Genomic DNA, 47,091 nt, shown 5'->3' on the forward strand with positions numbered 1-47,091 from the left:
GTTGGCCAAACCCCATGTCGATGGGCCACACATGGCCACTGTGGTCGGCCCGCCTGGCGAAGAAATCTATTGCGACCAGTGGGGCCGGGTCAAAGTCAGCTTCCCCTGGGATCGCGAAAGCCAGAACAACGAGTTCAGTTCCTGCTGGGTGAGGGTTTCACAAGCCTGGGCGGGAGGTAGCTGGGGCGCGATGGCAATCCCGCGGATCGGCCAGGACGTGATCATCCAGTACGTCAATGGTGATCCCGACCAGCCGATGATCACCGGGCGCACCTATTGCGGTGATCAGCTGCCGCCCTACGACCTGCCCGACCACAAGACCCGCATGACCATCAAGAGCCAGACCCACAAGGGGGATGGGTTCAACGAGTTGCGTTTCGAGGATGAGCTGGGCAAGGAAGAAGTGTTCGTCCACGCCCAGAAGGACCAGAACACCCAGGTCAACAACAACCAGTCTCTCACCGTCGGTGTTGATCGGACCCAGAGCATTGGCCAGGACGAGTCCATTGCCATCGGCCGCAATCGCCTGCGCGTGGTGAAAGCCAATGACACCTTGAAAGTCGGCGGCGGCAAAAACGACCTCATCGCCGGCGACTACGAGATCGAAGCAGGCAACACCCTGCGCCTCAAGTGCGGCAAGACACTGATCGAGATGCAGGCCAACGGCACGCTCAATATCACCTGCGAGACCTTCAACCTCACCGGGCAACAGACCGGACAGATCAACACGCCCGCAGCGAAGCTCGACCTCAACCCTGACGGGGGAGTGGCAGGTGCCGCAGCGGATGGACGCGATAGCAGTGCACTGAAAGCCGATGTGGATGGGCACTTCAAGTAGCTGCTTGCACTTGCCCGTACGTAAAGACCTCCTGAAAGGACTCCCACAATGACGGAATACCTGACTCACGACATGATCCTCAATCTAGGCGAGGAAGCACCTGAAGACCTGACGCTCAACATGCTGCGCTTTCGTGCCCGAGACACCACATTGGTGATGGCCCGCAGCCCTGTCGCCAATGACAAAACGTTGGACGAGGCCATCGACGACCAGCTACGAATACTGCGTGAAAAGTCCAAGGCAATAGCCATCACGCCTGCAAAGATCGCGCATTTGGGTACTGATGAACACCCGATTGAAGCTCGCGAGATGGCCATTGAATTCATGGTGGGTGACAAGACTCAGTTCCAGCTCCAAGTAGCCTGCCTGATCCCAGGTCAGCACCGCCTGTTAGTGCTGAATTACAGCAAGCCAGGCCCACTGAGCACCGATGACATTGAGCACTGGCGCGCAATAAAGCAAAAGCTTCGATTCAATTAAGGCCCTCGCCTGCGCAAACGACATCTAACCCATCGCTTGGAGCTAACAACCCATGGCGCAGATCGTTCACGCCGCCCGCATGGGCGACGAAATACTTCATCCCTCCCTGCTTGCCGAAGTGGTCAGTGCGGTCGCCGAGGCGGTCATCTATGCTGCCGCTACCGCAGCAGCCGCTGCCGCAATAAGCCTGGCTGTGTTGGGCACTGTCGCCACTGCCGGCACAGGAGGCATCGTCATCGGTATCGTCGCAGGGGCGGCGATCGGTGCGTTGAGCACTCTCTCCGTTGATGACAACCAATCTATCGGCGATGCCATCTCCAGTTTTTGCGACGATCTAGGTAACAGCGTGCAAGGACCCACGCCCTTCGGAAAGATCGAGAGCGGATCAGATAAGGTATTGATCAACAGTAAGCCCGCTGCGCGGGCTGCTGGAATCACTGGGCCACCTGGCGGAGGAGCGGCCGATGCCGAGCAGGTCGAACCCACAATTCTTGAGAACGTGGGTTCCATGGCCATGGCAGCGGTGCCGTACCTAGTCCCGTTTGTGGGTTTAGGCATGGCGATCCGCGATATCTTCTATCCACCCGTCACCACCTCAAAGGACGCTGGCGCGCAAGACAGAAGCAAGGATCAGATCTCCTGCAGTCGCCACCCGCCCATGCCCAAAACCTATATTGCACAAGGGTCGGACAAGGTCTTCATCGACAGTCAACCTGCAGCGCGCTCGGGTGACAAAACCACCTGTGATGCCAAGATCGATGTAAACGAAAATGTCTCACCGAATGTGCGCATTGGTGGCGGCACAGCAACGGTACGGGATATTCGCAATGGCAAGAGCAAGATTGCGATGTTTACGGGGATCATCGCAGGCATACTCATTTCACGACGATTTGGGCGTATTAAAGGCTGCAAGGCTGGCAACCCTGTTGCTGTAGCCACGGGCAGCAAATTCCAGGACGGTCCCGAAGACACTGACTTCAGCCTCCCTGGCCTGCTCGGTATCGAATGGGCTCGCCGCTACGATAGCAGGGACACACGCAATGGCGGCTTGTTTGGCAAGGGCTGGAGCGTTCCTTATGAGGTGGAACTTGTCCGAGTCCCCCATCCTGAGGGTGGCGAGCTGTTGGTCTACATCGATGATGAAGGTAAACGGCTGGAACTAGGCCGCATGAAGGCCGGCGATGCCTTTGTCAGTGTCCTGGATGGCTTGGCTTTCTTCCAGCTGGAGGATGGCCAAACAGTTGTCGAGGACATTTACGAGGGGCGCTACAAAGTCTTTGATATCGACCCTCACCAGCCCAGCCATTCAAGACTCATCAGGCTGGGCGACCGCAATCTCAACTACGTTGATGTGCTTTACGACAAACAAGGTCGCCTGCAAGCGCTCTATGACAAGTACGGCCAAACGGTTGTCCAACTTCACTATGAGGCTGCGCATACAAATCGTGTATCCAAGGTCTCGCGGATCTTCCTGTCGAACAACGGTGCCCCCGCTATCGAGCGGAACGAGCTACTGGTCAGCTACAGCTATACCGACAGAGGGCAGCTGCAGGAAGTCCAGGATGCGACAGGTCAGGTGGTGCGCCGCTTCAGCTATACCGAAGAGGGCTATCTGAAGCGCCACCAATTGGCTAGCGGCGCCGTTCGCGAGTACGAGTGGGAGTGCTACACCATTCCTGAAAAACGCCCTTTGCCTGTAAGAGCAGATGGCACACCCTATCGCCTGCCACCTTTGCTTGAGCCACAACCTGACCACGAATGGCGGGTCGTTCGCCACTGGGGTAGCGATGGTGAGGAATACAGGTTCAAGTACAACCTCGAAGAAGGCGAAACCCTCGTAACAGACGGACTGGGACGCACGGACCGTTATCTCTGGGGCCCACTGTACGACGTTTACAAGCATGTCGACGCACTGGGGAACTGCTGGCAAGCAGAGATCATCGCTGGGCAGTTGATCAAACGAACTGATCCACAGGGCGGCGAGTGGCAATACAGCTATGACGATATCGGCCGTCTGATCGAAACGCGCGATCCCCTTGGGCGAAGCGAACGCATCAGCTATCTGCGCCACTGGGCGCTACCCGTTCAGGTCACCGACGGAGCCGGGCGTACCCGACGCTACGGATACGATGTTCATGGCAATCTGCTATGGGAGCAGGATCCACTGGGCCGCAGCACCCACTATCAATACAACCCGGAAGGTCGCGTTACCCGCGTCACCGATGCCCTCGAAAAAGCCAAGCACCTAAGTTGGAACACCCGTGGCCAGTTGCTCAGCTATCGCGACTGCAGCAACAACCAGACGCTTTACCACTACGACTTGCAGGGTCGCTTGAGCGAAAGCATTAACGCGCGCGGTGAGCACACCCGCTTCCGATATGACGCTCGTGGCTACCTGATAGAAAGCGAAAGGCCCGATGGTCGTATTGACCGCTACGAAGTCGATACTGCTGGCCAGTTGACGCGCTACATCGACCCTGCGCAAAAAAACCTGCAATTTCGCTACGACCTCAGTGGGCGCATGGTCGAGCGCCTGGACGCCATGGGTCATAGCGTCAGATTTCGCTATGACGCCTATGGCCGACTGCTACAGCTCACCAACGAAAACAACGAATCATATCGCTTTGGCTGGGACAAGCTTGACCGCCTGATTGCGCAGGAAGACCTGGATGGCAGTGGTCGCATTTATGAATACGACGTGTTGGATGGGGTCACCAGCCTTACTCACGTACCCTCTCCCCATGAACAAGCACCATTGTCCGAGAACGCCCCAGCAACGCGGACAACGCCGATTCGCCACGATTTCGAACGCGATGCAGTCGGCCGCCTGCTGAGCAAGCGCACCGAGGATGGCATCACCGACTACAGCTACGACACCGCCGACAATCTGTTGTCCATCACCTTCACCAATAATCAGGGTGAAAAACAGCAGCTTGAATACACCTACGACCCCGCAGGGCAACTGTTGAGCGAAACTAACAGCGCCGGGCTGTTGCAGTACCGCTACGACGAGTTGGGCAACCTGCAGACGCTCACCCTCCCCGATCAACGCAATCTCAATTACCTCTACTACGGCAGTGGGCACCTGCACCAGATCAACCTGGACGGCCGGGTCATCAGCGACTTTGAGCGTGATGCCGTGCATGACGAAGTCATGCGCACCCAAGGCAACCTGATCACACGCACACGCTATGACAAAAGCGGGCGCTTGAGTGGCAAGGCAATCCACTATCGAGATGCCGCAGCTGAAGTCCTACCACTATTGGACAAGACCTATCGATATGACGCAGGCGACAACCTCATCGCCGAAGTGCTGACTCAGACCCAGCGCAAAGGCATGTCCAGCGCTGCAAACGATGAGCATGCCGACCTCGAAAAAATAATTGGCCGATTCCACAGCCTGCCCCACACAGGCAGAAGCTATTCGGGCAGCAATCGATATGGCTACGATCCCAACGAACAACTTCAAACCGTCCAGCACTACCGTCCCGATTGGCAGGCTTCACAGGTAGAGGATTTCAAGTACGACAAGGCCGGTAATCTGTTTGACGGGCCCAAGCTCAATGGATTCATCAAGCACAACCGTGTACTGGTTTACCAGGACAAGCGCTACCGCTACGACCGCTTTGGCCGCTTGTGCGAGAAGCGAATCGGTAGCCATCGGGTTCAGCGCTTCGAGTATGACGCCGAACGGAGGCTGGTGTGCGTAGAGCAGGAGCGGTATGGTGAGATCGAGCGCATTGTGTTCGGCTACGACCCGCTGGGACGACGGATCAGCAAGGCGATCTACAAGCCAGGCGAAGCCGAGCCGATATACCGGACGCTGTTTCACTGGCAGGGATTGCGCTTGCTGCAGGAAGTTCAGAGCGGGCTGCCCAGCCTGTATGTCTATACGAGCCCGAACAGCTATGATCCGCTGGCACGGATAGACGGGAAACCGGGTCAGGAAGACATACAGTATTTCCACACCAATCTGGCCGGACTGCCCGAACAGTTGACGGATCAACAGGGTCATACACTCTGGTGCAGCAATTATCACGGCTGGGGCACCACACGGGATGAGTGGCGTACTCAACGGCAAGAGCGTGAGCAGAACTTACGGCACCAAGGACAGTATCTCGACCAAGAGACGGAGCTGCACTACAACACATTTAGATATTACGATCCTGACATAGGTTGTTTCATTCAAATTGATCCGATAGGGCTAAACGGCGGATTAAACCTTTACCAGTACGCACCGAATCCGCTGAACTGGATCGACCCGCTGGGTCTTACTAAATGTTCGCCTGGGAAAGATGATAGTGCTCACAACGATGATAGTGCTCACAACGCAGCGGACCACCAGAAGCTTAAAGATTATTATACTCAGCATGAAAAATATGGTTCTGGCGGCGTAAGAGAATTACAGAATGGTCGTTACCGTTTTTATGACGAAATTAAACCGTCTCGAAATCCAGGCGAAATGAAAGGTGCCAGATTAGTTAGAGAATGGGATCCTTCTACCGGCAATAAACGTACATGGTATGAAACAATAGACCATACTGGAAATATAAGAAGCGTGGCTCCAAAGCCCGTTACCCATGAAAAGAACCATCATATATTTGATATTGATGGTAGTTATAAAGGAAGGAGATAGCGCTTTGAGCACTCAACTTCAACGTATTGATATAATTCATAAAATATCAGACATATTAGCAGGTAATGCAAAGAGAGACGATATTTCCGAATGGGCATTTAATATATTTGATGATGACTCATTAAGGCTGGAAGATCCCGTAGTTTTAAAATATCTAAAATTGCTAGGAGCTGTTGATTTACCTTCTTCAGATCGAGATTTTTTATATACGGATGATGATCTTCGCCACTGGATAACTGAAATCGAGAGTCAATAATAAAAGCCGGAAGCGATCTCTACGATTCTTCCGGCTTTTTACCTTCAGCCGCTGACCTGAGCCAGCAACGTCGGTCGCGGTAGGAATGGCAGTCACCTGCCACCCCCCGCACAGATCCGTACGTGCAGAACTACCGCATACGGCTCCTGCCTTGGGTTTTGACGCCGAAGCGGGTTATGGGATGCGGATGCATTGGTAGCTCTCTTGGATAGGGTATGAATAGCCGGGCCAAGGTAGCCATGCGTTCCCAGTTCAGACGGTGCCGCTGACTTCGCCGTTTAAGAGCATGTCTCCACGCGCCTATCACTTCACGGCGAAAGGCATCCAGTCGCCGTGTATTACCGGGTACGTGATAGTAGTTGCAGTAGCCTTTAAACAGACGGCTCAACCATTGTCCGATTACCGGGACGGGCTCATGTCTGCGCTTGTGTAATTGCGCCCGTATCTCCCTGATTGTCGTTCTCATACGCTTGGCGATGGTCACGCGTCTAACCACAAACATCCCGTTCTTGGTTTTGTCACAGATATGCGTGAACCCGAGAAAATCGAAAGTTTCCGGTTTTCCTTCCCCACGCTTCTTGCGATCTTCGATCGCGAACCAGCCAAACCGTAGCAAACGTGTTTTCTCTGGATGCAGTGTCAGGTTGAACTGGGCTAGTCGAGCCTCCAACGCCTGGCGAAAACTCCATGCATCTTCATGCTTTTCAAATCCAAGCACACTGTCGTCTGCGTATCGCACAGCAATCATCTGACCTCGTGCAGTACGCTCGCGCCATTGCCTGATCCACAAGTCCGTCACGTAGTGCAGGTAGATGTTGGCAAGCAACGGTGAAATGGGCGCACCTTGCGGCGTGCCCTGCTTCGCAGGAGTGCGCTTTCCATTTTCGAGAACACCTGTGCGCAACCATCGAGCTATTAGCGCTAACATTCGCCTATCCGCAATTCGGTGTTGCAGGAAGCACATCATCCATTCGTGATCGATGGTGTCAAAGAACGCTCGAATATCCACGTCCAATATCCAACGAACACGCGAGTTCTGTATTCCTACCGATAACGCATCCAATGCATCGTGTTGCCCTCGACCTGGGCGAAAACCATACGAGAGTCCCAGAAAGTTCTGCTCATAAATTGCGTTGAGCACTTGCACGACTGCGGTCTGGACAATCTTGTCTTCCAATGCGGTTACACCCAGCGGGCGCTCGCTACCATCTGCCTTTGGGATAAACACCCGCCGGACAGGCTGGGCGCGATAGCGGCCCCTGTGCACTTTGTCGTGTAAGACTGTCAGCTTTGTGAGCAGACCTTGCTCGTACTCTCGCCACGATAGACCATCCACACCACTGGCCGCGTCTCGCTTGAGATTGTAGAAACTCTCGTGCAATAGCTCGACCGTTACGTGGTGCAGCAAGCTCGTGAACTTTACCCGGCGATCTCGCCGAGCTGCTTGACGTACAGCGAGCAACCCTGACAACGCACTTGTCCGGCTCTGCGTCCGGGGCGCGGAAGGCTGTTCGCTGTTCCCCTTGGCTAACTCCCTTTCCTCCATCGTCTCCGCTGAGCAAAACCCATTGTTCGACGACTTCTCAGGTACTACGGAGTTATCCGACTTCTCATCCGCGTAGGCGGCAGGCTTTTGGCTTGTGACCTTTCCTGCCCCGTCTGGCTTGTCACGACCAGACACGGATGAGATCTCCCAGCTTCCGTACAGTTGACTTCCCAGCATGCTCAGGGTCTACGACCGCGCAGGGCGTGAAACATGGCTTGCGATTATCGTCATGCACACTGTGGCCTTCCGCTTCGCATAACAGCGTCGGCGCCCTGGACTCATGATTTCGCGGCTCAATGGCTGGCCTGCTGGTTTCCCCTGTCAACGCTTCGCCGTACACCTCACGGTGCACAACGCATGACTCGGGGTCGAGGTGTTTCGCCATAACTTCTCTCGTAGGGACTTTCACCCTTTATCAACTGCCAGCTTGGCTGGCGCACTAAGCGCTCCATGAACCCCACATTCAAAGCGCTTAGCTGATCCCCGATGCTGTGCTCCCGATTTCTTTCTGGAGCCCGCACGCCATGATGCGTCCCGACGCCAAAGTCGAAAAAGTCTTCCTCTATCCCAAGCCAGTCGACTTTCGAAAGTCCATTGACGGTCTGGCCGCGCTGGTCGAATTGGACATCAAAGTGGCGGTGTTCGACCCCGTACTCTTCGTGTTTCTCAACAAAACGCGAAACCGCGTGAAGATCCTGTACTGGGAGCGAAACGGCTTCTGTCTTTGGCTCAAGCGTCTCGACTCGGAACGCTTCAAAACATCGCCTGACCCCACCGACGAGGCCATTATCCTGACCGTCCAGGAACTCAATTGGCTGCTCGACGGTTTCGACCTCTGGCGCAATCGTCCGCACCAAGTTTTGACACCTCGCTACGTTGCCTGATTCGGTATAATCCGTGGCATGATTTCCATGCCCGACACCCTCCCTGACGATCCGGTTTTGCTCAAGCAACTGCTTGAGCAAATGATCAATGAGCGCGCGTCTGATAAGGGCAAAATCGTTCATCTGGAAGAAGAGGTGGCGCTGCTCCGCCAGCGGTTATTCGGCCGTAAGACAGAGCAGACCAACGATTCGGCTACGCCCCAACTCCCTCTCTTTGACGAAGCAGAAAGCCTGGCAGAGCCGGCCGACGAGGCTTCGGATGAAGAAGTTGTTGCACCGAGCAAGCGCCGCGGCAAACGCAAGCCACTGCCCAGCGATCTGCCGCGTGTCGAGGTCATTCATGAACTCCCTGAACACGAGTTGACGTGTGCGTGCGGCTGCCGCAAGCACGCCATTGGCGAAGAAGTCAGCGAGCAACTCGAAATCGTCCCAATGCAGATCCGGGTCATCAAGCATATCCGCAAGGTGTACGGCTGCCGCGGCTGTGAGTCAGCACCGGTGACCGCAGATAAGCCCGCCCAGATGATCGAAAAAAGCATGGCCAGCCCAAGCGTGCTGGCGATGTTATTGACCACCAAATACGTGGACGGCCTGCCACTTCATCGTTTTGAAAAAGTGCTCGGACGCCACGGCATCGATATCTCGCGTCAAACCCTGGCACGTTGGGTCATCCAGTGCGGCGAGCACTTTCAGCCGCTGCTGAACCTGATGCGCGACAGCCTGTTGAATAGCCGCATCATTCATTGCGATGAAACCCGGGTACAGGTCTTGAAAGAGCCTGACCGCGGGCCAAGTAGCCAGTCCTGGATGTGGGTGCAAACTGGCGGCCCACACGATAAGCCAGTCATCATTTTCGACTACTCCACCAGCCGAGCGCAGGAGGTACCGACTCGCCTGTTGGATGGGTATCGCGGCTATGTGATGACCGATGATTATGCTGGCTACAACGCCCTCGGAGCGCAGGATGGCGTTGAGCGCCTAGGCTGCTGGGCACATGCGCGGCGCAAGTTCGTCGAGGCACAAAAAGTACAGCCCAAGGGCAAGACCGGACGCGCTGACATCGCGCTGAACCTGATCAACAAGCTCTATGGCGTCGAGCGCGACTTGAAGGAGAGCAGCGATGAAGTTCGTAAGGCTGCCCGCGTGGAGCGCAGTCTGCCATTGCTGACTCAGCTGAAAAGATGGATCGAGAAAACGCAACCGCAGGTCACAACGCAGAATGCCTTGGGCAAAGCTATCGGCTACTTGGCCAGCAATTGGAGCAAGTTGGAACGCTACGTCGAACATGGCTACTTGCCGATCGACAACAACGCTGCAGAGCGCGCCATTCGCCCGTTTGTCATCGGTAGAAAGAACTGGCTCTTCAGTGACACGCCCAAAGGTACCACCGCCAGCGCCCAGCTTTACAGCCTGGTCGAAACTGCCAAAGCCAACGGCCAAGAGCCCTATGCGTGGCTGCGCCACGCACTGGAACGCCTGCCGCAGGCGTCCTCAGTGGAGGATTACGAAGGCCTGCTGCCGTGGAACTGTATACCGGCATCGCTTGGCTGAGGAAGTCAGCTATCTTGGGAATGATGGCGATTATCGGAGCGTTTGAAGAACAAAGCGGAGTAACGACCATGGAATACGACGAAAGACTGATCGAAGACGCAGTACTCGCCCTGTTGGCAGCCTACAGCTCGGACAAGGGTAATGCGTGGAAAGGGTTCGACTTCGAAATCATGAATCGACTGCATGACCAGGGTTTGATCAGTGATCCAGTTAACAAAAATAAATCCATCTGGTTGACGGAGGAAGGTCTGGAGCGAGGTCGACAGATAGCCGACCGATTGTTCGGGTTAAGGACGCAAGCGGGGCAGGTGCCCGACTCGAATACCTGACTTATTCCCACTTCATAACACAGGTGGGGTTTGTGGATCGCTTACACATGGCTGACACCGTAATGGCCCACTAACAAGGCCAGTGGCCCCCCGAGTCTGTATAGCGCCCATAGGCAGCGGCATCGCCACCCGCACCCTACCCCGTCACCACTGGGCTGGACACCCGCACAGGCGTGGCCACCATCCTGCGCGCCAACGAAATTCAATAAGTCCCGTTACGGAGGTGCCAAGCCACCCGGCAAGGGCATGCCATGACCCGTCCCAACCGTTATATGGAACCTCTGCGGCCCAGTGCGATAGTGCGGCGGCGCTACTGCGTCGAATAACAACAAGAGGTAAGTCCAATGTCCGTATCGAAACGCTCCGTCGAAGATGCGCCACTCAATGCGTTCCACCGCAAGCTGACGGTCTATTCCGCTGGCGGGCCGTTCCTCGACGGCTATGTGCTGAGCATCATCGGCGTGGCCATGCTGCAGATCACCAATGCCCTGCAACTGTCCGCCTTCTGGGAGGGGCTGATTGCTGCCTCGGCGCTGATCGGGGTGTTCCTTGGCGGGTTCCTGGGGGGGTGGTTTACCGACAAGTACGGGCGCAAGGTGCTGTACCTGGTCGACCTGATCGCCATTGTCGGGTTTTCGGTGGCGCAGTTCTGGGTGGAGTCGGCCTGGGCGCTGTTTGCCTGGCGGCTGTTGATCGGTATCGCGGTGGGCGCCGACTACCCCATCGCCACCTCGCTGCTGGCCGAGTTCCTGCCACGCAAGCAACGCGGGCCGCTGCTGGCCGCGATGGTGCTGATGTGGTTCGCCGGGGCCGCCACTGCCTACATGGTCGGCGAGCTGTTGCTGCGTGTCGGCGGCGACGACGGCTGGCGCTGGGTACTGGCCAGTGCGTTGGTGCCGGGTGCCTTGTTCCTGATTGCCCGTAGCGGCACGCCGGAATCACCACGCTGGCTGCTGAGCAAAGGCCGCACTGCCGAGGCGGATGCAGTGATCAAGCGGGTTTATGGCCCGGACTACTCCATTGCCGACCTGCCGGAGCAAGTCAGCGACAAACCCGTGTCGGTGTGGTCGCTGTTCCACTCCGGCTACGGCAAGCGCATGGCCTTCGTCACGCTGTTCTGGACGTGCGCCATCGTGCCGCTGTTCGCCATCTACGCGTTCGCCCCGAAAGTGCTGCAGGCGCTGAAACTCACCGGTGACTGGGCGGCCTATGGCTCGATCGCCATCACCTTGCTGTTCACCCTGGGCTGCCTGGTGGCCACCAAGCTGATCAACCGCCTGGGGCGGCGCAAGATGCTGATCCACAGCTTCCTCTGGTCGGGCATGTCGCTGTTGCTGCTGGGCCTGTTCCCCGATGCATCACCCACCACCGTGCTGGTGCTGTTTGGTGCCTACGCGGTGCTGATTGGCGGTGCTCAGGTGCTGGAATACGTCTACCCCAACGAACTGTTCCCCACCGAAATCCGCGCCTCCGCCGTGGGCCTGGCCACTTCGCTGTCGCGTGTTGGCGCGGCCGTGGGTACCTACCTGGTGCCGATCTCGCTGGTGTCCTACGGCATTGCCAACACCATGTTCGCCGCCGCCTTGATCTCGCTGTTCGGAGCACTGATCTCGTGGTGGCTGGCACCAGAGACCAGCAAGCTCGACCTGCAACAAGCCGCCGCGCTGGGCAGCACCAGCGCTGCACCGTCACCGTCCCACAAAACTGTCGCTCGTAAAGCCTGAAGGAGCCCTTCCATGACTCAAGTACTTACCGTTGTACGCAATGCCGCTGCTTCGCCCTTGGGCGCACCCGCCCCTGCCCGCCTGCCGATCGGCGAACCGATTGCCCTGGCCGCCACGGCGCAGGAGCAGACCGATGAAGCGGTCGGCGCCAGCATCGGCGTCTGGGAAAGCAGCGCGGGGGTGTTCCGCCGCTACCTGAAAAACCGTGAGTTCAGCCACATCGTCAGCGGCAGTTGCACCTTCACCCCCGACGGCGGCGAGCCGGTCGAGCTGCGGGCGGGCGACGCGGTATTGTTCCCGGAGAACTGCGAAGGCGTGTGGGACATCCACGAGACCCTGCGCAAGACTTACGTGTTGTTCTAGGCGTGAGACAGTTCGGATCGAGACTCAGGGGTTTGGCTGGTTTTGACAGTGCATCTGACTGAGATTTTGGGGCCGTTAGCGGCCCCAAAAAAGCTTGAGCAACACCCTACAACTCCGGGTCCAGCCCTACCTTGTCCCCATGCCAATCGAACCGCTCCACCTCGTGGCGCCGCTTGCGGAAGCTGTACGGCGTCTCGCCATACTGCTTGCGGAACCACAAGATGAAGTGCGACGCATCGGAAAACCCGCACGCCAAGGCAATGGTGGTGATGTTCTGGCTGGTATTCACCAGCAACCGCCGCGCATGGTCCAGGCGCAGCTTGCGCCAATAGTTGGCCGGTGGTTCCTGGGTGTTGGCGACGAACTCGCGATGCAACTGGCGAGGATGGGTGCCCACCGCCTCGGCCACGGCCTTGAGCGTCATCGATGCATCCAGGTTGGCGCGCATGAAGGCAATGGCGCGCTGCACGCGGTCGTTCTGGTACACCGAATCACTGGCGGCCTGGCCTTCCTGCTGGTCGGCGCGCTCGTCCACCAGCAGGTACTCCAGCCCTTTTTGCGCGCGCACCGCACCGCAATGCCTGCGGATCAGGTTGGCCGCCAGGTCGATCGCCGTGCCGCCCGGGCAGGTGATGATGCCACGGTCATCCACATAGCTCTTGTCGATCACTGCGGTGGACAGCGGGAAGCGCTCCTTGAACTCGTCGCGCAAGGTGAAATGCAACGCGCAACGCCGGCCATCGAGCAGGCCTGCCTTGCCCAGCACGAACGACGCCGAACACAGGGCAATGATCGGGATGTTCGCGGCATGCACCTCACACAGCGCATCAAGCAGCCAGCCTGGCGGGTTGCGCGTTTCGCTCAACAGCCCGCCCGCCAGCACGATGTAGTCGTACTGGGCAAACAGGTTCAGCGGCTTGGTTGGCGAAATGGGCATGCCACAGCTGGCGGTGATCGGTTGGTCGTCGAGGGTCATCCAGTCCCATTGGCAGTACACCTGCTGGCTGCGGAACGACTTGTCGGCGGCGAAGCGCAGCGAATCGACCAGCCCGGCGACGGGCACCAAGGTGAACTGATTGAGAAGGAGGAAACCGACCCGCAGTTCAGGCTTGATCTGCGAGACGGTTTCGGCGGCCTGCGATTGTTGTAGGTATTGTTCGGCGACCATGGACGCTGCTCTCATCACATCCGAAGTGAATGCCATTCTAAGCGTACACCGGCGTCCGCCCTATCATATTCAGCACTATAAATAGAAGATCTCAGACAAGGCAGGACGCTACGGTTGTCTGTCTAGATACCCCGCCAAGGCCTCGCTCTTCCTTACTCTGACAAGGGTGCCAGTCCCTCGCTGAGCGAACGCCTACTTCCTATCAATTGTCATGACTGTAATATCGCCCCCTGGCCGCGCTGAGCATCATGTAGGCACAAGACAAACATGCTCAGAGGCACCCCTCATGTACCGTGGATTCTGGTATGCCCAGGCGCTGGACCTGGACAACGACCTCGCCCCTGCCCTGCAGGACTCGATTCAAGCCGACGTGTGTATCGTCGGCGGCGGCTTCCTTGGCTTGTGGTCGGCTATCCGCCTGAAGCAGGCCCACCCGGAACAAACCATTGTCATCGTCGAGCGTGACCGCTGTGGCTCGGGTGCCAGCGGACGCAACGGCGGCGTTGCCACCAACTGGTGGGGCAAGTACCTGTCGGTGCGCACCATCTGCGGCGACGCCGAAGCCAGGCGCATCTGCGAGGCCGCCGAGTCGGCCATCGACGAAATCGGCAGCTTCTGCCAGGAACACGGGATTGATGCCCAGTACCGCAAGGACGGCTGGCTGTGGACTGCCACCAACCCGCGCCAGATGAATTCGTGGCGAGTGCTGACCGACGGCCTGCAGAAGCTCGACGTCAACCCCTTCCAGGAACTGGACCGCCAGACCATTCGCGGGCGGGTCGGCTCGCCGCTGGTGCTGGGCGGCATCTACGACCCCAACGCCGCCACCGTGCAGCCCGCCATGCTCGCCCGTGGCCTGCGCCGGGTGGCGCTGAAACTGGGCGTGCAGATATTCGAGAAGTCACCGTTCACCCACCTGCAGCGCGGTGCCAACCCCGTGGTGCACACTGCCAAGGGCCAGGTAAAAGCCAAACAGGTGGTGCTGGCACTCAACGCCTGGGGCGCGCAGTTCCCGGAGCTGCGCCGGATGATCGCGATCATGTCCAGCGACATGGTGGCGACGGCACCGGTCAAGGCCAAGCTCGATGCCATCGGCTTCAGTGGCGGCGAATGCATGACCGACTCGCGCACCGTACTCAACTACTGGCGCAACACCCCCGATGGGCGCGTGGTGTTCGGCAAGCCACTGGGCCAGTTCGCCTACGCCGGGCGCATTGGCAACCTGTATGAAAAACCCTCGCCGGCGGCCGACAAGGTCGCAGCCGAACTGCGCCGCCTGTACCCACAACTGCAAGATGTGCCAGTGGTCAGCAGCTGGACCGGCCCCATCGACCGGGCCATGAAGGGCTTGCCGAACTTCGGCTACCTCGACCACCACCAGAACATCAGCTACGGCATTGGTTTTTCCGGCAACGGCGTGGCGACCACCGTGTTTGCCAGCCGCATCATCAAGTCGCTGGTCGAGCACGCCAATGACGAATGGGCCAACTGTGGCCTGGTCAACCAGAAGATGAAAATGTTGCCGCCAGAGCCGTTGCGCTTCTTCGGCGCGCACCTGGTGCGTGACGCCCTGGTTCGCAAGGAAACCCTCGAAGACCATGATCAGGATGCCGGTTTCGTCACCCGCCGCCTGGTGGCCATGGCCCCGGCCGGCTACGTGCCAGCCCAGAAAAAATAAGGAACGGACCGTGAGCGAACATATCGTACTGCTCGACGACGAGGGCCTGGCGCCCTCCACCCGCCTCAAGCGCCCCGACTGCGCGCACACCTGGCAGCAGTTTGCCTACACCTGCCCCGAGCAGATGCTCGACCACCTGCAGGACGCGACCATCGCCTTCACCTGCAGCGTGCCACTGCGTGAGGAACACCTGCGCCAGTTGCCGAAGCTGAAGATGATCTCGCTGGCCCTCACTGGCCGCGATATCGTCGACGTCGATTACTGCGACGCCCATGGCATCGAGGTCGCCAGCGTGCCGGGCTATGCCGCCAACACCGTGGCCGAGCACAGCCTGGCGATGATCCTCGAACTGTTCCGCCGCCCGGCCGCGTTCACCCGGCTGATGCGCCAGGTGCATGCCGGCGAGAAACCGTACCAGAACATCTACTTCAACCACCGCATCCGCGATGTGCGCGACAAGCAGTTGGCGATCATCGGCAGCGGCCCGATCGCCCTGCGCCTGGCGCACCTGGCGCGAGCCTTCGGCATGCAGGTGCTGTTCGAAGACCGCGGCGGCAAGCGCCAGGGCCCGGACTGCCGACCGTTGGCCGAATTGCTGCGCAGCTGCGACGTGCTGTCGATCAACTGCCCACTGACGCCGGCCACCTACAACCTGATCGATGCCGCGCAGTTGGCGCTGATGAAGCCCGATGCCGTGGTAGTCAATACCGGCCGTGGCGGCGTGGTCAATGAGGCTGCGCTGATCCAGGCGCTGCAGGCAGGCCGCCTGGGCGGCGTGGCACTGGATGTGGTCGAGCAGGAGCCGCTGCACCCGAGCAACCCGCTGTTCCAGCTGATCGACCGCGACGACTTCTTGCTCAACCCGCACATCGCCTGGAGCAGTGAAGATGCCATGCAGCAGTTGATGGACAGCGCCGTGGACAACATCAGCGCTTTCGTCGCCCGCCAAGCCAACGCAAAAAGGATCCGAAGCGCATGACCCTGGTCACCAAGAGCAACTATGTCGATGGCGCCTTCGTCGCGCTGGACAGCAGCAATGATGTGCTGGAAAACCGCAACCCGTCCAACCCCAGCGAGGTGGTCGAGCGTTTCGTGCGGGCCGACCAGGCGCTGACCGAGCGGGCCCTGCTGGCTGCCCGCCGCGCGGCGCCCGCCTGGGCCCGCAGCAACCCGCAGCAACGCGCCGACGCACTGGACTTCATTGGCACAGAAATACTTGCCCGCCGCGAAGAACTGGCCACGCTGCTGGCCCGCGAGGAAGGCAAGGTGCTGCGTGAGGCACTGGGCGAAGTCGACCGGGCCGGCCGTTCGTTCAAGTTCTACGCCCAGGAAGCCCTGCGCGCCGAAGGCGAAAAGTACCCATCGGTGCGCCAGGACGTGGGCATCGATGTGTTCACCCAGCCACTGGGCGTGGTCGCCATCATCGCCCCGTGGAACTTCCCGATCGCCATCCCGGCGTGGAAGATCGCCCCGGCGCTGTGTTTCGGTAACTGCGTGGTGTTCAAGCCGGCCGAACGGGTGCCCTCCTCGGCCTGGGCGCTGGCCGAGATCATCTCGCGGGCCGGCTTGCCCGCCGGGGTGTTCAACCTGCTGATCGGGCCAGGGCGCAGCGTGGGCGACACCCTGATCCGCTCGCCGCTGGTTGATGGCATCAGCTTCACAGGTTCCGAGCACACCGGCCGGCAGATCGCCAGGCTGGCCGCCGAAGGCATGAAGAAAGTGCAACTGGAGATGGGGGGCAAAAACCCGTTGATCGTGCTGGACGATGCGGACCTTGAACAGGCGGTGGAGGTGGCACTGAACGGCTCGTTCTTCAGCACCGGCCAGCGCTGCACGGCCAGTTCTCGGGTCATCGTCACCGAAGGTATTCATGACGCCTTCGTGGCGCGCCTGGCGGAGCGCACCCGCGCGCTGAAGGTGGGCGATGCGTTGCAAGCGGCTACCGACATCGGCCCCGTGGTCGATAGCCGGCAGTTGGAGCAGAACCTGTCGTACGTGGCCTCTGGCCTTGAGCAGGGCGCGAAGCTGGTGTGTGGTGGGGAGCGTATCGACAACCAGGCCGGGGCCTACCTGTTCACCCCCGCCCTGTTCACCGAGGTCACGCCGCAGATGCGCATCTACCGCGAGGAGATCTTCGGGCCGGTGCTGAGTGTGCTCAAGGTGAGTGATTACGACGCGGCGTTTGCGGCTGCCGAGGACACTGCATTTGGCCTTTCAGCCGGGATCGTGACCACTTCGCTGCGCCACGCCGAGCATTTCAAACGGCACAGTTCAGCGGGGATGGTGATGGTCAACCTGCCCACGGCGGGGGTGGATTATCACGTGCCGTTTGGCGGCAACGGCGCTTCGAGCCTGGGCTCGCGGGAGCAAGGGACCCATGCGCGGCAGTTTTTTACCCGGGTGAAGACCACTTACCAATTGGCGTAACCGGCGCTTGGTGGCGCCATGCGGCGGCAACCCAGGAATTGAACTACTCGCACGTTGAGGCGCTCTTAAACACTGAGTGGTTTATTTCCTTGGGCTTCACGCTACTGGAGAATACGCTATGCGCCACCTATTCCTCGCCCCCGCGCTGCTGCTCCTGCTGCCTGCCGGTGCTGCCTTGGCCCGCGTCGACGCGGGCGACGTGGCCACCTCGGCCGGTGTTTCCGCTTCGTTGTATTCGACCTTCAAGGACGACAAACGGATCATCCCGGCCCGTGACGAGCTGTCTGCGTTCGTCGCCAGCGGTGGTGCGATCCGCGGCGCCTATGTGGAGTCGGCGCTGGAACAGGCGCGCAAGGACCATCCCGGCCTGCAGGCCAATGATGAAGAACTGGCCCGCGCCATACTCTCGCAGGACGACCCTGTCGCCGACCATTGATAACACCGCCCTGAGCAAACCCGCCCCTACCCCTTTCGCAGCGTGTGTAGGTGCGGGTTTGTGCGGCAACAGTTCTCACATTGCTCGCAGTCGGCTGAAGGGATGATAGGCTTCCAGCAACAATAACAATTGCCGCCGAGTGAGCTGATGACCATCCTCTACGACGAGCGGGTCGATGGGGCGCTGCCTGCCGTGGACCTGCCCGCCCTGCTGCAGGCCCTGCATCAAGCGTTGCCGGGCCTGGCGATTCTGCACCGCGCGGAAGACCTCAAACCCTATGAATGCGACGGCCTCTCGGCCTACCGCACAATGCCGCTGCTGGTGGTGCTGCCCGAGCGTCTGGAGCAAGTGCAGACCTTGCTGCAACTGTGCCACCAGCGCGGTGTGCCGGTGGTGGCGCGCGGTGCCGGCACCGGTCTCTCTGGCGGCGCCTTGCCACTTGCCAAAGGCATTCTGCTGGTGATGGCGCGCTTCAATCGCATTCTCGAAATCAACGCCCAGGGCCGCTTCGCCCGTGTTCAGCCCGGGGTACGCAACCTGGCCATCTCCCAGGCTGCAGCGCCCCATGGCCTGTACTACGCCCCCGATCCCTCATCACAGATTGCCTGCACCATCGGCGGCAATGTGGCGGAAAATGCCGGCGGCGTGCATTGCCTGAAGTACGGTTTGACCGTGCACAACCTGCTCAAAGTGGAGATGCTCACGGTCGAGGGCGAACGCCTGACGCTCGGCAGCGACGCCCTCGACAGCCCCGGTTTCGACCTGCTGGCACTGTTCACCGGCTCCGAAGGCATGCTCGGCATCATCACCGAGGTGACCGTCAAGCTGCTGCCCAAGCCCCAGGTGGCGCGGGTGCTGCTGGCCAGTTTCGACTGCGTGGAGGATGCAGGCAGGGCCGTGGCCGAGATCATCGCCGCCGGGATCATCCCTGGCGGGCTGGAGATGATGGACAACCTGGCGATTCGCGCCGCCGAGGACTTCATCCACGCCGGCTACCCGGTGGACGCGGCGGCGATCCTGCTGTGCGAGCTTGATGGTGTCGAGGCAGACGTGCATGACGACTGCCAGCGGGTCGCAGCGGTGCTGACCCAGGCAGGCGCCCGCGAGGTGCGGCTGGCCTGCGACGAGGCTGAACGCGCGCGCTTCTGGGCCGGGCGCAAGAACGCGTTCCCGGCGGTGGGGCGCATCTCGCCGGACTACTACTGCATGGACGGCACCATCCCCCGCCGCGAGCTGCCCCGGGTGCTCAAGGGCATCAGCGAACTCTCCGAGCAGTACGGCCTGCGTGTGGCCAACGTGTTTCATGCCGGCGACGGCAACATGCACCCGTTGATCCTGTTCGATGCCAACCGCCCAGGCGAACTGGAACGCGCCGAGGCCATCGGCGGCAAGATCCTCGAACTGTGCGTGGCCGTGGGCGGCAGCATCACCGGCGAGCACGGCGTCGGGCGAGAGAAGATCAACCAGATGTGCGCGCAGTTCAACCGCGACGAAATCACCCTGTTCCACGCGGTCAAGGCCGCTTTCGATCCGCAGGGTTTGCTCAACCCGGGCAAGAACATCCCTACCCTGCACCGCTGCGCCGAGTTCGGCGCGCTGCACGTGCACCACGGGCAGCTGCCCTTCCCCGAGCTGGAGCGCTTCTGATGAGCAAGGACCGCGACATGAGCCAGGCCCTGCTGGACCAGGTCAACCAGGCACTGAGGCTGGGCACCGCGCTGCGTATCCAGGGCGGCAACAGCAAGGCCATGCTGGGCCGCCCGGTGACCGGGGAGCTCGTCGATACCCGCAACCATCGCGGCATCGTCAGCTATGACCCGACCGAGCTGGTGATTACCGCACGCGCTGGCACGCCGCTGCTGGAGATCGAGGCGGCGCTGCACGAAGCCGGCCAGATGCTGCCCTGCGAACCCCCACACCTGGGCGCCGAAGCCACCCTCGGCGGCGTAGTCGCTGCGGGCTTGTCCGGGCCACGGCGGCCATGGGCCGGGGCGGTGCGCGATTACGTGCTCGGCACTCGTGTCATCACCGGCCACGGCAAGCTGCTGCGCTTTGGGGGCGAGGTGATGAAGAATGTTGCGGGGTACGACGTTTCGCGGCTGATGGCCGGCAGTTTCGGGTGCCTTGGCCTGCTCACCGAGGTGTCGCTGAAGGTATTGCCGCGGCCGCGCCAATGCCTGAGCCTGTGCCTGCCGATGGGCCGCCAGCAGGCGCTCGCGGCACTGGCCGAATGGGGCCAGCAGCCGCTGCCGATCAGCGCCGCCTGCCATGACGGCGAGGCACTTTACCTGCGCCTGGAAGGCGGTGAAGGCTCGGTGCAGTCGGCACGCCAACGCCTGGGGGGCGACGAGCTCGACAGCGGGTTCTGGCACGACCTGCGCGAACAACGCCTGGCCTTTTTCGACGACCCGGCGCCGTTGTGGCGGTTGTCCGTGCCCATCGCCAGCGGGGCGCTGAACTTGCCTGGGCGCCAGCTCATCGACTGGGGCGGTGCGCAGCGCTGGCTGAAGTCGAGCGCATCGGCCCAGTCGCTTCGTGCCGCCGTCGCCCAGGTCGGCGGCCATGTCACCGGCTACGCGCCGGGTGAGGACAGCAGCGCACCACTGCCTGCGGCCCTATTGCGCTACCACCGGGCACTCAAGCAACAGCTCGACCCCCAGGGCATTTTCAACCCTGGCCGCCTGTACCCGGACTTATGAGGCCCTGCCATGCAAACCAATCTGAGCGAAGCCGCCAAACGCCTGGCCCGCGCCGAAGAGGCCGAAAGCATTCTGCGCAGCTGCGTGCACTGTGGGTTCTGTACGGCCACCTGCCCCACCTACCAGTTGCTCGGCGACGAACTGGACGGGCCACGCGGGCGCATCTACCTGATCAAGCAGGTGCTCGAAGGCGCGCCGGTCACCACCAGCACGCAACTGCACCTGGACCGCTGCCTGAGCTGCCGCAACTGCGAAACCACCTGCCCTTCCGGCGTGAAGTACCACGACTTGCTGGACATTGGCCGCGCCGTGGTCGAACAACAAGTACCGCGCCCGCTTGGCCAGCGCCTGCTGCGCCAGGCCCTACGGACCGTGGTGCCGCGCCCCGCACTGTTCAAGGCCCTGAGCTTCACCGGCCAGGCGCTGCGCCCGCTGTTGCCGGCGCTACTCAAAAGCAAGTTGCCGGCCCAGGTCGCCGCACCCGGACAAAGACCGGCGCCGCGCCATGCGCGCCGGGTGCTGTTGCTCGAAGGGTGCGTGCAGCCTGCACTGTCGCCCAATACCAACGCCGCCGCCGCACGCCTGCTGGACCGCCTCGGCATCAGCGTCGAACCGATCCGCGAGGCCGGTTGCTGTGGCGCGGTGGATTACCACCTCAACGCCCAGGCCCAGGGTTTGCAGCGCGCCCGGCGCAATATCGACGCTTGGTGGCCGGCCATCGAGGCAGGTGCCGAAGCCATCGTGCAGACGGCAAGCGGCTGCGGCGCATTTGTGCGCGATTATGCCCACCTGCTGGAGAAGGACACGCAGTACGCCGCCAAGGCTGCACGGGTCAGCGCCCTGTCCCGTGACCTGGTGGAAGTGCTGCGTGAAGAGCCGGTCGAGCAACTTGGCCTGTGCGCCGAACAACGCCTGGCCTTCCATTGCCCCTGCACCCTGCAACACGCCCTCAAGCTCAGCGGAGCAGTGGAAAGCCTGCTGACACGGCTGGGCTTCACCCTCACCCCGGTGCCGGACGGTCATTTGTGCTGCGGCTCGGCCGGAACCTACTCGTTGACCCAACCTGAGCTGTCACGGCAATTGCGCGACAACCGCCTCGACGCCTTGGAAAGCGGCATGCCGTCTATTATCGTCACCGCCAACATTGGCTGCCAAACCCAACTCGACGGGGCCGGGCGCACACCAGTAAGGCACTGGATCGAAGTCGTCGATGCGGCCTTGAACCCGGAGAACAACCAGGCATAGCAAGCCCGTGATCGCTGCTGATTGGACAGCAGGGGATAGCGGCAAGGAGAAGTGACCAAGCCTTCAGCGCGATCTGCAACTGATTCAGGCCTGGATCTAGGTGCACCAAAAGGCAGGCTACAGCGCACAGGCAGAGCCTGCCCATTGGCCAACTCAGACCTTTCTTACAAGCTATTCGGAATCGGCTTACTTGTGGCTTTCCGCCAGTAAAAACATGATCAGCATTCTCGATCCAGAGGAGGCTGCGCATGCACCCACAGAACCGCACCACCGCCGAACTACGCAGCGCCCTGCGTGAATTGATCGCCCACGAAATAAGCAACCCGGACGATGACCCGCACCTGTCGGGGGTGCTGTTTTTCTGCGCCACCGACGAGCGCACCCGTGAGTTGATCGAACGCATCGAGCTGCTGGCCAGCGAGGTCTTCTTCGACGCCAGTGGGCGTGCCATTACCCACAGAATGCAGGCTGTTGCGGTTGACGGGGTGCGTATCAAGCACAAGCACAAGGCGCCAACCGATGAGACGGTAATACGCATAGCACTGTCCGACAAGGGCTACATCACCGTGAGTGCGGCACGCTTGTAAAGCGCCACATTCGCACTGTGCGATGAATCGCGATCCGCTATCCTCAGCATTCCCCTGCTCCGGACCGTTTCATGGAACTGCACATCCGCCTTGAAGGCCGCAAAGGCCTGGCCGACCAGCTGTACCGGCAATTGCGCGCGGGCATCGACAGCGGCCACCTGGCCGCTGGCACCCAACTGCCACCCACCCGTCTGCTCGCCGAACAACTGGGCGTGTCACGCAAGACCGTGGCCGAGGCCTACTCGCGGCTGACCTACGACAACCTGCTCAGTGGCGTGGTCGGCCGTGGCTCCTTCATTACCCCGCAACTGCCTGTGCGCACCAACGAAGTGGCCGCCATCCCCCTGGCGGGTGCCGCATCCCTCGAGCGCTGGCAACAACGGGCTACCGTGCTGGGCAGGCGGCAACTGCAAGCACCGTCGCGCTATGACTTCGTCGGCGGCGCCTCGAGCAAGGCGCAGTTCCCCTTCGACCAGTGGCGCAGCTGCCTCAACTACGCCTTGCGCCGCAGCCAGCGCCATCCAGAGCGGCAGTTCACTGCCCAGGGCCTGCCCGAACTGCGCGAAGCCATCGCCCACCACATCGCCTACGCCCGCGGCGTGCACTGCAGCGCCGCGGACGTGCTGGTGTGCAATGGTGCGCAACAGGCGCTCGACCTGATCGCCCGGGTGCTGATCGAACCCGGTTGCCCGGTGGCCATGGAAGACCCCGGTTACCCGCCCGCACGGCAACTGTTTCTGGCCTTGGGCGCACGCCTGCAGTCAGTAGCGGTGGATGATGAAGGGATGTGCGTCGAACAGATCGCCGATGGCACACGGCTGATCTACGTGACTCCTTCGCACCAGTTCCCATTGGGTATGCCGATGAGCGAACCGCGCAGGCGGGCCTTGTTGGCACGCGCCGCCGAGCTTGGCGCATTGATCATCGAGGACGACTACGACTGCGAATTCCGCTACCAAGGGCCCGCCGCCGACGCCCTGCAGCGCCTTGACCGACATGGCCTGGTCGCCTACGTCGGGACCTTCTCCAAGACCCTGTTGCAGGAGTTGCGCCTGGGCTATGCGGTGCTGCCACCCGCCGTGCTGCAGGCCGCCTGCGTGGCCAAGCACCTCAGCGACTGGCACAGCCCGACCCTGCTGCAATGGGCCCTGGCCCGCTTCATCAGCGAAGGCCACCTGAACAGGCACATCCGCCGCTGCCACGACGTCTACAGCGCCCGCCGCGAACGCATCCTCGCGCGCCTGGAGGGCGACCTGGCGCCTTGGTTCAGCGCCATACCGGCCAGCGCCGGTTTCCACCTGAGTGCGCTGGCCAAGCCTGGGGTGGATGTCGAACTGCTGGCCAACCTCGCACGCAAGGTGGAGGTCGGCCTCTATTCGCTGGCACCGTTTTTCAGCGAGGTGCCGGTGCGTCCCGGGCTGGTGCTAGGCTTTGGCGCCATCGAGCTGCTCGACATCGACACCGCGCTCGACCGCGTTTGCGATACCCTGCAACGCCTCAATTGACCGGCGCCGCCTGGCCCTTGCCCGCCGGCCGTGCGATGGCGGCGGCATAGCCGCGTGGCGCGAAACACACTGTCACCAGCAGCATTGCCAGCACCGTCACCGTCAACAGCGTCCATGACGCCTGAAAGTCGCCACTGACATCGCGCAGCCAACCGGTGATGTACGGCACGATACCGGTGATGATAAAGCCGATACCCTGGACAAAGGCCGCTAGGCTGCCAGCCTCGGCGGGCGTTTTCAGGTGCTCCAGGGTCAGCGTCAGGCTCTGGCTGAAACAGGCCCCCAGGCCGAAACCGATCATCGCGACCCACAGGCCCATCGACAGCGTTGGCGCCAGCAACAGGCCAAGGAAACCTGCCAGCTGGATCGATAGCGCCAGCCACAACCCAGGCCGACGATCCACCCAGCGACGCAGCAGCAACGGCAGGCCCAGCGCGCCGGCAACCTGAAAGATCGTCATCAGCCCCACCAGGTCGCCGCCGCCCTGGGCAGTACCGCCATGCTCCAGGTGATAGGCCGGCAGCCAGGCGACCATGCTGGTGTAGCCGCCATTGATCAGGCCGAAATACAACGCCAGCAACCAGGCACGCCGCGTACCGAACCAGTGCCCGCCAGCGGCGCCCGCCAGCTTGGGCGCATCCTGGCGCGGCCGCAGCAGCGTCCAGGCCAGCATCGCCAGCAATGCCGGGATGGCCCACAGGCCCAGCCCGGCCTGCCAGTGCCCAAAGTACCCACTGATATGCGGCCCAAGCACCGCCGCCAGGCCACCACCACTCATCAGCGCTGCGGAATACATACCCATGGCGCCCGCCAGGCGACCCGGGAACCAGCGGTTGACCAGCCCCGGCATCATGCCCTGAACCACCGCGACGCCGAGGCCGGCGACCACTGCGCTGGCAATGAGCGCCCAGGCGCTGCCCAGTTGCAGCCGCCACAGGCAGGCCAGCGCGATCGCCGCAAGGCCCGCGAGCATGCCGCCATGCTCGCTGATCCAGCGCCGCAGCCAGGGTTGCAACAACGGCACCAGGCCCATGCACAGCACCGGCAGCGCGGTCAGTAGCGCCGCCTGCTGGTAACCCAGGCCCGTGCTGGCGCGCATGGGTTCGAGCAGCGGCCCGATGCTGGTAAGGATCGGCCGCAGGTTCAGTGCCAGCAGCATCACCAGCAACACGTTCAAAGCCGCTCTCATTGCGCGTTGGCCTGCTGCCACTCAAGGTACAGGTCGGCTTCGCCAATCGGTTTCAGCGCCCGCACTGGCAGGCTCTGTTGCTGCGGCGGGCGCGTCATCTGCGCGTAGACTGCGGCCGTGGACAACCCATAGGGCTCGCCCTCATCGTTGCCATAGGCGAACCAAGCCCGTTCGATGCCGCACAGGTGCATGGCCGCCAGGCACATCGGGCACGGGTGGCCGCTGGCATAGATTTCGGCGCCGTCCAGGCGCGCCTGGCCCAGGGCATGCGCGGCCTTGCGAATGGCCAGCAGTTCGGCATGGGCGGTCGGGTCCTGGCTGCTGTGGATCTCGTTGACCGCGCGTGCCACCACGCGCCCCTGATACACCAGCACGGCGCCAAAAGGCCGACCACCGGCCTTGATGTTGGCACGGGCCAGATCGAGCGCTTCGCGCATGTAGCGTGCTTCGGACATGAATCGGTGCTCCTGTTGCAAGACCTGGCCATTATCCCGGCTTGCTGGCGTTGACAGAAATGAAGAGATTGGATGCACGTCAGTGGCCACCTGAATGCACCGATTGGCCTCCCGGCAAACGCTGCGATTGGCTATCGGGCCGATCGACGGGCAGCGCTAAGGTAGCGCCATGTCCACCCCACACCTTCTGGAGAACACCATGAACACGCGTATCGAATGGGCCAAGCACGCACCGGAAGCCTACAAAGCCATGGTTGGCCTGGAACAGGCGCTGGCCAAGAGCGGCCTGGAAAATTCGTTGCTCGAACTGGTGCGCCTGCGCGCTTCGCAGATCAACGGCTGCGCCTACTGCATCAACATGCATGCCAATGACGCACGCCAGGCCGGCGAAACCGAAGCACGCCTGCAGACGCTGAGCGTGTGGCAAGAAACCGCCTATTTCACCCCGCGCGAACGCGCCGCGCTGGCCTGGGTAGAAAACCTGACCCGCTTGCCGGAGCGCGGTGCGCCACAGCCTGAGTACGAGGCGCTGCAAGCCCATTTCGAGCCGCAGGAAGTGGTCAACCTGACGCTGGCCATCGCCACCATCAATGCCTGGAACCGCTTCGGCGTCGGGTTTGCCATGGTTCCGGCGTAATCGATTGCTGATTGCCTGTACCGGCCCGTTTGCGGCCGGTACTGGCACACCTACCGCGCAACCAACCTGGCGCGATAGCTGCCCGGGCTCTGCCCCGTCCATTTCTTGAACGCCCGGTGAAACGCGCTGGGTTCCTGAAACCCCGCCAGCTCAGCCACTTCGGCGATGCTCAGTACCCCTTCGCGCAGGTGTTCAAACGCCATTGCCCGGCGCACTTCGTCCTTGATTTGCTGGTACGAACGCCCTTCCCGCTCCAACTGCCGGCGGAAGGTGCTGGCGCTGATACCCTGCTGCTGCGCCAACGCCGCCAAGGTCGGCCACTGCCCATAGCGCCGCGCACGCAGGTGGCGATAGACCTCGGCCACCAGGCCATTCTGGTTGCGAAAGCGAATCACCAGGCCTTGGGGCGCGCTACGCAAGAAGCCCTTCAAAGCTTGCAGGTTCTGCACCACGGGCAGGCGCAAGTAAGCGCTGTCGAACTCCACTTCGGTACGCCCACTGCCCAGGCGCAGGTCAGGCCCCCACAGCAGCAGGTCGTCGTCCTGGGCAGGGCGCGACACCGCCAGTTCGGTGCGGTCGATGCCAATGCGCCGCCCCGCCAGCCAGCACAGCAGGCCGATCATCAGCACCAGGTAGGTTTCCTCGGCGTATACCCGGGTCAGCGGGTCGGCGATGCTCGACTGCACGCTGATCACTGCCCTGCCCGCGCGCACCGTGAGGCTGCCGCGCAGGTCACGCAAGAACAAGCCAAAACCGCCCATGCACTGACGCAGGGCTTTTTCCAGGTTCGGCTCCAGAATCAGGCCGCGGCAGATCAAGGCAAAGCTGCCCAGCGGCATGCCGTGGCTGTCGAGGCAGAAGAACTCATCGTCCAACCGTTGAATCAGCGCCAGCCACAGCTGGGCGAATGCCTTGGCCGGCACGCGGGCCTGGGGCTGGTCGAGCAGCTGTGGATCGATGCCGACCGCACGCAGGTGTGCATCGCGCACGTCCGGGCGGTCGCGCAGGGCGTGCAGCATGGCCTTGAGGAAGTACACGGCGACCGTATCGCTATCGCGCATGGCGGGTTTCGCTGTCTATGCTGAGTGGCAAAAACTGCCAGGTTGAATGAACAGATCCGGCATAGGCTCTGGCAGAGCCTTTGCCTAGACTCGGGTGGACAAAGGGATCGCCGGCCATTCTCGCAGAGCCAGGCCCGGTCCCGCCATGCCTTCGCAATCGGAGCCCTTATGAGCAGCGCAGAAATCTACGTCGTCAGTGCCGTCCGTTCAGCCATTGGTGGCTTTGGCGGCTCTCTCAAGGACCTGCCGCTGGCAGACCTCGCCACCGCCGTGACCCGCGCCGCCATCGAGCGTGCCGGCGTGGATGCCGGGCAGATCGGCCACATGGTGATGGGCAGCGTGATCCCCACCGAGCCGCGTGATGCCTACCTGGCCCGGGTGGCGGCGATGAACGCCGGCATCCCCAAGGAAACCCCGGCCTTCAACGTCAACCGCCTGTGCGGCTCGGGCTTGCAAGCCATTGTTTCGGCAGCGCAGTGCCTGCTGCTGGGCGACACCGACGTGGCCCTGGCGGCGGGCGCCGAGTCCATGAGCCGCGGCCCGTACTTGCTGCCACAGGCACGTTGGGGCGCGCGCATGGGCGACTTGCAAGGCATCGACTACACCGTCGGCGTGCTGCAGGACCCCTTCGAACACTTCCACATGGGCATCACCGCCGAGAACGTTTCGGCCAAGCACGGCATCACCCGTGAAATGCAGGACGAGCTGGCCCTGACCAGCCAACGCCGCGCCGCACGCGCCATCGCCGAAGGCCGCTTCACCAGCCAGATCGTCCCGCTGGAACTGAAAACCCGCAAAGGCAGCGTGCAGTTCAGCGTCGATGAGCACGTGCGTGGCGATGTCACCGCAGAACAACTGGCCGCCATGAAGACCGTGTTCAAGAAAGACGGCACCGTCACCGCCGGCAATGCCAGTGGCATCAACGACGGCGCTGCCGGCCTGGTGCTGGCCAGCGGTGACGCCGTGCGCCGTCTGGGCCTGAAGCCGCTGGCACGCCTGGTGGCTTACGCCCATGCCGGCGTCGAGCCCGAGCTGATGGGCCTGGGCCCGATCCCGGCGACCCGCAAGGTGCTGGAAAAAACCGGCCTGCGTGTGCAGGACCTGGACGTGATCGAGTCCAACGAGGCCTTCGCCGCCCAGGCCTGCGCCGTAGCCCGTGCGCTGGACTTCGACCCGGAAAAGGTCAACCCGAACGGTTCGGGTATCTCCCTCGGCCACCCGGTCGGCGCCACCGGTGCGATCATCGCCACCAAGGCCATCCATGAGCTACACCGCATTCAGGGCCGCTACGCCCTGGCCACCATGTGCATAGGCGGTGGCCAAGGCATCGCCGTGGTCTTCGAGCGCGTCTGAGGGAAACTGACCCATGAACATTGAACAAATTGCCGTGATCGGCGCGGGCACCATGGGCAACGGTATCGCTCAAGTGTGCGCGGTGGCGGGCTACCAGGTGCTGCTGGTGGACGTGTCCGATGCCGCGCTGGAGCGTGGCGTGGCAACCTTGAGCAAAAACCTGGAGCGCCAGGTCAGCAAAGGCACGCTCGACGCCGACAAGGCCGAGGCAGCGAAAACCCGCATCCGCACCAGCACCGACTATGCCCAGCTCAGTGGCGCGCAGCTGGTGATCGAGGCGGCCACCGAAAACCTGCAGCTAAAGCAGCGCATTTTGCAGCAAGTGGCCGGCAACGTTGCCGCCGACTGCCTGATTGCCACCAACACCTCGTCGCTGTCGGTGACGCAACTGGCCGCGAGCATCGAGCACCCGGAGCGTTTCATCGGCGTGCACTTCTTCAACCCGGTGCCAATGATGGCCCTGGTCGAGATCATCCGTGGCCTGCAGACCAGTGACAGCACCTATGCCCAGGCCTTGCTGGTGACCGAAAAGGTCGGCAAGACCCCGATCACCGCCGGCAACCGCCCAGGCTTCGTGGTCAACCGCATCCTGGTGCCGATGATCAACGAAGCGATCTTCGTGCGCCAGGAGGGCCTGGCCAGTGCCGAGGACATCGACACCGGCATGCGCCTAGGCTGCAACCAGCCGATCGGCCCCTTGGCACTGGCCGACCTGATTGGCCTGGATACCCTGCTGGCGATCATGGAGGCCTTCCATGAGGGCTTCAATGACAGCAAGTACCGCCCTGCCCCGTTGCTCAAGGAAATGGTCGCGGCCGGTTGGCTGGGGCGCAAAAGCGGCCGCGGTTTCTTCACCTATTGAGGAGCGAGTGCCATGCCCCCGGTTAACGCTGCGATGCGCTGTGCCAGCTTTGAAGAGCGACGTGACCAGGCCATGGCGCTGTTTGCCGAGAAGGGTTTTGGCCAGGTCAGCATGCGTGAACTGGCAGCCCACGTGGGGTTGACCGCCGGTTCGCTGTATCACCATTTCCCGAGCAAGCAGGACCTGCTGTACGATTTGATCGAAGAGTTGTACGAGGAGCTGCAGGCCACCCTGGACCAAGGCCGCCGCGCCATGGCCCGGGGGGCATCGGCGTTGTCGTGCCTGATCGCGGCGCATTGGCAGTTGCATGCCGAGCGGCCCTTGCAGTTTCGCCTGGCAGAGCGGGATTTATGTTGTTTGAGCGAGGCGCAACAGGTGCACCTGGCGTCGTTGCGCAAGCGCTATGAGGCAGGGTTGCTGCGTTTGATTGCACCGCAGGCGAAACTGCCAGGGCAAGCGCTGGAGGCTACTGCGCATGTGCTGGCGACGTTGCTCAACCAACTGCCGGGGTTGCTCAAGGCATTGCCTCAAGAACAAGGCTTGGAGCTGATGGAGAACTTGCTGGTCGGTGGGATCGAGCGGACGCTGCGATAGCCTGCCAGGGCCTCTTCGCGGAGCACAGCGGATCGCCGCACCGCCGCGAAGGCCAGCTGCCTCAGCGCAACAGCGCCTGAATCTGTTCGTGCAGGGTATCCAGGTCGAACGGCTTGGCCAGGATCGGCGCCTTGCGCGTGATCGGGCTGCCCGATTCGAGAATCTCCGCCGGGTAGCCACTGATGAAAATCACCTTAAGCTCCGGTCGCAGTTTTACCGCAGGCTCGGCGATCTCCACCCCCGAAATGCCCCCTGGCAATCGAAAATCAGTGACCATCAAATCCAGGTGCGGCTTGCTCGCCAGGATCTTGAAGGCCTGTTCACCGTCTTCGGCCACCAGTACGTGATAACCCTCGCCTGCCAGGTAATCACGCAAAATCATGCGAATGGCCGGTTCATCCTCGACCACCAGCACCACATCTTGTGCATCTTCACTCATGATAACGCCTTGAAATTCTTACAGTTGGCCATCTGACCCCAGGCTTACGCAGAGGTTGCCCGCGCCTGGTCGTTTTGTTGTTGGAGCGTTGCCAGCGGCAATTGCAGGGTGAATGTGGCGCCCTGGCCTTCCTCGCTGTCAACCAGAATCCGCCCACCGTGGGCCTGGACGATCTGCTCGGAGATAAACAGCCCCAACCCCAGCCCACCACTGGCCTGCTGCGCAGCGACCCGCTCGAACTGCTGGAAGATCCGCTGCTGGTTGGCGGCGCTGATACCGATGCCCTGGTCCTGCACCTGTACCCAGGCCATGCCATCCTGCTCGAACACGCGAACCTCCACCGGCTTGCGTTCGCCGTAACGCATGGCATTGGACAACAGGTTGGCCACCACTTGTTCAATCCGAAACTCGTCCCACTCGCCCTGCAACGTTTCGCAGCACTGCAGCGCAATGTGCGTTTCCAGCGCCGTGGCCTGGGCCGTGAAGTTTTCCACCAGGCCACGCACCAGCTGGCCGATGTCAAACACCTTGGGCCGCAACGACAACTTGCCGGTGCGGATGCGCGAGACGTCGAGCATGTCCTCGATCAAGCGGATCAGGCTGTTGATCTGCCGTTCGTCACGTTCGACCATGGCCTGCAGCTTGTCGGCGCTGAAAGCCTCCAGGTTGCCCCGTGCCAGGTGCATCTTGCGCAGCTGGGTTTCCAGGATCAGGCCATTGAGCGGCGTACGCACCTCGTGCGAGACGATCGACATGAAGTCGTCGCGCATGCGCACGGCATGCTCCAGCTCGCCCCGCGCCAGTTGCAGTTGGTTCAGCAATACCTCCTGCTCCTGACGGCTGCGCTCCAGGGCTTCGAGCTGCCGACCTAGCACCTTGCGCTGGCGAAACAGGTCGACGAACACCGAGACCTTGCTTTTTACCGCCAGGGTGTCGAGCGGCTTGTGCAGAAAGTCCACCGCCCCGCTCTCGTAGCCCTTGAAGGCGTAATTCATCTCGCGCCCCGCCGCACTGACGAACACGATCGGGATGTTCTTGGTCTTGTCGGTGCCGCGCATCAACTCGGCCAGCTCGAAGCCGTTCATGCCCGGCATCTGCACATCGAGAATGGCCAGCGCGAATTCGTGCTCCAGCAGCAGCGACAACGCAGCTTCGGCAGACTGGGCCTGGTGCACCTCGCGGTCTTCGCCCTGGATCAGGGCATCGAGCGCCAGCAGGTTTTCCGGCAGATCGTCGACGATCAGCAGTTTGGCGATGGTGTGGCTTAGCATGCGCGGGTTTCCAAGGTCGCGAGCAGTTGCCCGATACCGCTCAGAGTAAGGATATGGTCGGGCTGATGCAGGGCCAGGGCGGCCTCTGGCATCAGGGCGACCTGTGCGTCGCGAGGGTCCTGGACAATTGTGCGGCCCCCATTGTTCTTGATGTAGGCAAGGCCCTTGGCGCCGTCTTCGTTGGCACCGGTGAGCAGCACGCCAAGCAGGCCGTCGCCATAGGCATCGGCCGCCGAAATGAACAGAAAATCGATCGCCGGGCGGGAGAAATGCACAGGTGCCTCCTGGCTCAGCGACAGCGTCAGGTCGTGCTCCACCGACAAGTGATAGCTCGGCCCCGCCACGTAGACCTGCCCGGCACTGATCCGTTCCTTGTCGCACGCCTCGCGCACCGGCCGGTGCAAGCGCCGCTGCAGCACTTCGGCCAGTTGGCTGTGGCGGTCGTCCGGCAGGTGCAGCACGCACAGCACCGGAAGGCTGAACGCCGGTGGCAGCGCGCCGAGCACCTCGAACAGTGCCGCCACCCCGCCCGCCGAGGCGCCAATCACCACTGCACGTACGCCGTTCATGATTTGCGGTAGATCCGTTCGGGCTTGACCAGTGGCTCGAAGCGCTCGCTGTAGGCCGAAAAATCTACCGACTCCTTGCTGCCCAGCACCAGGAACCCCCGATGGCAGAGCGACTCATGGAACAGCCCCAAGGCCCTATCCTGCAGCTCCTTGTTGAAGTAGATCAGCACGTTGCGGCACGACACCAGCTGGGTTTCGGAGAACACGCTGTCGGTGGCCAGGCTGTGGTCAGCGAAGGTCACGTTGTCGCGCAGGCTGCTGTCCATGATGGCGTTGCCATAGGCCGCGGTGTAGTACTCGGCGAAGTCGCGACGGCCACCGGCCAGGCGGTAGTTTTCTTCATACTCGCGCATGCTCTGCATCGAGTAGATACCTTGCTTGGCCTTGTCCAGCGAATGCGGGTTGATGTCGGTGGCATAGAGGATGGTGCGCTCGAGCAGGCCTTCCTCTCGCAGCAGGATGGCCATCGAGTACACCTCTTCACCGGTGCTGCAGCCGGCGACCCAGATCTTGATCGACGGCCATGTGCGCAGCAGCGGCACCACTTCATTGCGCAGCGCCAGGAAGTGGCTTGGGTCACGGAACATCTCGCTGACCGGGATCGTCAGGAACTGCAGCAACTGCATGAACATGCCCGGGTCGTGCAGCACCCGCTCCTGCAGCGCCGAGACTGTCAGGCAGTCGAACTGGCGCAGGGCATGAAGGATCCGGCGTTTGATCGAAGCGCCGGAGTAGTTGCGAAAATCGTAGCTGTACTTGAGGTAGATCGCCTCGATCAGCAGCCGGATCTCGATGTCGGTGTTGCGCTCGCTAGTCAAATTCGCTCCAGTTGCGGCAGCCACACCCGGATCAACGAGAACAGGCGGTCCAGGTCGATCGGTTTGGCCAGGTAATCATTGGCGCCAGCCTGCAGGCAACGCTGCTGGTCATCCTTCATCGCCTTGGCGGTCACGGCGATGATCGGCAGCTTGCGCCAGCGCGCTTGCTGGCGGATCAGCCGGGTCGCCTCGAAGCCGTCCATCTCCGGCATCATCACATCCATCAACACCAGGTCGATGTCGTCGTGCTGCTCCAGGCGCTCGATGGCCTCGCGCCCGTTTCGGCCGATCTCGACGATGGCGCCCTTGTGCTCCAGGGCACTGGTGAGGGCGAAGATATTACGCACATCGTCGTCCACCAGCAGCACTTTGCGGCCCTCGAACACCTTGTCGCGGCTGCGAGCGGTCTTGAGCATGCGCTGGCGCTCATGGGACAGCTGCGATTCGACTTTGTGCAGGAACAACGTCACTTCGTCGAGCAGGCGCTCAGGCGAGCGAGCGCCCTTGATGATGATCGAGAGCGAATACTTGAGCAGGTCGGCCTCTTCTTCACGGGTGAGGTTGCGCCCGGTGTAGACGATCACGGGTGGGAATGAACGGATGTCCTCTGCGGTCATGCGCTTGAGCAGCTCGTTGCCAAGCATGTCGGGCAGTTTGAGGTCGATGATCATGCAGTCGTAGATGTTCTCGCGCAGCAGCGCCAGGGCGTCCTGGGCCATGGCTACGGCGGTGATCTCGACATCGTCGTCGCCGATCAGGCGGGCGATGCTTTCACGCTGCAGGTCGTCATCTTCCACCAGCAGGATGTGCTTGAGCTTCTGGGTCAGTTTGGCTTCCAGGCGGGCGAACACTTCCTTGAGCTCTTCGCGGCTGGTCGGCTTGACCGCGTAACCCACCGCGCCCATGTGCATGGCCGCCTCGACGCGGTCTTCGACCGAAATGATGTGCACCGGAATGTGCCGGGTGCCGGCCAGCTCCTTGAGGCGCTGTAGCACGGTAAGGCCGGAGTGGTCGGGCAGGCGCATGTCCAGCAGCACGGCATCGGGAATGTAGCGCGCGGCCAGCTCGAAGCCTTCGTCGGCGCCCTGGGCCACCAGGCAGCTGTAACCCAGTTCGTGGGCCAGGTCGAAGAGGATCCGGGCGAAGTTCGGCTCGTCTTCGATCACCAGGATGCAGCGGCTGTCGAACGGCGCCCGGTCGCGGTCATCGGCGAAGGTAAGCGCCGGCAGTTTCGGTGCCGTGGCGGTGGAAACCTTGGGCGCCGGCGGCAGTGTGTCGACCGCAGGCCGCAGGCTGAGCGCCTCGACCTCCTCGCTTTCAACCTCGTAGCGCTCCGGTACGATCAGGCTGAACACGCTGCCTTGGCCCGGGCTGCTGTCGACGCTGATCTGCCCACCCAGCAAATGCGCCAGGTCGCGGGAAATCGACAGGCCCAGCCCAGTGCCGCCATAGCGGCGGTTGCTGCTGCCGTCGACCTGGTGGAAAGCGCCGAAGATCGCCTGCTGCTGGTCGGCGGCGATGCCGATGCCAGAGTCGCGGACGGCGAACACGATGCCGGTGCCGGCCTGGTAGCTGATGGTCATGTCGACCTGGCCCTGGTCGGTGAACTTGATGGCGTTGGACAACAGGTTCTTGAGGATCTGCTCCAGCCGTTGCCGATCGGTGAACAGTGTCACCGGCACCTGGGGCTCGAGCTTGACCTCGAAGGCCAGCCCCTTGTGCTCGGCCAGTGGCAGGAACATGCCGCGCAGGCCTTCGACCAGGCGCGCCAGCTGGGTGGTTTCTGGCCGCACTTCAAGCTTGCCGGCCTCGACCTTGGCGATGTCGAGGATATCGTTGATCAGGTTGAGCAGGTCGTTGCCAGCCGAATAGATGGATTCGGCGAACTTGATCTGCTCCCCGGTGAGGTTGCCCTCGCCGTTTTCCGCCAGCAGCTTGGCCAGGATCAGCGAGCTATTGAGGGGCGTGCGCAACTCGTGGGACATGTTGGCAAGGAATTCGGACTTGTACTTGCTTGAACGCTGCAGGTCATCAGCACGGGCCTGCAGCTCTTGCTGGGCCTGGCTGAGCTCGTCGTTCTTGCGGTCCAGGGCATCGGTGCGTTCGGACAACTGCTCGTTGGTCTGCTCCAGTTCGGCCTGCTGGGTCTCCAGGTGGGCCTGGGACTCCTTGAGCACGCGGGACTGTTCTTCGAGTTCTTCGTTGGCGGTTTTCAGCTCTTCTTGCTGCACTTGCAGCTCTTCGTTCAACTGCTGGGTCTCGGCCAGCACTTCCTGCAGACGCTGGCGATAACGCGCACTTTCGATGGACATGCCAAGGTTGCCGCCAACCCGCTCCATCAGCTCTTCATCGCGCGCCTGCAACGGGCGCAGGAACCCCAGTTCGATCACGCCGTTGATCTGCCCATCATCGGTGGCGGGCATCAGCAGTGCGCTGCGCGGCAGGCCATTGCCAAGGCCGGAACTCAAGCGGTAATAGTCGTCGGGCAGGTCCTCCAGGCGCAACAGCCGACCTTCACGCACAGCTTGGGCCAGCAAGCCATCGTGGTCGCCCTTGATCTGCTCGCGGGCCTGCTCTTCGGCGCTCAGGCCATAGCTGGCCACGCGCACCAGGCTGCCATGCTCATCGCGCACATACACCGCGCCGACCACGCTGCCCAGCGCCGCCGCGAAGAAGCGCAGGATGTTGTCGCCGAGCATCGGCAGGGTCAGTTGCCCCAGTACCTGCTGGGCCAGTTGGGTCTGGCCGTTGCGCAGCCAGGCCTGGTGCTCCAGACGCTCAGCAGCGCGCCGCTGGGCCTCGAGGTTTTCCGCGTAGCTGCTCGACAGCGCCAGCAGGTCGCGGCGCCCGAGGTAGGCCAGCAAGGCACTGAGGCCGACGATGAGCAGCACGAAAACCGAGATCGCGGTCACGGTGACCGAGCTGACTTTCTCGTTACGGGCCATGCGCAGTTGCTGCTCGGTGCTGATCAGGCCGTCGAATTCCTTGCGGATCTCGTCGGTGATGCGCTTGCCCCGCCCGTTGCCGATCGATGCCTGGTAGTCGCCCTGGTTACGGCGCAGGGTAATCATCTGGTTGCCGAAGTCGTTCCAGGCCTGCTGCAAGGCCATCAGCCGGTCGATACGGTCAACCTGCTGCGGGTTGTCCTCGACCATTGCGCGCAGGCTCTGAAGGCTGCCAAGAATTTTCGGCTTGGCCACCTCGTAGGGGTCGAGAAAGCGTTCGTCCCCGGTGATCAGGAAGCCGCGCATGCCGGTTTCCATGTCGATCGACAGCTTGACCGTCTCGTTGGCATTGCCGATCACCCGATCGGTATGCTCGACCCATTGCATGGCCGAGAGCAGGTAGTTGATCACCGCGACAAACGCCACGGCCCCCAAAAGCCCCACCCCAAGGGGCAGGCCGATGTTGCGGCTCAACAGCTTGCGGAAGCTTTGCTGGTCTATCGAGGCTGCTTGAATCATGTGATGACGCCCGAGCGAAAAAGTCCATTAAGAAGTGCGGCGAAAGACCGTTATTATTGCCAGCCACTGTGCTCACTGATAACAGCGAGTCTAACCAGCTTTGCCGAGCCTGGCAGGGCATTTAGCCAGTATTTGAAGGCTGGGTTTGCCAATCGTTCCATCTGATTGCAAGGATCGGTATCCTCGGGAACTTCTGCTGGCGTGCAGCGTACAGATTAAAGACATTCATTTGCACAGGAACCCAACCATGCACCTTCTGGTAGTCGAAGACGACGACATCGTACGCATGCTGATGGTCGAAGTGCTCGCCGAATTGGGCTACGAAGTCATCGAAGCGCAAGACGCCACCACCGCCTTGCGAGTGCTCGAAGATGCTTCGCAGGCCTTGGCGCTGATGATGACAGACGTGGGCCTGCCGGACATGCGCGGCGAAGAGTTGGCGCACCGTGCACGCGCACTGCGCCCGTTACTGCCGGTACTGTTTGCCAGTGGCTATGCCGAGAATGTCAACGTGCCAGAGGGCATGCACATGATCAGCAAGCCGTTCGGCATTGACCAGTTGCGCGACAAGGTCATGCAGATACTGCCCCCCTCCTGAACCCTGCGCGCACTCTTCGCGGCCACCCGCGAAGAGGCCCGCTCCCCTGCAATCGATTACAGCGTTCGGCGCAACAGGTAGGTGTCCATGATCCACCCCTTGCGCAATCTCTCCTGCGCCCGCACCTGCAAAATCCTCGCCTTCACCGCCTGCAACGGCCCGGCAATCAACACCTCGTCCGCGGTCCCCAGGTAGGCCCCCCAGTAAATTATCAGGTCAGGGTCATCGAGCGCAGCAAACGCGCCCTGCCCGTCGAGCATCACCACCACATTGTCGATGCGCGCCTGCTCGGCCAGGCGACGCCCCGGCAGCACGGTCAGCGGTTCACCGATACGGTTGAGCGGCACCTGATGCCGAGCGGCCAGGGCCTGGACGCTACTGATGCCGGGGACCACCTGCAGGCGCACTGCCAACCCGCCTTCGCGGACAAGGTCGAGAATGCGCAGGGTGCTGTCGTACAGGCCAGGTTCGCCCCACAACAGAAAGGCACCGGCTTCGCCGACAGCCACCTCGTCTTCGATCATGCGGGCATACAGCGCGGCGCGCTGGCGGTGCCAGTCCTGCACCGCGCCCACATAATCCGCCGCCTGGCCGTCGCGCGAAGGGTCGGCCACCTGCACCAGCCGGTAGCCACCCTCGGGTCGATAGCGTTCGAGAATCGCCTTGCGCAAGCGCACCAGTTCGTCCTTCTGCGTGCCCTTGTCGAGCACGAAGAAAACGCTGGCGCGACGTAGCGCCTCGACCGCTTCATAGGTGATCTGACGCGGATCACCCGGGCCGATGCCAATCAACAACAGGTCTTTCATTGCCCTGCCCTTTGCCACTACCCGTGGCCATTCTCGGCCAGTCATGGGTCTTTGGCAAAGCCACCGGCTAGAAGATGGAGAAGTTGTAACTGACGATGACGCGAGTCTCGTCCATGTCACGTGCCCACTTCTCATAGTTGCTGCGGTAAGTGGAGTTGCGCAGACGTACGCTGACATCCTTGAATGTGCCACTTTGCACCTGGTACTTGAACTCGGTGTCGCGTTCCCATTCCTTGCCTTCGCCCGTGCTGCCCGGGACCTTGATATGGTCGCCATTGATGTAACGGGTGAAGAAGGTCAGGCCGGGGACACCCAGCGCTTTGAAGTCATAGTCATAACGCAGTTGCCAGGAACGTTCCTGGGCGGCGGCGAAGTCGTTGACCTGGGCGTAGTTGACCAGATAAGGGTTGCTGCCATCCAGGTACGGCATGGCGCTGTCACCGTACATGCGCTGCCAGCCGGCACTGACCTTGTGGCCCCCCAGGCTGTAGCCGAGCATACCGCTGAAGGCACGGTGGTCGATGGCGCCTGCGCGGGCATTGCCGATGTCGTCGCTCTTGATCAGGCGCAGGTCGGCCGACAGGCTGCCCACCGCCAGCGGCTGGCTCGCCACCAGGCCGAGAAAGTGCTGGCGATAGATGTTCTCCAGCTTGGCCACCTGGTACTGGGCGCTGACACGGTCACTGAAACGGTAGTCGAGGCCCGCCAGGTCGAAGTGGTCGGCTTCGATATCGCAGGCATAGCGCTTGTTCTTGCAGTGCACGCGAATGTCCTGGCGGTCAGTGGAGTCCCGTGCGGTGTACTTGTTCAGGCGCGCCAGGGTGAACTTCAGATCGTGTATTTCTTCGGAGGTCAACAGCGCGCCGTGGAACAGGGTGGGCAGCAGCCGGCCATCGTTGTATTTGATCAGCGGCATGTCCGGCATCATCGAGCCGTACTTGAAGACCGTGTTGGACACTTTGACCTTGGCCGCCAAGCCCATCTTCGCGTATTGATCCGCCGAATGCCGCGGGTCGTGGCCAGAAGACGGCAGCAGGCCGCTGTTACTGTCCGCCGGGCTGGAATCGAGCTTTACCCCGAACAGGCCGATTGCATCAACGCCAACGCCTACCGGCCCCTGGGTAAAGCCGGACTGCACATTGAGGATAAAACCTTGCGCCCACTCTTCGCGCTTGGAGGCGCCCTGGCTGGAACTGCTGTGGCCATCACGGAAGTCGCGGTTGAAGTAGACATTCCGCGCTTCGACCTTGGCGCTGCTGTCTTCAAGAAAACCGGCGGCCTGGGCATTGACGCCGGCACACAAAAGGAACAAGCCGGCAACACGGCGCCCAGGGGCGTGAGGGAGGGGGGCAAACATGCGTGGAAACATCCAGAAAGAAAGGCAAAAAACAACCTGCAGCAAACACCTGCTGCGGTACTGCGACACGCCCGAACAGTCGCCGGGCATCATCTGAAATGATCGCGCAAAGGCTCTGGCTCAGGCCATTGGACCTTGGTCTAGAACCGTTCTCGATGGCCCTCGAACTCCTCACGAAATAGCGCCCGGAAAACCTGTAAAGTTCCGTGCTTACTTATAAAAAGTTTGCAGTTTACCCAGTAGCAATGAATGACTACACTCGATGTCAGCGAACAGCGGAACCCACCCCGTGGCCGGCGTTTTGTACTACTTCAATGTTCGTCACGCCCTGCCACGAAAGACGTACAGGAGTGATTACAGTGTCCAGACTTGCAGAGTTTCGTGCTGCCGAAAAAGCGCTTCAGGAACAAATGGCTCAACTGGAAGCGCTGAAAAAGGATGCCGGCCTCAAACGCGAAATCGAATTCGAGCAGAAACTAGTCGGCCTGATGAAAAGCTATGACAAGGGTCTGCGCGATATCATCGCCATCCTCGACCCCAAGGCGGCAACTCGGGCCACCAGTACTGCCCCCAAACAACAGCGCCGACCGCGCGTGGTCAAGGTGTACGAGAACCCCCACACCGGCGAGCTGATTGAAACCAAAGGGGGCAACCATCGTGGGCTGAAGGCCTGGAAAGAAGAGTACGGCGCCGCCACGGTAGAAAGTTGGGTACGCTGATGAAACGTCCACATGTACTTCACACTTTTTTCACAAGGGCTGGCTCACTATCGAGACAGCTAAAGGACTAGCGACCCCACGCGCCCGCACATGCGGGCCTCTCTTCCAGCGCCCTGCCTCGTGCAGGGCGCTTTCATTTGCGCAATCGCTTCACTGCCGTATCATGGCCAGCCTGTCTGTTTTGCCGGTGCCTCGCGCCCGGCCCCGTCTCAGGAGTTCCCATGAGCCTGCACGATCTGCAAACCCTGCCTGGCGTCACCGCGCAGCCGGATACCGCCACTGCCAAATTCGTCTTCAACCACACCATGCTGCGGGTCAAGGACATCGAGAAGTCGCTGGACTTCTACACCCGCGTCCTGGGCTTCCGCCTGGTGGACAAGCGCGACTTCCCCGAAGCCGCCTTCAGCCTGTACTTCCTGGCCCTGGTCGACCCGGCGCAGATCCCTGCCGATGACGCCGCGCGCCACCAGTGGATGAAGTCGATCCCAGGTGTTCTGGAGCTGACCCACAACCACGGCACCGAACACGACGCCGATTTTGCCTACCACAACGGCAACACCGACCCACGCGGTTTCGGCCACATCTGCATTTCGGTGCCAGACGTGCGCGAAGCCTGCGCGCGCTTCGAAGCACTCGAAGTCCCCTTCCAGAAACGCCTGGCAGATGGGCGCATGAACCACCTGGCCTTCGTCAAGGACCCGGATGGCTACTGGATCGAAGTGATTCAGCCGACTGAACTCAAGGGCTGAGCCTCAACGCTATTCGCTCGTCGGGCCGGGAACTCTCGGCCCCTTGCTGTGGTATATGAAAGTAACGGTTTCATAAGCACAGCGAGGTAAGGACGATGCAATCTCTTCACTGTGAACACCGCAAGTACACCATCACCGCCAGCGTGATGCCCCACCCCGACTCCCCCCTACCCTACGCCGCCGGGTGCCTGATCACCGACCCTGAAGGGCATACCAGCAAGCGCATCCCCATGCCGATGAAGTTCTTCTCGGACCTTGAGAACGCCCAGCATGTGTCACTGGCGCATGGGCGTGCCTTGGTGGATCAGCAGTTGGACAAGGGCCACAAGGCGTTCTGATTGCTAACCGGTGCTGGCCCCTTCGCGGCTACCCGCGAAGAGGCCGGTCAAGACGACCTAGATATCCCTGGCATATACCACAGCAGCTTCAACCTGCTCACGTGTCGGCCGCACGCCGGTATACAGCACGAACTGCTCCAGTGCCTGCAATGCAATCACCTCCAGGCCTGTGATCACCGGCTTGCCCAACGCCTGCGCCCGCTTGATCAAGGGCGTCTGCGCCGGCATCGCCACCACATCGAATACCCGCTCTGCCGCTGCAATGGCGTTCTCGGAAAACGCCAGCACGTCGGCCTCCGGGCCACCGGCCATGCCAATGGGTGTCACGTTCACCAGCATCGGCGGGCACAGGTCACCGAGTTCGGCAACCCACCGATAACCACAGACATCCGCCAGTTGCCGCCCAGCCTGCTCGTTGCGCGCCACGATCATGCCCTCGTTGAAGCCCGCATCACGCAGGGCGCTGGCCACCGCCTTAGCCATGCCGCCACTGCCGCGCAGGGCAAAGGCGGTGGCCGGGTCGACCTGATGCTGCTCCAGCAATTGACGCACCGCCAGGTAATCGGTGTTGTACGCCTTCAGATGGCCGCCGGTATTGACCAGCGTGTTGACCGACTCGATGGCAGCGGCGGAGGGGTCAACCTCATCGACCAGGGCCATGCAGGCCTCCTTGTAGGGCATCGACACCCCACACCCGCGAATCCCTAGAGCACGAATGCCCGCCACCGCCGCCGGCAGGTCGTCGGTGCTCATGGCCTTGTAGTAGAAGTCCAGGCCCAACTGCTGATACAGGTGGTTATGGAAACGCACGCCGAAGGTACCGGGCCGGCCGGCCAGGGAGATGCACAGCTGCGTGTCTCTGCTGGGAGTCGTCGACATAACCTGCTCCTTTTTCAGAACTGAATCGTTTCTTCAGCGTATCAGACGCAGCCGCTTGTCGTCCCTTACACAACGTTTATGGCGGGCGCGATCGCGCTCGCCACGCTGGTGATCGTTGATAAAACTAATGACCACTATCGAGCAAGTTGATTTCAAACCACCGAGGCTGCTGCGTAAGGTAGGGCCATGTTCCACAGGAGGTCCCCATGGCCACTATCCAGATCATGTCCGTTGTTGGCAGCGCCGTCCCCCCTTCACTGCGTCAGCAGGGCCAGCTGGCGTGCTGGTACCTGGTGCGCAACGGCGAGCCCGTGAGCGGCCCCCTGCTGACCCGCGCCTCGGCCCAAGCCCTGGCTGAGCAGTTGCAGCCAGGTACCCTGGCCGCTTGACCTGAACGTGTTGTGCGTTGCTCCCTCTCCCTTTTGCGGCCCGCCTTTTGGCGGGCCTTTTTTTTCTTCACGGAATGCTGGGGAAGTGGGGCTGCTATGTGCTTGTCGGGAGAAAGGGTGATGGCGGCTAGCTGCCATCACCGTGTGCGGTAACCGAACGATTGTTGCTGACGCCTTGCATGTGCCAGCGCATACGTGCAAGGGTAAAAAAGGAACGTCAGCCACCAAAAAGGAAGATAAGCACCTTATGCTTGGAATCACACGTATCCATCGCTACGTGCGCCCATTGCCTGCAAGCCAAGCTGCAGCCAGTGGGCGTGACGTCAACGGCAAACCAGGCGCCCGCCTGGCCGCAAAGCTTACCGCCCTCCTCTGCACACCCCGCGCCGTCCCGCCCTACCTCTGGGTCGACCCCGAGCGCGCCCCTGTTGATCGCCTGCCCCCTACCTGACCGCCCATGCGCCGTCATACCGCACTCGCCATTCAGTGACTGAAGGTGGGATGTTTCACGCAAGAAAAGGGGCAACACCCAATGATCATGTTTCAGGGCAAGAAAATTCACAGCGCCATCTTCGACATGGATGGCACGATGTTCGACACCGAGCGCCTACGTTTCAGAACGCTGAAACAGGCTTCGCTGGAAATCTTCGGCAAAGCCTTGAGCGAGCAGACACTGATCGGCTCGCTGGGCCTGAGCGCGAAAAGGGCCGAGGCCCTCGCCAAGGCCCACAACGGCGATGACTTCCCTTATGCGCAGATCCGCCAGCGCGCCGACGAGCTCGAACTGGAGCACGTGCGCAACCATGGCGTGCCGATCAAGGCCGGCCTGCTCGAGGTGCTGGAGCGCCTGCGCAAGTCCGGCCTGACCCTGGCGGTCGCCACTTCCAGCCGACGTGCCATCGCCGAGGAGTACCTGATCAATGCCAACGTGCTCAAGTACTTCGACATCACCGTCTGCGGCGACGAAGTCAGTCAAGGCAAACCCCACCCGGAAATCTTTCTGCGCGCCGCCCGCGCGCTCAATTGCCAACCCAGCCAGTGCTTCATGGTCGAGGACTCGGAAAACGGCTTGCTCTCGGCGATCCGCGCCGAGGGCCAGGCAATCCTGATCGAAGACATCAAGCCGCCCGCGCCCGAGGTCAAGGCCGGCGCGCTTAAAGCCTACCCTGGCATGCACGCTTTCCTCGCCGACTTGAGCGAGTGCGTGCCCGACCTGGGCATGCCGGCGCTCGACGATTCGTTCCCTGCTTCACTGAACCAGTTCCGTGTCGGCATCCACGGCTTCGGCGCTATCGGTGGAGGCTACCTGACCCAGGTGTTGTCCCATTGGGACGGCTACACGCGTCCCTGTGAAATCATTGCTGCGACCCGTTCACGCATGCTCCGGGAATCAGTCGCTGCGTTCGGCCGCTACAGCGTGCGCTACGGCGCCAGCGCGTTCGACCAGACCATCGACAATGTGCGCATGATCGACATGGACGACGAGGAGGCGGTGATCGAGATGTACAACGCCGCCGAAGTGGTCGGCATGAGTCTGCCCGAACAGGCAATCCATCATCAGGCCAGGGCCATTGCCAAGGGCTTGCTGCGACGCTTCGAACGTAGGGGGCGCGAGCTGACGCTCCTGATCGTGTTGAACAAGATCGGCGGTGCAGCGTTCGTCCGGCGCCAGGTGCAAGCGCAGTTGGCATTGCTGTGCACGCCACAGGTGTGCAAGCAGGTGCTGGAAAAGACCCACTTCGCCGAAACGGTAGTCAGCCGCATCGTTTCCAAGATCAGCAATGACGCGCTGGTTCGGCAGTTGCGCATCAAGTCGCAGATCTTCAGGAACAGCCTGGAGGACGAGCCGACGGTCACCCGCAAACCCGCCACGCCGGCCCCTGAGTACGAACGGCTGATCGGGCACTTCAGGCCTTTTGCGCAGTCCAGCAGCGCCATGAGCCAGTTGCACCTGATCCTGTTCAACAGCGAGCCCGACATGCCGCTGTACGTGGAGCGTGGCAGTGATTTGCTGGAGCGGCTGCGCCAGGTGAAAACGGTCGCGGACATTACCCAGATCCAGATCATCAAGAACCGTTTGTGGAATGGGCCGCATGCAATCATCGCCTGGTATGCCAGCCTGCTGGGGCATACCTGGGTTGGCCAGGGGATGGGGGACGCCCGTGTCAGTGCGCTGGCAGAGCGCCTCATTCACCAGGAAGTGGCGCCGGCATTGATGGCCGAGTACCCGCAGATGTCAGAGGTTGTCAGCAGCTTTGCCAATGCGTTCCTCGAACGGTGCAAAACGTCGTTCAAGGACCCTTGCGTGCGGGTCGGGCGCGATCCGATGCGTAAATTGCAGCGTAACGAGCGCATCCTCAGCAGCATCGACCTGGCGCGCAAGCATGGCATTCAGACGCCTGCGCTGGCGTTCGGGGCGGCGCTGGCCATTCACTATGCGCTGCACGGCAACGCCAGCAAGGACCGGGAAGCCCAGTTGATGAAGGCACTGTACAAGGCCAGTGACGAACGTGTCGAAGCGGTGTTGACCCATGACGGGGATTATCACGGCAAGCCTTACCTGGGACTGGACCCGGTCAGTGATGCGGACCTGGTCGAAAGCATTTCGGCCAACTTCCGGCTGTTGCAGCAACGGGACAGGGCTGACTGGACCCTACCCTCTGCGTTGACGCGCGGATCATCTCCATCCCACCTCTGCGAAGTGACGGAATGCGACCGGTGATGGCTCCGAGTTGGCCACGCTTGAAACGAGGGTAATGGGTACAGGATGGGTACAGGATTAAATTTCGTTCACGTAGCGCCCTTTAGTCATAAGGCATTCGACAGCAATTCAGCCATACTCCAGACATGTTTTTCACGTTTTGAAGAGTTTCGCAAAGCGGAGAAAGCCCGTATTTACGGGCCCTCCAGCCCTCCCCGCGACACTCCATCCCCCTCCAAAACACAGCCATTGGTACAAAAATTGGTACGATCCAGCTGTACGTCCATCCAGCACATTCCAGTGATGCTGCAGTAGTGTGAGAATCGATCCTCAGGCCGCATCACAAGCGGCCTGTGCATCGCTTCTGTCTAGTACAGATCGGCTAGTTTCGGCGACTTTCGACCAGTAAAACCGAGAGGCTTTCGAGCGGTTTTAGACACCATGCCCCTCCTCCGGCGTCCTGCCGAGTAGCCCGCCTAATCCAGCGTGGGCGCAACATTCCCTACCCCTTTGATCACCTTGATGCCCCATTCGGGCAGTGGCTCGTGGTAGCCGAACAGGCCGCAGGCGTACATGTCCTCGTGCTCGTTTAGGCCGTAGAGCCGCGCCGCCTCGGCAAACTCCAGCATCTCGCACAGCTGGTCTTCGCCCACTTCCCCGCGCCGGTGGGCGGCCATGGCCATCTCAGCCAGGACGGCAGCTCGGTTATCTGGATCGGTGGCTAGGGCGAACTGGTCGTTGAGCTCGTCCAGCCAGGCCCGCGGTAGTCGGCTCATCATTCTGCCTTGCACCACCACGACTGCGCGTACATCACGCCGCCGATCTCCTCGATGCCATTGATGTTCATGCCGAGTTGGGCCATGCCGTTGACCTTGGCATCGTGCAGCCGGGGTATCACGTCAGGCCCAGGGGTCGGATTGAACACCCAGGCCTGGGTCGCGACCCGGCCCAGTGGCTCACTGTGATTGTCGCCGATGTGGATGTCTGCCCGGAGCGGCGTGATCTTCCCGAGCTGACTGGTGGGGATAGCCACGCCATTCACGCGGCGGCGAACGAGGAGGAAATACATAGGGCACCGATACTGTACAAAAACACAGTATCCTATAGGCGAAACCTGGTACGGGGAATTGCCGATCAGCGGGTCAGTGCAATGGTGGTAGATCCTTTCCACGAGCCTTGGCTATGACCCGAAGCTGGTAGTCGGACACCGCCTGGAACAGAGATTCAGCCAGCAGGCGGAGCCGCTCAACCTCCTCTGGTGGAGCGCTAGAATCCTGAGCCTTGTGGTAGGCACGGAATGCGTCCACTGCCTGCTGGATCAGCGGCTCGCCGGCCTCAACCATTCCTACGAAAGTACGCTTGTCCATTACCATGCCCAGGCTAGTGTGGTGTTTCAGAAATACCACTGAAAATCATTTGCCCAGCGCTCGCGCCGCGCGAGCGACTGAGGCAAGGATGTCCTCGGCCTTCTTGTGCCACCGAAATGGCTTC

45 protein-coding genes are annotated in these 47,091 nt (G+C 61.5%); 29 read left to right on the forward strand and 16 right to left on the reverse strand.

Annotation, left to right across the window (positions count from 1 at the left end):
* The 4 genes from tssI to HU766_RS23985 all read left to right on the forward strand — a co-directional run.
* A partial coding sequence (gene tssI, locus HU766_RS23970) for a type VI secretion system tip protein TssI/VgrG (RefSeq protein ID WP_186661231.1) occupies positions 1-838 on the forward strand: 838 nt, incomplete at its 5' end.
* A gap of 48 nt (positions 839-886) precedes the next feature.
* Positions 887-1,318: a DcrB-related protein gene (locus tag HU766_RS23975; RefSeq protein WP_186661233.1), complete on the forward strand. Its 432-nt coding sequence runs from the start codon at positions 887-889 to the stop codon at positions 1,316-1,318.
* 52 nt (positions 1,319-1,370) lie between these two features.
* A complete protein-coding gene (locus tag HU766_RS23980; RefSeq protein WP_238338680.1) occupies positions 1,371-5,954 on the forward strand; it encodes an RHS repeat-associated core domain-containing protein in 4,584 nt (1,527 codons plus the stop codon).
* 4 nt (positions 5,955-5,958) lie between these two features.
* Positions 5,959-6,210 (forward strand): hypothetical protein, encoded by a 252-nt coding sequence (locus HU766_RS23985; RefSeq protein ID WP_186661301.1) that lies wholly within the window; start codon positions 5,959-5,961, stop codon positions 6,208-6,210.
* 130 nt (positions 6,211-6,340) lie between these two features.
* Here HU766_RS23985 and ltrA read toward each other — a convergent pair whose 3' ends face one another.
* The gene (gene ltrA / locus HU766_RS23990; protein ID WP_186661235.1) at positions 6,341-7,933 is read right to left on the reverse strand and encodes a group II intron reverse transcriptase/maturase; all 1,593 of its coding nucleotides are present in this window, start codon (positions 7,931-7,933) and stop codon (positions 6,341-6,343) included.
* A gap of 347 nt (positions 7,934-8,280) precedes the next feature.
* On the opposite strand from ltrA, the gene tnpB reads away from it, so the two are divergent.
* The 5 genes from tnpB (at position 8,281) to HU766_RS24015 (ending at position 12,607) form a co-directional block, all read left to right on the forward strand.
* Positions 8,281-8,640 (forward strand): IS66 family insertion sequence element accessory protein TnpB, encoded by a 360-nt coding sequence (tnpB, locus tag HU766_RS23995; RefSeq protein WP_238338682.1) that lies wholly within the window; start codon positions 8,281-8,283, stop codon positions 8,638-8,640.
* 18 nt (positions 8,641-8,658) lie between these two features.
* A complete protein-coding gene (locus HU766_RS24000; RefSeq protein ID WP_186661238.1) occupies positions 8,659-10,191 on the forward strand; it encodes an IS66 family transposase in 1,533 nt (510 codons plus the stop codon).
* Positions 10,161-10,520: a DUF6429 family protein gene (locus tag HU766_RS24005; protein WP_346656725.1), complete on the forward strand. Its 360-nt coding sequence runs from the start codon at positions 10,161-10,163 to the stop codon at positions 10,518-10,520. Before HU766_RS24000 ends, HU766_RS24005 begins: the two co-directional genes overlap by 31 nt.
* Positions 10,521-10,864: 344 nt before the next feature.
* Complete coding sequence (locus HU766_RS24010; RefSeq protein ID WP_186661241.1) at positions 10,865-12,244, forward strand: MFS transporter; 1,380 nt, start codon at positions 10,865-10,867, stop codon at positions 12,242-12,244.
* A gap of 12 nt (positions 12,245-12,256) precedes the next feature.
* A complete protein-coding gene (locus HU766_RS24015; protein ID WP_186661243.1) occupies positions 12,257-12,607 on the forward strand; it encodes a cupin domain-containing protein in 351 nt (116 codons plus the stop codon).
* A gap of 106 nt (positions 12,608-12,713) precedes the next feature.
* On the opposite strand, the gene HU766_RS24020 is transcribed toward HU766_RS24015, so the two are convergent.
* Complete coding sequence (locus HU766_RS24020; protein ID WP_186661246.1) at positions 12,714-13,775, reverse strand: GlxA family transcriptional regulator; 1,062 nt, start codon at positions 13,773-13,775, stop codon at positions 12,714-12,716.
* 286 nt (positions 13,776-14,061) lie between these two features.
* Between HU766_RS24020 and HU766_RS24025 the strand changes: the two genes are divergently transcribed.
* The 9 genes from HU766_RS24025 (at position 14,062) to HU766_RS24065 (ending at position 24,352) form a co-directional block, all read left to right on the forward strand.
* Entirely contained in the window at positions 14,062-15,453 is a 1,392-nt protein-coding gene (locus tag HU766_RS24025) for an FAD-binding oxidoreductase (protein ID WP_186661248.1), read from the forward strand.
* Between the two features lie 10 nt (positions 15,454-15,463).
* Positions 15,464-16,432, forward strand: a complete 969-nt coding sequence (locus HU766_RS24030; protein ID WP_047580973.1) for an NAD(P)-dependent oxidoreductase — start codon at positions 15,464-15,466, stop codon at positions 16,430-16,432.
* Complete coding sequence (locus HU766_RS24035; RefSeq protein ID WP_186661251.1) at positions 16,429-17,880, forward strand: aldehyde dehydrogenase family protein; 1,452 nt, start codon at positions 16,429-16,431, stop codon at positions 17,878-17,880. The genes HU766_RS24030 and HU766_RS24035 overlap by 4 nt, the downstream gene beginning before the upstream one ends.
* A 118-nt stretch (positions 17,881-17,998) precedes the next feature.
* Entirely contained in the window at positions 17,999-18,316 is a 318-nt protein-coding gene (locus tag HU766_RS24040; protein WP_012271811.1) for a DUF2388 domain-containing protein, read from the forward strand.
* 147 nt (positions 18,317-18,463) lie between these two features.
* Positions 18,464-19,963, forward strand: coding sequence for a glycolate oxidase subunit GlcD (glcD, locus tag HU766_RS24045; protein WP_186661253.1), 1,500 nt, complete (start codon positions 18,464-18,466; stop codon positions 19,961-19,963).
* On the forward strand, positions 19,963-21,015 hold the full coding sequence (gene glcE, locus HU766_RS24050) for a glycolate oxidase subunit GlcE (protein ID WP_186661256.1): 1,053 nt from the start codon (positions 19,963-19,965) through the stop codon (positions 21,013-21,015). Before glcD ends, glcE begins: the two co-directional genes overlap by 1 nt.
* A 9-nt stretch (positions 21,016-21,024) precedes the next feature.
* Positions 21,025-22,260 carry a glycolate oxidase subunit GlcF gene (gene glcF / locus HU766_RS24055; RefSeq protein WP_186661258.1) on the forward strand — a complete coding sequence of 412 codons (1,236 nt, stop codon included), beginning with the start codon at positions 21,025-21,027 and terminating at the stop codon, positions 22,258-22,260.
* Between the two features lie 248 nt (positions 22,261-22,508).
* Entirely contained in the window at positions 22,509-22,847 is a 339-nt protein-coding gene (locus HU766_RS24060) for a hypothetical protein (protein ID WP_186661260.1), read from the forward strand.
* Between the two features lie 71 nt (positions 22,848-22,918).
* Complete coding sequence (locus HU766_RS24065; RefSeq protein ID WP_186661262.1) at positions 22,919-24,352, forward strand: PLP-dependent aminotransferase family protein; 1,434 nt, start codon at positions 22,919-22,921, stop codon at positions 24,350-24,352.
* Here the strand turns inward: HU766_RS24065 and HU766_RS24070 are convergent.
* Together HU766_RS24070 and HU766_RS24075 are read right to left on the reverse strand one after the other, a co-directional pair.
* The gene (locus HU766_RS24070; protein WP_186661264.1) at positions 24,345-25,541 is read right to left on the reverse strand and encodes a cyanate transporter; all 1,197 of its coding nucleotides are present in this window, start codon (positions 25,539-25,541) and stop codon (positions 24,345-24,347) included. The two genes, HU766_RS24065 and HU766_RS24070, sit on opposite strands and share 8 nt — an antisense overlap.
* On the reverse strand, positions 25,538-25,996 hold the full coding sequence (locus HU766_RS24075; protein ID WP_186661266.1) for a nucleoside deaminase: 459 nt from the start codon (positions 25,994-25,996) through the stop codon (positions 25,538-25,540). Before HU766_RS24075 ends, HU766_RS24070 begins: the two co-directional genes overlap by 4 nt.
* A gap of 199 nt (positions 25,997-26,195) precedes the next feature.
* On the opposite strand from HU766_RS24075, the gene HU766_RS24080 reads away from it, so the two are divergent.
* Positions 26,196-26,633 carry a carboxymuconolactone decarboxylase family protein gene (locus HU766_RS24080; RefSeq protein ID WP_186661299.1) on the forward strand — a complete coding sequence of 146 codons (438 nt, stop codon included), beginning with the start codon at positions 26,196-26,198 and terminating at the stop codon, positions 26,631-26,633.
* A gap of 50 nt (positions 26,634-26,683) precedes the next feature.
* Here the strand turns inward: HU766_RS24080 and HU766_RS24085 are convergent, their stop codons facing one another.
* Positions 26,684-27,694, reverse strand: a complete 1,011-nt coding sequence (locus HU766_RS24085) for an AraC family transcriptional regulator (protein WP_186661268.1) — start codon at positions 27,692-27,694, stop codon at positions 26,684-26,686.
* Between the two features lie 168 nt (positions 27,695-27,862).
* Between HU766_RS24085 and HU766_RS24090 the strand changes: the two genes are divergently transcribed.
* From HU766_RS24090 to HU766_RS24100, 3 genes are read left to right on the forward strand one after another with little or no spacing between them, the layout of a single operon-like run.
* Complete coding sequence (locus HU766_RS24090; protein WP_033698835.1) at positions 27,863-29,047, forward strand: acetyl-CoA C-acyltransferase family protein; 1,185 nt, start codon at positions 27,863-27,865, stop codon at positions 29,045-29,047.
* A gap of 13 nt (positions 29,048-29,060) precedes the next feature.
* Entirely contained in the window at positions 29,061-29,909 is an 849-nt protein-coding gene (locus HU766_RS24095) for a 3-hydroxybutyryl-CoA dehydrogenase (protein WP_033698836.1), read from the forward strand.
* A gap of 12 nt (positions 29,910-29,921) precedes the next feature.
* Positions 29,922-30,503, forward strand: coding sequence for a TetR/AcrR family transcriptional regulator (locus tag HU766_RS24100; RefSeq protein WP_186661270.1), 582 nt, complete (start codon positions 29,922-29,924; stop codon positions 30,501-30,503).
* Between the two features lie 61 nt (positions 30,504-30,564).
* Here the strand turns inward: HU766_RS24100 and HU766_RS24105 are convergent, their stop codons facing one another.
* The 5 genes from HU766_RS24105 to HU766_RS24125 are packed head-to-tail and all read right to left on the reverse strand — an operon-like array spanning position 30,565 to position 37,064.
* Entirely contained in the window at positions 30,565-30,942 is a 378-nt protein-coding gene (locus tag HU766_RS24105) for a response regulator (RefSeq protein WP_186661272.1), read from the reverse strand.
* Positions 30,943-30,986: 44 nt separating this feature from the next.
* Positions 30,987-32,213: a hybrid sensor histidine kinase/response regulator gene (locus tag HU766_RS24110; RefSeq protein ID WP_186661274.1), complete on the reverse strand. Its 1,227-nt coding sequence runs from the start codon at positions 32,211-32,213 to the stop codon at positions 30,987-30,989.
* Positions 32,207-32,782 (reverse strand): chemotaxis protein CheB, encoded by a 576-nt coding sequence (locus HU766_RS24115; RefSeq protein WP_033698842.1) that lies wholly within the window; start codon positions 32,780-32,782, stop codon positions 32,207-32,209. The genes HU766_RS24110 and HU766_RS24115 overlap by 7 nt, the downstream gene beginning before the upstream one ends.
* The gene (locus HU766_RS24120; protein WP_033698843.1) at positions 32,779-33,600 is read right to left on the reverse strand and encodes a protein-glutamate O-methyltransferase CheR; all 822 of its coding nucleotides are present in this window, start codon (positions 33,598-33,600) and stop codon (positions 32,779-32,781) included. Before HU766_RS24120 ends, HU766_RS24115 begins: the two co-directional genes overlap by 4 nt.
* Positions 33,597-37,064 (reverse strand): response regulator, encoded by a 3,468-nt coding sequence (locus HU766_RS24125; protein WP_186661276.1) that lies wholly within the window; start codon positions 37,062-37,064, stop codon positions 33,597-33,599. Before HU766_RS24125 ends, HU766_RS24120 begins: the two co-directional genes overlap by 4 nt.
* Positions 37,065-37,311: 247 nt before the next feature.
* On the opposite strand from HU766_RS24125, the gene HU766_RS24130 reads away from it, so the two are divergent.
* Positions 37,312-37,662, forward strand: coding sequence for a response regulator (locus tag HU766_RS24130; protein ID WP_186661278.1), 351 nt, complete (start codon positions 37,312-37,314; stop codon positions 37,660-37,662).
* A 56-nt stretch (positions 37,663-37,718) separates the two neighbouring features.
* Here HU766_RS24130 and cobF read toward each other — a convergent pair whose 3' ends face one another.
* Positions 37,719-38,468 (reverse strand): precorrin-6A synthase (deacetylating), encoded by a 750-nt coding sequence (gene cobF, locus HU766_RS24135; RefSeq protein ID WP_186661280.1) that lies wholly within the window; start codon positions 38,466-38,468, stop codon positions 37,719-37,721.
* 67 nt (positions 38,469-38,535) lie between these two features.
* Complete coding sequence (locus HU766_RS24140; RefSeq protein ID WP_033698850.1) at positions 38,536-39,825, reverse strand: OprD family porin; 1,290 nt, start codon at positions 39,823-39,825, stop codon at positions 38,536-38,538.
* 359 nt (positions 39,826-40,184) lie between these two features.
* On the opposite strand from HU766_RS24140, the gene HU766_RS24145 reads away from it, so the two are divergent.
* The 3 genes from HU766_RS24145 (at position 40,185) to HU766_RS24155 (ending at position 41,631) form a co-directional block, all read left to right on the forward strand.
* Positions 40,185-40,544: a histone-like nucleoid-structuring protein, MvaT/MvaU family gene (locus tag HU766_RS24145; RefSeq protein WP_033698852.1), complete on the forward strand. Its 360-nt coding sequence runs from the start codon at positions 40,185-40,187 to the stop codon at positions 40,542-40,544.
* 221 nt (positions 40,545-40,765) lie between these two features.
* On the forward strand, positions 40,766-41,293 hold the full coding sequence (gene gloA, locus HU766_RS24150) for a lactoylglutathione lyase (RefSeq protein WP_047580995.1): 528 nt from the start codon (positions 40,766-40,768) through the stop codon (positions 41,291-41,293).
* 95 nt (positions 41,294-41,388) lie between these two features.
* Positions 41,389-41,631 (forward strand): hypothetical protein, encoded by a 243-nt coding sequence (locus HU766_RS24155; RefSeq protein ID WP_033698855.1) that lies wholly within the window; start codon positions 41,389-41,391, stop codon positions 41,629-41,631.
* A 57-nt stretch (positions 41,632-41,688) separates the two neighbouring features.
* Here the strand turns inward: HU766_RS24155 and HU766_RS24160 are convergent, their stop codons facing one another.
* On the reverse strand, positions 41,689-42,510 hold the full coding sequence (locus tag HU766_RS24160) for a shikimate 5-dehydrogenase (protein WP_033698856.1): 822 nt from the start codon (positions 42,508-42,510) through the stop codon (positions 41,689-41,691).
* Positions 42,511-42,716: 206 nt separating this feature from the next.
* Here HU766_RS24160 and HU766_RS24165 point away from each other — a divergent pair, with 206 nt between their 5' ends.
* The 3 genes from HU766_RS24165 (at position 42,717) to HU766_RS24175 (ending at position 45,621) form a co-directional block, all read left to right on the forward strand.
* Positions 42,717-42,899 carry a hypothetical protein gene (locus tag HU766_RS24165; protein WP_186661283.1) on the forward strand — a complete coding sequence of 61 codons (183 nt, stop codon included), beginning with the start codon at positions 42,717-42,719 and terminating at the stop codon, positions 42,897-42,899.
* Between the two features lie 247 nt (positions 42,900-43,146).
* On the forward strand, positions 43,147-43,350 hold the full coding sequence (locus HU766_RS24170; protein ID WP_186661285.1) for a hypothetical protein: 204 nt from the start codon (positions 43,147-43,149) through the stop codon (positions 43,348-43,350).
* A gap of 81 nt (positions 43,351-43,431) precedes the next feature.
* Positions 43,432-45,621: an HAD family hydrolase gene (locus tag HU766_RS24175; protein ID WP_186661287.1), complete on the forward strand. Its 2,190-nt coding sequence runs from the start codon at positions 43,432-43,434 to the stop codon at positions 45,619-45,621.
* A gap of 455 nt (positions 45,622-46,076) precedes the next feature.
* On the opposite strand, the gene HU766_RS24180 is transcribed toward HU766_RS24175, so the two are convergent.
* From HU766_RS24180 to HU766_RS24190, 3 genes are all read right to left on the reverse strand, one after another.
* Entirely contained in the window at positions 46,077-46,379 is a 303-nt protein-coding gene (locus tag HU766_RS24180; RefSeq protein ID WP_186661289.1) for a hypothetical protein, read from the reverse strand.
* The gene (locus tag HU766_RS24185; protein WP_186661291.1) at positions 46,376-46,669 is read right to left on the reverse strand and encodes a hypothetical protein; all 294 of its coding nucleotides are present in this window, start codon (positions 46,667-46,669) and stop codon (positions 46,376-46,378) included. Before HU766_RS24185 ends, HU766_RS24180 begins: the two co-directional genes overlap by 4 nt.
* 73 nt (positions 46,670-46,742) lie before the next feature.
* On the reverse strand, positions 46,743-46,967 hold the full coding sequence (locus HU766_RS24190; protein WP_186661293.1) for a hypothetical protein: 225 nt from the start codon (positions 46,965-46,967) through the stop codon (positions 46,743-46,745).
* Between the last annotated feature and the right edge of the window lie 124 nt (positions 46,968-47,091).

Source organism: Pseudomonas sp. SWRI77 (assembly GCF_014269105.1).
Lineage (GTDB): Bacteria > Pseudomonadota > Gammaproteobacteria > Pseudomonadales > Pseudomonadaceae > Aquipseudomonas > Aquipseudomonas capeferrum.

Excerpts from the sequence above, each read along its gene's own strand:
- HU766_RS24095 (WP_033698836.1), top strand. The coding sequence starts at position 29,061 with ATGAACATTGAACAAATTGCCGTGATCGGCGCGGGCACCATGGGCAAC.
- HU766_RS24110 (WP_186661274.1), bottom strand. The coding sequence starts at position 32,213 with ATGCTAAGCCACACCATCGCCAAACTGCTGATCGTCGACGATCTGCCG.
- HU766_RS24105 (WP_186661272.1), bottom strand. The coding sequence starts at position 30,942 with ATGAGTGAAGATGCACAAGATGTGGTGCTGGTGGTCGAGGATGAACCG.
- HU766_RS24190 (WP_186661293.1), bottom strand. The coding sequence starts at position 46,967 with ATGGACAAGCGTACTTTCGTAGGAATGGTTGAGGCCGGCGAGCCGCTG.
- HU766_RS24065 (WP_186661262.1), top strand. The coding sequence starts at position 22,919 with ATGGAACTGCACATCCGCCTTGAAGGCCGCAAAGGCCTGGCCGACCAG.
- ltrA (WP_186661235.1), bottom strand. The coding sequence starts at position 7,933 with ATGCTGGGAAGTCAACTGTACGGAAGCTGGGAGATCTCATCCGTGTCT.
- HU766_RS24140 (WP_033698850.1), bottom strand. The coding sequence starts at position 39,825 with ATGTTTGCCCCCCTCCCTCACGCCCCTGGGCGCCGTGTTGCCGGCTTG.
- HU766_RS24020 (WP_186661246.1), bottom strand. The coding sequence starts at position 13,775 with ATGGTCGCCGAACAATACCTACAACAATCGCAGGCCGCCGAAACCGTC.
- HU766_RS24090 (WP_033698835.1), top strand. The coding sequence starts at position 27,863 with ATGAGCAGCGCAGAAATCTACGTCGTCAGTGCCGTCCGTTCAGCCATT.
- glcD (WP_186661253.1), top strand. The coding sequence starts at position 18,464 with ATGACCATCCTCTACGACGAGCGGGTCGATGGGGCGCTGCCTGCCGTG.
- HU766_RS23980 (WP_238338680.1), top strand. The coding sequence starts at position 1,371 with ATGGCGCAGATCGTTCACGCCGCCCGCATGGGCGACGAAATACTTCAT.
- HU766_RS24035 (WP_186661251.1), top strand. The coding sequence starts at position 16,429 with ATGACCCTGGTCACCAAGAGCAACTATGTCGATGGCGCCTTCGTCGCG.
- tnpB (WP_238338682.1), top strand. The coding sequence starts at position 8,281 with ATGATGCGTCCCGACGCCAAAGTCGAAAAAGTCTTCCTCTATCCCAAG.
- HU766_RS24115 (WP_033698842.1), bottom strand. The coding sequence starts at position 32,782 with ATGAACGGCGTACGTGCAGTGGTGATTGGCGCCTCGGCGGGCGGGGTG.
- HU766_RS24015 (WP_186661243.1), top strand. The coding sequence starts at position 12,257 with ATGACTCAAGTACTTACCGTTGTACGCAATGCCGCTGCTTCGCCCTTG.
- HU766_RS24170 (WP_186661285.1), top strand. The coding sequence starts at position 43,147 with ATGCTTGGAATCACACGTATCCATCGCTACGTGCGCCCATTGCCTGCA.
- glcE (WP_186661256.1), top strand. The coding sequence starts at position 19,963 with ATGAGCAAGGACCGCGACATGAGCCAGGCCCTGCTGGACCAGGTCAAC.
- HU766_RS24060 (WP_186661260.1), top strand. The coding sequence starts at position 22,509 with ATGCACCCACAGAACCGCACCACCGCCGAACTACGCAGCGCCCTGCGT.
- HU766_RS24175 (WP_186661287.1), top strand. The coding sequence starts at position 43,432 with ATGATCATGTTTCAGGGCAAGAAAATTCACAGCGCCATCTTCGACATG.
- HU766_RS23975 (WP_186661233.1), top strand. The coding sequence starts at position 887 with ATGACGGAATACCTGACTCACGACATGATCCTCAATCTAGGCGAGGAA.
- HU766_RS24070 (WP_186661264.1), bottom strand. The coding sequence starts at position 25,541 with ATGAGAGCGGCTTTGAACGTGTTGCTGGTGATGCTGCTGGCACTGAAC.
- HU766_RS24010 (WP_186661241.1), top strand. The coding sequence starts at position 10,865 with ATGTCCGTATCGAAACGCTCCGTCGAAGATGCGCCACTCAATGCGTTC.
- glcF (WP_186661258.1), top strand. The coding sequence starts at position 21,025 with ATGCAAACCAATCTGAGCGAAGCCGCCAAACGCCTGGCCCGCGCCGAA.
- cobF (WP_186661280.1), bottom strand. The coding sequence starts at position 38,468 with ATGAAAGACCTGTTGTTGATTGGCATCGGCCCGGGTGATCCGCGTCAG.
- HU766_RS24165 (WP_186661283.1), top strand. The coding sequence starts at position 42,717 with ATGGCCACTATCCAGATCATGTCCGTTGTTGGCAGCGCCGTCCCCCCT.
- HU766_RS24160 (WP_033698856.1), bottom strand. The coding sequence starts at position 42,510 with ATGTCGACGACTCCCAGCAGAGACACGCAGCTGTGCATCTCCCTGGCC.
- HU766_RS24155 (WP_033698855.1), top strand. The coding sequence starts at position 41,389 with ATGCAATCTCTTCACTGTGAACACCGCAAGTACACCATCACCGCCAGC.
- HU766_RS24075 (WP_186661266.1), bottom strand. The coding sequence starts at position 25,996 with ATGTCCGAAGCACGCTACATGCGCGAAGCGCTCGATCTGGCCCGTGCC.
- gloA (WP_047580995.1), top strand. The coding sequence starts at position 40,766 with ATGAGCCTGCACGATCTGCAAACCCTGCCTGGCGTCACCGCGCAGCCG.
- HU766_RS24040 (WP_012271811.1), top strand. The coding sequence starts at position 17,999 with ATGCGCCACCTATTCCTCGCCCCCGCGCTGCTGCTCCTGCTGCCTGCC.
- HU766_RS24025 (WP_186661248.1), top strand. The coding sequence starts at position 14,062 with ATGTACCGTGGATTCTGGTATGCCCAGGCGCTGGACCTGGACAACGAC.
- HU766_RS24125 (WP_186661276.1), bottom strand. The coding sequence starts at position 37,064 with ATGATTCAAGCAGCCTCGATAGACCAGCAAAGCTTCCGCAAGCTGTTG.
- HU766_RS24100 (WP_186661270.1), top strand. The coding sequence starts at position 29,922 with ATGCCCCCGGTTAACGCTGCGATGCGCTGTGCCAGCTTTGAAGAGCGA.
- HU766_RS24180 (WP_186661289.1), bottom strand. The coding sequence starts at position 46,379 with ATGATGAGCCGACTACCGCGGGCCTGGCTGGACGAGCTCAACGACCAG.
- HU766_RS24000 (WP_186661238.1), top strand. The coding sequence starts at position 8,659 with ATGATTTCCATGCCCGACACCCTCCCTGACGATCCGGTTTTGCTCAAG.
- HU766_RS24080 (WP_186661299.1), top strand. The coding sequence starts at position 26,196 with ATGAACACGCGTATCGAATGGGCCAAGCACGCACCGGAAGCCTACAAA.
- HU766_RS24185 (WP_186661291.1), bottom strand. The coding sequence starts at position 46,669 with ATGTATTTCCTCCTCGTTCGCCGCCGCGTGAATGGCGTGGCTATCCCC.
- HU766_RS24130 (WP_186661278.1), top strand. The coding sequence starts at position 37,312 with ATGCACCTTCTGGTAGTCGAAGACGACGACATCGTACGCATGCTGATG.
- HU766_RS24085 (WP_186661268.1), bottom strand. The coding sequence starts at position 27,694 with ATGCGCGATAGCGATACGGTCGCCGTGTACTTCCTCAAGGCCATGCTG.